Here is a 56,154-nt window from a genome sequence, read left to right as displayed (position 1 = left end):
TACAGCACCGCCGGATAAAAGAACGATCCACGACTTTCACCGCCCTGTTCATTCACCACCGTGGCACCCTGTTGCGCGGCGTCAGCCACCAGGCCGTTGAGGTAATCCACCTTGCCCACTTCGGGCAATGGCGTCAGCGCCACACCGTCCTCCCACGGCATACCGGGTTTGAGCGTGGCCAGCTTCTTGTTGAATTTCTCGATGAAGCGGTCGACGACGTCTTCATGCACGAAGAGGATTTTCAACGCGGTGCAGCGCTGGCCATTGAACGACAAGGAACCGGTGACGGCTTCGCTGACGGCATTGTCCAGGTCCACGTCGGGCAGCACGATGCCAGGGTTTTTCGCGTCCAGGCCCAGCGCGGCGCGCAGGCGATGTGGCTTGGGGTGCAGTTTTTTCAGATCGCTGGCAGCCTTGTTGGTGCCGATAAACGCGAAGATATCGATCTTGCCGCTGGCCATCAGCGCGCTGACGGTTTCGCGGCCGCTGCCGTAGATCACATTGATCACCCCGGCCGGGAAACTGTCGCGGAACGCTTCCAGCAAAGGTCGGATCAGCAATACGCCAAGCTTGGCCGGCTTGAACACCACGGTGTTACCCATGATCAATGCCGGAATCAGCGTGGTGAAGGTTTCGTTCAGCGGGTAGTTATACGGGCCCATGCACAGGGCCACGCCCAGCGGCACGCGGCGGATCTGGCCGAGGGTGTCCTGTTCCAGTTCGAAGCGGCTGGAGCGGCGGTCGAGTTCCTTGAGGGCGTTGATGGTGTCGGTGATGTAGTCGCAGGTGCGGTCGAACTCTTTCTGCGAGTCCTTGAGGTTCTTGCCGATTTCCCACATCAGCAGCTTGACCACTGCGTCGCGCTGTTCACGCATGCGGCGCAGGAAGGCTTCGACGTGTTGGATACGTTCAGCCACGCGCATCGTCGGCCATTCACCCTGGCCCCGGTCATAGGCACGAACGGCGGCGTCGAGGGCGGTGAGGGCGGTGTCGGCGTCCAGCAACGGCGTGCTGCCGATGTGCACACGTTCGTCGCCAAACTGCACCGGGCTTTGCACCTTGGCCAAGGGGCCGCTCCACACCCTCAACTGGCCATCGACCAGGTAATCACGCTGTTCAATGGGCGCTCCCAGCTGGAATTGCTCGGGAATCTCGGCGGCGGAGTCAGGAAACAGCTGGGCAAGCAGGTTGCTGGTGGTCATGTCACTACCCCTGGAATAGTTGCAAAACATGACTAGAGAGTCACCCAACAACAGGCTCTATGGCAAGGCTTGCGCGCTTTCTTGTACGCAGTGTTGTGGCTGAAGGTTAAACTGCGCGGCTTTTCAGAAGGAGTTCACATGAGTCAGTACCAGCCGGGCATTCTTGCCGCACCGGTGCCGTTGCAGGCACGCCATCTGTTTTTTGCCGTGGACTCACTGACCGCCGTGCACGCTGCGTTGGACACGTTGGTGCAGTTGACCGATTCGGCGGCGGTGGTCGGTTTTGGCGAGCCGCTGGTCAATGCCTTGGGCGCCCGGATTGAAGGCCTGCGCGCCTTTCCCTCCGTCAGTGGGCCGGGTGCGCACAACCCCTCTACCCAGCACGCGCTGTGGATATGGCTGCACGGCGTGGACCGTGGTGAGTTGCTGTTGCGCAGCCGCGCTTTCGAAAAAGCCCTGGTCCCGGCGTTTCGCTTGGTGCAGATGACCGAAGGCTTCCGCTACAAGACCGGCTTCGACCTTACCGACTACGAAGACGGCACCGAGAACCCCCACGACGATGCGGCGGTTGAAGCCGCCCTGACCGACAGCGGCGCCAGCTTTGCCGCGATCCAGCAATGGCAGCACGACCTCGACGGCTTCGCCGCCTTGCCCGCGCAGGAGCGCGACCACATCATCGGTCGCCGCCATGGCGACAACGAGGAACTCGACGACGCCCCCGAGTCCGCCCACACCAAACGCACCGCCCAGGAAAGCTTCACCCCGGAAGCCTTCGTGGTACGCCGCTCCATGCCTTGGGCGGAGAACGGCCAGGCCGGGTTGATGTTTCTCGCGTTCGGCCACTCCTTCGATGCATTCGAAGCGCAACTGCGCCGCATGAGTGGACTGGAAGATGGCATTGTCGATGGCCTGTACCGCATCAGCACACCGTTGACCGGCGGTTACTACTGGTGCCCACCGATCAAGGAGGGACACCTGGACCTGAGCGCGCTGGCTTGAATCACGCGTAGGCCACCCGTCATAAAACCGTTCCTGAAGGTGATGGGGGGCGGGCAGCTTCAGGTACAACAACGATTGGGCCGCGCCAAACATTCCGTTGGAAACACATATTTTTTCAACGGAATGACCTCGGGCCATCAACTAACAAACATGACCACAACCGCATGAAATTCAGGGTGATTCTTGCGGTCGTCGACGACCCGCAAGCGCCATCGTTCGTAAAGGCAAATATATCTAATTATCTCGATAGGGATGCCGAAGCAATCGCCGGGGGTTTGGCATTGTTTTAGTAACTGTGTATCGAACTGTATCCCCGCACCCTCCTGATACACCCGCATGACGTTCTATCGCGTTCGCGACACAGACCGGATACACGCCTGGCTTTAACTCTGCACACCAGCTGGCGCAGGCGGTCACCGACCCCGAGGCGCCCTGGCCATACTCAGTCAAGCCAGGAGACTCACCCCATGAAGCGTCCTTACGCAGCCCTCGCGGCAACCCTCGCCCTGTCCCTCAGTGCCTTCGCGGCCGTGGCCCATGCCGATGAACCCAAGCCCCAGGAAAAGTGCTTCGGCGTGGCCCTGGCCGGTGCCAACGACTGCGCCGCAGGCGCTGGCACCTCATGCGCCGCCACTTCCACCACCGACTACCAGGGCAACGCCTGGGTACTGGTGGACAAAGGCACCTGCACCCAGATCAAGACCCCTAAAGGCTTCGGCAGCCTGACGGAGCAGCCGTGATCCAGCGCCTGCTTCCCGATGCCCTGTTGTTGCTGGTGGCACGGGTGGCGATCGCGGCGGTGTTCTTCCTGTCAGGGCGCACCAAGGTCACGGGGTTTCTTGAACTCAAACCGTCGACCTACACGCTGTTCCGTTCGGAATACGCCTTGCCGCTAATTCCGCCGGACTGGGCCGCGCACCTGGCGACCTACGCCGAGCACTTGTTCCCGCTGCTGCTGGTGCTCGGCCTGCTGACCCGCCCGGCCGCTGCTGCGCTGTTGGGCATGACCCTGGTGATCGAGGTGTTTGTGTACCCCGCCGCCTGGCCGGTGCACCTCACCTGGGCGGGCCTGTTGTTGCCGCTGCTGGCGTACGGCGGTGGGGCCTGGTCGTTGGACCGCCTCATCTCAGGCAAGCGTTCTTAACTTTGATGGAGATTTCCAATGCGTATGCTTTCTTCCCTGGCCATTGCCATGGCCCTGACTGTCCCGATGCTGGCCCAGGCGGCAGATGCCCCGCAGCCCGGCACCGGTAAAAGCGTGGTGATCGTGCCCGGTTCGTTTGTCGACGGTTCCGGCTGGCGCGTGGTGCACGACATCCTGATCCACAAGGGCTACAAGGTCACCGTGGTGCACCAGGGCCACGAGAGCCTGGCCGCCGATGTGGCCGAGGCCCGCGAAGTGCTGGAGCAGCAAGTCGGGCCGGTGGTACTGGTGGGCCACAGTTCAGGTGGCGGGGTGATCTCGATTGCCGGCGACCGCGACAAGGTCAAGTCGCTGGTCTACGTCTCGGCGCTGCAGCCGGAAGTGGGCGAGAACATGGCCCAGTTGATCGGCTCGATGCCGGCGCCCAGCGATGACATCAAGGCCAGCCGCGACGGTCATCTGTTCTTCGACCGCACCAAGTTCAACGCCGACTTTGCTGCCGACCTGACCACCAACCGCACCGACTTCATGGCCGCCTCCCAAGTGCCGGCGACCACCGCCTTGTTCGGCGGCACCGTATGGGCCGCGGCCTGGCACAAAAAACCGACTTATGCCGTGGTCTCCACCGAAGACCGCGCCCTGAGCCCGGACCTGCAGCGTTGGATGTACAAACGCGCGGGTTCCAAGGTCACCGAAATCAAGGCCAGCCACTCGGTGTACATCTCCCAGCCTGAGGCTGTGGCGAAGGTCATCGAAGACGCTGCTTCCGTTATCAAGTAATTCACCCCAACCCTGGAGCAATACCCATGAACACTGCACTCAAATCCCGTCTGAGCCTCGCTGCCGCGGCTGCCCTGATCGCCATGGCCTCCGCTTCGTTCGCTACCGCCGCCAGCGCCGCCGACGCGCCGGAAAAGCCCGGCCGTTGCTACGGCGTCAACACCTGCAAAGGCACCAGCCTGTGCGCCACCGCCAAGAACGACTGCAAAGGCCTCAACAGTTGCAAAGGCGAAGGCGTGATCGTCAAGACCCCGTCCGAGTGCCTCAAGGCTGGCGGTACCTTGACTGAACCTAAATAACGCCTCACCCCCTTTAGGCGCGGGCGAACCCGCTCCTAAAGGGTTATTGGAGCCCCTCAATGTCGACATCCAATCCTCACTTTTCAGGCTACGGCCTGGGACTGCGCAAGGAGCATTACTGCGATTTCCTGGAGACCTCGGTGCCCGTGGATTTCGTCGAAGTGATCTCCGAAAACTTCATGGTCGCGGGCGGTCAGCCCCGGCATATCCTGCGACAAGTCCGCGAGCGCTACCCGGTGGCGCTGCACGGTGTGTCCATGTCCATCGGCACCGCCGAAGGGCTGGATGCGGATTACTTGAAGCGCCTCAAGTCGCTGGTGGATGAAGTCGAGCCCCTGTTTGTGTCCGACCACCTGAGTTGGTCGCGCAGCGCGGGCTTCAATTCCCATGACTTGCTGCCAGTGCCTTACACCGACGAGGCGCTGGATCGGGTGTGTGCCAATATCCAGCAAGCCCAGGACGTGTTGGGCCGCACGATGTTGTTCGAGAACCCCTCAAGCTACCTGGCGTTTGAAGGCGCCTCCATGACCGAATGGGAATTTATTGCAGCCATGGCCAAGCGCACCGGCTGCGAACTGCTGCTGGACGTCAATAATGTGTTCGTCAGCGCCAGCAACCACGGTTTCGACGCCCTGGCGTTTCTCAATGGCCTCCCTGCCGAGCGCGTGCGCCAGGTGCACTTGGCCGGCCACAGTCAAGGCCGTGAGATGTTGATCGACAGCCATGACAGCCCGGTGTGCACCGGAGTCTGGGAACTGTACGCCCAGGCCATGACCCGGCTGGGCCCGGTGGCGACCATGATCGAGCGTGACGATGAGATCCCGCCGCTCGCCGAACTGCTTCAGGAGTTGTCCATGGCCCGAACGTTGGGAGCGCAACGATGAACCTGGCGCAGCTACAACAGACCTTTCGCCGCTGGTTGGTGAGTGCGTCGGATGAATCCGCGCAGGCGCTGGGCAATCACCACGCCGGCCTGGCGGTGTACCAGAACAACTACCGTGCGCAGTTGGTCGGTTGCCTGGAGCAGGCGTTTCCCTACCTGCGTCGTTGGGTCGGGGAGGAAGCCTTCCTGGCCGTGAGCATCACCCATATCGACCGTCATCCGCCTCACGCCTGGACCCTGGACGCGTACCCGGAGGGCTTCTACGCCACTTTGAAAGAGATGTTCCCAGGCAACCCGGATGTGCATGAGCTGGCCTGGATCGAGTCGGCCCTCAATGAAGCCTTTGTCGCCGCCGACGCACAGCCATTGGCCCTGGAGGCCTTGGCCGAGCTGGATTGGGACACGGCGGTGTTGCAGCTCACGCCGTCGCTGCGCTGCCACGGCCTGACCACCAATGCCGAGGCCATCTGGTCGGCGCTGTGGCAGGACGCACCGGTACCGGAAGCGGTAATGCTGGCGCAAGCGGGCGGCTTGCTGGTGTGGCGACGGCAGTTCACGTCGCGTTTGCGCCAGGTGGATGCGTTGGAGCTACTGGCCGTGCAACACCTGCAGGCCGATGGCAGTTTCGCTGGGCTGTGTGAGTACTTGGTGCAACGCCTGGGGGAAGAAGCGGGCGTGATGCAGGCGGGTGAATACCTGGCCGGTTGGCTGGGCAGTGAATTGATAGTGGGAGTCCGTCATGTTTGATCGTCGTGGTTTTTTGCTGTTGGCGGCGGTGGTGATGGCCGCACCGGCATTGGCAGTGCAACAGGTCAGTATTGATGACGGAGAGATCCGCTATGCAGTGTTCGGGCCGGAAGAGGGCCGGGCGATCATTTTGCTGGCGGCGGATGTGAACGCGTTTGCAGCGATCACCGGACCGCTGGCTGCGCAAGGTTTCCGGGTGATCGTCCCGTACCTGCGCGGGCAGGATGAGGCGGTACAGGGCCAGGATGTGCTGGAATTGATGAACGCGCTGCATATTCCTGAGGCTGTGCTCGCCGGTGTGGACGTCGGCGGACGGGTGGCCATCCGTGCTGCGGCCTTGAAACCGAGCCGCTGCGTGGGCCTGGTCAGCTTGAACACCGCACCCCAGGCCGGTTTTGCCGAGGCGGTGGGGGTTATGGCGAAGACCGGGCACTGGCGAACATGAAACTACTGACAGCCAGCCAATCCACGCCTGAAAAAATTCGCCGCAGCCCTTAATCTAAACGCCTTTGTCACTTGCGCGGATTGTCCATGCCTTCTGTTGCCGATGGGTTGCCCCTCAATAAACGCCTGCCGGCCGTGATTGCGATCTCCCTGGGGATTGGCATGGCGACCCTGGACACCGCCATCGTCAACACGGCGTTGCCGACCCTGGCCGAGGGGATTGGCGCCGATTCCGCCTCGGTGATCTGGGTGGTGAATGCCTACCAGTTGGCGATCATTGCCACGGTGCTGCCGTTTGCGTCCCTCAGTGATGTGCTGGGGCATCGCCGGGTGTACCTCGGCGGGTTGCTGCTGTTTATTGTTTCATCGCTGTTTTGCGGGTTGGCCGGCTCACTGGTCACCCTGACGGCGGCGCGGGTGGTGCAGGGGCTGGGCGCGGCGGCGATCATGAGCGTGAACACGGCGTTGCTGCGGCATATTTACCCGTCAAACATGCTGGGCCGGGGGCTGGGGTATAACTCCCTGGTGGTGGGGCTCGCATTTACCCTTGGGCCGACGGCGGCGTCAGCGATTCTGTCGGTGGCGACCTGGCACTGGCTGTACCTGATCAATGTGCCGTTGGGTGTGCTGGCGCTGGCGTTGGGCCTGCGCTCGTTGCCGACCTTGCCGATGACCGGGCATGCCTTCGACCGCTTTGCGGCCGTGTTGTGTGCGGGGCTGTTTGCCTTGCTGGTACTGGGTCTGGGTACGGCGGTGCACGGCGCCCAGGGTGCGTTGACTTTGGGCCTGATCGCCGTGGCGCTGGTGTGCGGTGCAGGGTTGCTGCGGCGCCAGGCCGGGCACCCGGCGCCGATGCTGGCGCTGGACCTGTTCAAGCGCCCGGTGTTTGCGTTGTCTTCCCTTACCGCTATTTGCGCGTTCAGCGCCCAGGGCCTGGCGTTTGTGTCGCTGCCCTTCCTGTTGCAGGCGGTGCTTGGCCATAGCCAGGTGGAAACCGGCTTTCTGATGACACCGTGGCCCGCGGTGGTGGCGGTGATGGCGCTGGTGGCGGGGCGCCTGGCCGACCGCGTGAACCTGGGCGTGCTGTGCGGCATCGGTCTGTTGATGCTCAGCGTGGGCATGGCCGCGCTCGCGACCTTGGGCAGCGGCGCTTCGACATTGGATATCGGCTGGCGCATGGCGCTGTGCGGGGCGGGTTTCGGCTTCTTCCAGTCGCCCAACCTCAAGGCGTTGATGACCAGCGCACCGCTGGCCCGCAGCGGCGGGGCGAGTGGCATCGTGGCCATTTCGCGGTTGTTGGGGCAGACGTTGGGCGCGTCGTTGGTGGCCTTGTGTTTCCATCTGTCCATGGGCAATGGTCCGCAATCTGCGCTGTGGCTGGGCTGTGGATTTGCCTTGGTCGGGGCCGTGGCCAGTGGTTTACGGTTGTTACCCTATGGGAAAAAGTGCTGATTAACGCTACCGTGGCGACCTGAGTATTTCGGAATGTTTCGGATTTATGTCCAGCCTGGCCCTCCGCACCGCTGATACCCACTCCCGCCGCGCCGCACTGACCCTGGCTTTATGCCTGCCCAGCGACGTGTTGCTCTACTTGCTGCTGCCGATGGAATCCCAGGCCTTCGGCATTACCCTGGCCCAGGCCGGTGTGCTGCTGGCAGCCAACCGCCTGGTGCGGATTTTCGGCTACCGCCATGTGCTCAATTTCTACGCGCGTCACGGCGACCGCCTGACCTGCATGATCGCCGCCGGCGCCGCAACCCTGTGCGCTGTGGGCAACTCGCTGTTGTCCGGCTTCGCCGCCTTGCTCTGCCTGCGACTGGTGTGGGGCCTGTGTTTTGCTGCGTTGAACCTGTCGACCCAAGTCTTGGCCACTTCGGAGCCAGCCGGTGCCGCACGCCGGGCCGGGCGTTCCCGCGCGCTGATTGCCCTGGGACCGATGCTGGCGTTGCCGTTGGGCGGCTGGCTGACACTGATGGCCGGGCCACGTCCGATCTTTCTGATTCTGGCCGGGTGCTGCCTGGTGGGCTTGTGGATGGCGCGCGGTTTGCCTAGGGCCGGGCATGATTTGCACGGCACGCCGGGGCGGCGCTTCAAGTGGCCGGACAGTGTGGCAATGTGGTCGTTTATCGAGGGGGTGGCGCTGGACGGCCTGTTTATCTTCGGGCTGTCGATCCAGGCACAGAAGCTCTTGGGCGGTGATGCGGTGCTGATCGCCGGTGGCTTGATGGCGCTGCGTTATGTCTCGGAAATGCTCCTGAGCCCCTTGGGGGGGCGCGCAGCCCAGCGTTTCGGCGCGACCTCGATGTTGCTGCTGTTTTCGTTCCTCAGTGCCTTGGCCCTGATCGCGTTCGGCAGCTACTGGGTGATTGTCGGTGCGGCGGCGGTGCTGGTGCTGCGCGCCCTGCAACTGCCGCTGGTGACGACATTGGTGGCCGAGCGCAACCCAGGGTCCATGCGCGTGTCGGCCCTGGCCTCGAATGCCGTGTGGCGCGATATCGGCGCCGGCCTCGGGCCATTACTCGCCGGCCTGTTGCTGCCGATTGCCTCGGCCCCCTGGGTGTTTGGCCTGGCGGGTGCTGCCATTGCCGTAAGTGCCGTGTTCTGTTGGCGGACAAAGATGTCCAACTGACGATATGGGGGGCATCAAGGAGACTGCGTAGGTGCGCTGGCCTAAGCGGTTTTAAAGGTGTCCAGCCACGCGGGGTCGAACCGGGTCTGCTCGGTATCGAGCCCCTGCGCCTGCATCTTGGCCTTATGTGCCTCGACCTCAGCGACCAGTTGCACCTGGGCGCTGGAGTTGGCGTCCAGCTCATGCATCTGCGTCAGGCCCAAGTGATAAAAGCGCAGCACCTTCAGCGCCGTCGGATCATTCGCCTGCACCCGCTCCGTGACCTTGTGCATTACATTGGTCACGCTCATCAGGTTGCGCTTGAGTTGCCAGCCATACACCGCCGCCGCCAGCCACGGCTGGGTCCAGAACGGGCCGCGCACCAGCGCCACCGTGATCAACACCCCGGCGAACACCCCGCCGACATTGAAGCGCAAGTTGTCTCCGCCAGGCTCGCCAAACAGCATCACCGCCAGGCTCGACAGCAACATGGCCAGGGCCAGGAACAGCACCGCCACGATCAACGTACTACGTCGGGTCTGTTGACGGAAGGTGACGGGGTCGCAGGGTTTGAGCTCGAACATCCGGTTCATGTCTCCAGAAGGGGCGGGCATCATCTCACGCCTGGGCAAACAAGTTGAACGTTGGCGCATAGCGGTTTCTCTAAACCTGTGTAGACCCACTGAGGTGAAGCATCATGTCCGACTACAACCAGCCACCACCCGGCACCCCGAACCCTGACCGCACACCCGGCGAAGAAGAGCGCGACAACGACGCGTTGCGCCCCAACGACCCGGCGGAGCGTCAGAACGATGACGTGGAACGCGTCGAGGAAGACCTGGAAAACCTGCATGACAAGGCCCGTCCGCTCTGAATGAGGAGAACGCCGTGAGTAATACGCCAAAAGGCCCGGCTTCGGGCGAGCATTCCAGTGGTAAGGACGAATTGGGGTTCGATCCCGATTCGCCGGATGTGTCGGATCCGCAGGTGGATCCGGTAGGGCCGGCGATTGCGCCGTTGGATAAGGACAAAAAAGGCAAGGATGAAAAAAAGCCGCCCTATGATCCATTGGGCGACTTGAAGCCATAAAGCGAGCCCCGCCCATGTGCGGGGCTTTCGTTTACTTGGGCGCTATCCAAGTGACGTCGGTAATCCCGAATTTCTCCGCCCACGGTCGAGTCGTCTTCTTCACCTGCTCATGCCCGACCCGCCCCACGCGGCTGACATGCGCGATATCGGCATCCACCGCCGCCCAGTGCCAGGCCTCGGCGTTGTTCATCACTTCGGCACGCACCACAAAGGATTTCGGTTTGCCGTGCAGCTGGTAATTGATGGTGTAGATTTTTGCGGTACTCATGTTGCCTCCCTGTGTTGTTATAGATGGATAGGGCAGCGTTCTAAAAGGTTCATTCAAAATGACAATCTGCTCGTTGGCGCGGCATAGTGTCGCCTTTATCCCGTGCCGAAGGATTGCGCCATGTCACTGCTGACCCATAGCCGCCTCTACCTGCAACGCCTGGGCTATGACTCGCCGCCAGCGCCGAGCCTGCGCACCTTGCAGGATCTGCAACTGCGCCATGTGTGCAGCTTTGCCTTCGAGAACCTCTCCAGCCTGATGCGCTTGCCGGTGCCTATCGACCTGGCCAGCGTCGAGCAAAAAGTGCTGTTGGAGGGGCGGGGCGGTTATTGCTATGAGTTGAACCAGATGTTCCTGGCGCTGTTGCAGGAGCTCGGTTTTGATGCTCGCGGCATCACGGGGCGGGTGGTGATGGGTGGGCCGCCGGATGCGCGCACGGCGCGTACCCATCGTTTGAGCCTGGTGACCCTGGATGGCGTGCGTTACATCACCGACGTCGGCTTCGGCGGCATGGTGCCCAGCAGCCCGTTGCTGTTGGACACCGAGGTGGTGCAGGCCACCGCGCACGAACCCTATCGCGTGACCTTCGACGGGCACGACAGTTACACCCTGTGGGTCCAAGTGGCCAATGAATGGCGTGGGTTGTATGTGTTCGATCTGCAAGTGCAGGCGACCATCGATTATGAAATCGGCAACTGGTATGTCTCCACCCACCCGGACTCGGTCTTCGTCGGCCAGTTGAAAGTCGCGCGGTTGGCTGCGGGTGAGCGTCATACCCTGAACAACGCCAACTATGCAATTCACTACCTGGACCGGCCGAGTGAAAAGCGCGCCCTCGTCAGTGCCGATGAGGTGCTGCAGCTGTTGACTGAAGTCTTCGGGATTTGCGTGCCGGTCACGGCGGCGCTGCGGGCTGCCCTTGATGGCTTGACAGTGCCGAATTCATAGGAGCATTGAGATAGAGCCTTCGCTGAACCGTTTTACCTCCAAATTAGCGCAAATTAATTCGAACCTTTGGCATCCACCGGGGTTCGAACCGGTTCCTGAATAATTTGCTCACCAGACAAGGAGATGTAAAACGATGTCCAAGCTATTCGGAAAATTCCTCAAGGGTTCCTCGCTGCTGGCGCTGGTTGCTGCGCCTGCCGCGGTGTTTGCCGCACCGTCCACCGACCCGATTTCTACCTTCGGGATCCAGGGCAGCTACAACGATTTCAAATTCGAAGACGGCAGCGAAAGCGACAAGAGCCACATGCCTGAAGCTGGCCTGTTCTACAACTTCGGCAATAAGCTCACCGCTGAATCCGGCTTTATCTACCAGGCCGGTATCGAAGCCAAGTACGGTGAAAAGAGCGACAACAAACTGAAGGAAGGCCAGGCTGACCTGGACCTCGGTTGGCGTGCCGCGCTGGATGCGCGCAACTTTGTCGACGTGATCGTCGGCGGTGGCTACAGCTGGACGCGCTACGAGCCAGAGATCAACGACCTCGACGTGAAACTTACCAACAAGTCGCCGTTCGCCAAGGCGGCCCTGGGCTACAACCACCAGTTCGATGACATGACCCTGCGTGTCGAAGCGGGCGCCCGTCGCACTATCGACGGCCGCACCAAGCTCAAGGTGGAAGATTTTGGCAGCGACACCGTGGACCTCAAGGACCGCACCAACCCTTACGCCGAAGTCAGCTTGCTGATGAACCAGAAAGGCGACCTGCCGGTGGTCGCAGGCCTGTACTACACCCGCACCGAGTATAAGCTTGACGGTAATTCCGAGGTGGCCGACAACACCAAGCTCAAGCGTGATGAGTACGGGTTCAAGGTCGGTATCGCGTTCTGATACCGTTGCAATGGAAAACGCCCCGAATGTTCGGGGCGTTTTTTTTGGGGACAATTGCAGATCAACCCAACGCAGCAAGTTGTGCCACGGTCTCAGGAAAACGCGCCACCAGGCGAATCAGGGTGGCGGCCTGGGCATTTGGTTTAGCCCGGCCTTGCTCCCAGTTCTCCAGCGTACGCGTGTTGGTGCGCAGGTACATGGCGAAGACGGCACGGGAGAGGTTGAGCTGTTGACGCACGGCGACCACTTCCTCTGCGGTGAGCGGCTCCAGGTTGTTGAGATGAACCTTGTGGGTCCGCAGGGTGACTTTGCCTTGGCGTTCGTTTGCCAGGGCGTCGAAGCCTTCGACCAGTTCGGAAAAGATTTCACGTTTCATGATGTGTTCTCGCTTTGATTTCCCTGTCCAGCATGTGTTTTAGGGCTTTTTTGTGCTGAGGCGTCAGGTCGTCCTGTTCGTGTTTGCCGTACAGGGTGAATAACCAGAATTGCGTGCCGCCTGACCACCCGTAGTAAATGACCCGCAGGCCACCGCGCTGGCCTTTGTTGCGTCGTTCGTCGACAAAGCGAACCTTGCGTAACCCACCTGTTCCCTCGATCACGTCTCCCGCTTCCGGGTTCTTCATCAACGCCTGTTGAAAACCGTGGAAAAGCTCGTCACTCAGATAGTCCTTGCGATGCCGCTCGAAGGCCGGCAGTTCGATAAATAGAGCATCCATGTTCTGTACGTAGCCTGCGTATAGTTTGGTGGCCCGCGCGCCTTGGGTCAAGTGACCTTGCTGTGGGAACTTTCCTAGAACGCAAACACCATACGGCGGCCTCCATCGGGTAGATGCCAGATAAGGAGGCAGCTGGAGGAGGAAATTTCCGTGAGCAGGGGAGGGTAAAAGCACCGGCCCCAGAAACGCAAAACGGCGCCCGAAGGCGCCGTTTTGTTTACCGCATCCCGCTAAGCGATCAAACGCCCAGCACCGCGTGCTGCACCAGGGTGAGCAACGGTTGTGGGTACACGCCCAGGAAGAACGCGAGCAGGGCGATGGCCAGCAGCATGACGCCACCGGCTTTCTGTTCCCAGTGCAACTCGGCATCCACACGGCGCAGGTTTGGCTCGATCAGGTACAGGGTGACCATCACGCGCAGGTAGTAGAACACGCCGATGGCGCTGCCCAGTACCAGGGAGGCAACCAACCACCATTCGTGGGCTTCAACACCGGTAGCGACGATGTAGAACTTGCCGATGAAGCCCGCCGTCAGCGGAATACCGGCCAGGGACAGCATCATCACGGTCAGTACGGCAGTCAGGTATGGACGGCGCCAGAACAGGCCGCGGTATTCATACAGGGCGTCGGCGTCACGGCCTTTGAACGGCGAGGACATCAGCGTGATCACGCCGAATGCGCCAAGGCTCGTGATCACGTAGGTGACCAGGTACACGCCCATGGCTTCCACGGCCAGGCCTTTGCTCGCCACCAGGGCGATCAGCAGGTAGCCGAAGTGAGCGATGGACGAGTAACCCAACAGACGCTTGAGGTTGTTCTGGGTCAGGGCCAGCAGGTTGCCGAACAGGATCGACGCGATGGCGATCACGGTCAGTACGGTGCTCAGCACACCCGTGTTGGCGGCAGGGGAGATCTGGAACAGACGCACCATCACCGCAAACACAGCCACTTTCGACGCAGTGGCCAGGAACGCAGCCACCGGCGCCGGGGCGCCTTCGTACACGTCCGGGGTCCACAAGTGGAAGGGCACCAGCGACAGCTTGAATGCCAGGCCGATCAGCATCATGGCCAGGCCCAGTTGGGCAACCGGCGCAGGCATGCTGGTGGCCGCCAGGGCGTGACCGATACCGGTGAAGCTCAGGTTGCCAGCTTCTGCATAGAGCAGGGCCATACCGAACAACAGGAACGCCGAACCGGCAGCCGACAGCACCATGTACTTGATGCCGGCTTCCAGGGAGCGCTTGTTGAAGAAGGCGTAGGCCACCAGGCCGTAAGTCGGGATCGACAGCAGTTCCAGTCCGATGAACAGGCCCGCCAGGTGCTGCGCGCTGACCAGCACGATGCCGCCGGCCGCAGCCAGCAGGATCAGCAGGTACAGCTCTTCGCGGTTGCCTGGGTAACCGGTACCGCCTTCGCCAAGGTAGGCGTGGGCGAGGGTGACACAGGCCAGGGTCGCGACCAGGATCAGCGCGATGTACAGCAGTGCGAAGTCATCCACCATCATCAATGGTGTTACCGCCAGAGGCGCGACCTTGAGGGCCGGGATGATCGACAGCAGGGCCAGGTTGAGACCGGCACAGGACAGCAGGAACGTTTGCGAGTGATTGCGGCGCCAGGCGATCGCCAGCATCACCACCACGATGGTGAGGCTGGTAATCAGCAGCGGCGCAAGCGCGATAAAGTGTTGGATCGTGAATTCCATAGCGCTCTTACCGGGCCGAAGCGAGTTGAGAGAAGGCGGTGCCGAACCACTGCTGCACGCCATGCATCGTCGCGGCAGAAGTGTCCAGGAACGGTTGCGGGTACACGCCGATGTAAATCAGCAGCACCGCAAGGCCGAGCACCATGATCAGTTCGCGAGCATCCATCCCTTGCAGGACGGTGTCGGACTTGGCCGGGCCGAAGTAGGCGCGGTGGATCATGATCAGCGAGTAGACCGAACCGAACACCAGGCCGGACGTTGCAATGGCGCTGATCCACGGCGTTTGCACGAAGGCACCCATCAGGATCAGGAACTCGCCGATGAAGTTACCGGTGCCTGGCAAGCCCAGCGACGCGGCGGCGAAGAACAGGCTGATCGCCGGCAGGTACGCGATGCGTGACCACACGCCACCCATTTCACGCATGTCACGGGTGTGCAGGCGCTCGTACAACTGGCCACTCAGGATAAAGAGGGCAGCGGCCGAGACACCGTGGGCCAACATCTGGATCACTGCGCCTTGCAGTGCCAGTTGGCTGCCGGAGTAGATGCCGATCAGTACGAAGCCCATGTGGGAAACGGACGAGAAGGCGATCAGACGCTTGATGTCGGTTTGCGCAAATGCCAGGAACGCACCGTAGAAGATCCCGATCAGACCGAGGGTCATGGCGATCGGCGCGAATTCGGCCGAGGCATTCGGGAACAGCGGCAGGGCGAAACGCAGCAGGCCGTAGGCAGCGGTTTTCAGCAAGATACCGGCCAGGTCCACGGAGCCGGCGGTCGGCGCCTGGGCGTGAGCGTCAGGCAGCCAGGAGTGGAACGGCACCACCGGCAGCTTCACCGCGAACGCGATGAAGAAGCCCAGCATCAGGATGTACTCGGTGGTCAGCGACATCTTGGTTTTCAACAGGTCGGCGTAGTTGAAGGTAATCACGCCGGTGTTGTTGAAGTTGACCAGTACCAGACCCAGGATCGCCACCAACATGATCAGGCCGGAAGCCTGGGTGAAGATGAAGAACTTGGTCGCTGCGTAGATCCGGGTTTTCTTGCCGTCCGAAGAACTGTGACCCCAGAGCGCGATGAGGAAGTACATCGGCACCAGCATCATTTCCCAGAAGAAGAAGAACATGAACAGGTCAAGGGCGAGGAACACGCCGACGACGCCGCCCAGGATCCACATCAGGTTCAGGTGGAAGAAGCCCACATGACGCTGGATCTCTTTCCAGGAGCAGAGTACCGAGAGGATACCCAGCAGGCCGGTCAGCAGGATCATCAACAGCGACAGGCCGTCGAGGGCCAGGTGCACGTTGATGCCGAAGCGCTGGATCCACACGTGCTTGAATTCAAGCGCGAAGGTGGGATCGACACCCGGTGCCGGAGCAAATGAATAGTCGCCATGGGCCCACAGCCAGAGGCCGAGTGCGAGTTCCAGGGACATGGTCAGCAACGCAATCCAGCGGGGGAGGGTGGCGCCGAAGCGTTCACCCATCCAGCAGAGCAGGCCGCCGATGAAGGGGATCAGGATTAGCCAGGGCAGAATCATGACAGGCTCGTTTCCTTTCGCAAGTTCGCAAAGTTCATATCAGACCGCTACCACGACGATGGCGCCGATCACCAAAACGGCACCGGCCGCCATGGAAGCTGCATACCAACGCAATTGACCCGTCTCGCTGCGGCTCAAGGCGGTGTGACCGGCCTTGGCGGCACGCGGGATCAAACCGATGGTTTGGTCAAGCGGGTCTTTACGCAGAATGTGGCTGATAGCCAGGTAAGGCTTGACGAACAGTTTGTCGTAGATCCAGTCGAAGCCCCAGGCAGCGAACCACCAGGCCGACAGGAAACGGCCAATGCCACTGTTGGCCACGGCTGTCACGAAGCGACGCTTGCCGAGGAACAGCAGGGCCGCCAACAGGATACCGGCGATAGCAATGGCGCCCGACGCGATTTCCAGGCTGTGCTGGGCTTCGCCGCCGGCATGACCGACGCTTTGTGGCAATACACCGTGCAGCGGCGGGGTGATCATGGCGCCAACAAAAGTCGACAGGATGATCAGCACCGACAATGGCAACCAGTGCGAGATGCCGTGACCTGCGTGGGCTTCAGTCTTGGCTTCACCGTGGAAGGTGATGAAGATCAGGCGGAAGGTGTACAGCGAGGTCATGAACGCACCCACCAGGCCTGCATACAGCAGGTTCTGGTTACCGCTGGCAAAGGCTTCCCAGAGGATTTCGTCCTTGGAGTAGAAACCGGCGGTCACCAACGGCAGGGCTGCGAGTGCGGCACCACCGACGATGAAGCTGGCGTAGGCCAATGGCAGTTTCTTCCACAGGCCGCCCATCTTGAAGATGTTCTGCTCGTGATGGCAGGCAACGATCACCGCACCGGAAGCAAGGAACAGCAGGGCCTTGAAGAAGGCGTGGGTCATCAGGTGGAAGATCGCCGCGTCCCAGGCGCCAACGCCCAGGGCCAGGAACATGTAGCCGATCTGGCTCATGGTCGAGTAGGCGAGGATCCGCTTGATGTCGGTCTGCACCAGCGCGGCGAAGCCGGCCAGTACCAGGGTCACGCCACCGACGATGCCTACAAGATGCAGGATGTCCGGCGCCAGGGTAAACAGGCCATGGGTACGGGCGATCAGGTAGACACCGGCAGTTACCATGGTTGCCGCGTGGATCAGTGCGGAAACCGGGGTAGGGCCGGCCATCGCGTCCGCCAGCCAGGTTTGCAGTGGCAGTTGCGCGGATTTGCCCACGGCGCCGCCCAGCAGCATCAGGGTGGCCAGGGTGATCCAGAAGTCACCGACCTGGAATTTCTGCGGTGCCAGCACCAGCAGTTCCTGGATGTTCAGCGTGCCCACTTGTTGGAACAGGATGAACAGGCCGATGGCCATGAACACGTCGCCGATGCGGGTGACGATGAACGCCTTGAGTGCCGCGTTACCGTTGTTGCGGTTGCTGTAGTAGAAACCGATCAACAGGTACGAGCACAGGCCCACGCCTTCCCAGCCGAAGTACAGGAACAACAGGTTATCGCCGAGCACCAGGAACAGCATGCTGGCGATAAACAGGTTGGTGTACGAGAAGAAGCGCGAGTAACCCGCTTCACCGCGCATGTACCAGGACGCGAACAGGTGGATCAGGAAGCCCACGCCGACAACCACGCCCAGCATGGTGATCGACAGGCCGTCGACGTAGAGGGCGAAGTTGGGCTTGAAGCCCTCCACCGACATCCACTGCCACAGCACCAGGGTGTAGTGACCGCCTTCCGGCGGCGCCACGTTGAATTGCCAGATGACGTAGGCGGCCACAATGGCCGACAGGCCAATGGAGCCCACGCCGATCAAGGCCGAGAGGTTTTCCGACCAGCGCCCGCGAGAGAACGACAGCAGCAGGAAACCGATCAGGGGGAATACGAAAGTCAGAAAGATCATGTTCATCCGCGCATCTCACTGGCAGCGTCGATATCAAGCGTGTGGAAGCGACGATACAGTTGCAGCAGGATCGCCAGGCCAATGCTGGCCTCGGCGGCTGCCAGGCTGATCACCAGGATGAACATGACTTGTCCATCCGGCTGGCCCCAACGTGCACCCGCAACGATGAACGCGAGTGCCGCGGCGTTCATCATGATTTCCAGGCTCATCAACACGAACAGAATGTTACGGCGGACCATCAGGCCGACCAGGCCAAGGCAGAACAGGATGCCGGCGACCGCCAGACCATGCTCCAAAGGGATAGCAGGCATCGTCATTGCTCCTTGGCTTCGTTGCGGCCCAAGTGGAAGGCGGTGATGGCTGCAGCGAGCAGCAGCATCGAAGCCAGTTCGACCACCAGCAGATACGGGCCGAACAGGCTGATGCCCACGGCTTTCGCGTCTACGGTGGTGTGGCCGATGGCCTGGCCGCTCTGGTGAGCGAACAGCACATACAGCAGTTCACCCAGCAGCAGCGCTGCCAGCACAACCGGGCCGAGCCAGATGCCGGGCTTGAGCCAGACGCGCTCCTGGGCGACCGAAGCCGGCCCCAGGTTGAGCATCATCACCACAAACACGAACAGCACCATGATGGCGCCAGCGTAGGCGATCACTTCCAGTACACCGGCGAACGGTGCGCCGAGGCTGAAGAAGGTCATGGCCACGGCGATCAGCGAAATGATCAGGTAGAGCAGGGCGTGCACGGGGTTGGTGTTGGTGATCACGCGAAGCGTGGACACAACCGCGATACCCGATGCGAAATAGAAAGCGAATTCCATCTTTCTTCCTTAAGGCAGCAAGCTCTTCACGTTGATCGGCTCGGCTTCGTTTTGTGCGGCGCCTTTCGGCTTACCGGCAACGGCCATACCTGCAACACGATAGAAGTTGTAATCAGGGTTTTTACCGGGACCAGAGATCAGCAGATCTTCTTTCTCGTACACCAGGTCCTGACGTTTGAACTCGGCCATCTCGAAATCCGGTGTCAGCTGGATTGCGGTGGTCGGGCAAGCTTCCTCGCAGAGGCCGCAGAAAATGCAGCGCGAGAAGTTGATGCGGAAGAAGTCCGGGTACCAGCGACCGTCTTCGGTTTCAGCTTTCTGCAGGGAGATGCAACCCACCGGGCACGCCACGGCGCAGAGGTTGCAGGCTACGCAACGCTCCTCGCCATCGGGGTCGCGGGTCAGCACGATGCGGCCGCGATAGCGCGGCGGCAGGTACACCGCTTCTTCCGGGTATTGCAGGGTGTCGCGTTTGCGGAAGCCGTGACCGAACACCATCACCAGGCTTCGCAACTGGGTACCGGTACCCTTAACGATGTCGCCAATATATTTGAACATGGGTCAAATCCTCACTGAACCGCGGCCGCTGGCGTGTTCAACAACACAACGGCAGCAGTCACCAGCAAATTGATCAGGGTCAGTGGCAGGCAGAAGCGCCAGCTGAAATCCATCACCTGGTCGTATCGTGGACGCGGAATGGAAGCGCGCAGCAGGATAAACAACATGATGAAGAACGCGGTCTTCAGGAAGAACCAGAAGAACGCCAACTGCGGCAGGATGCCGAATGGACCGTGCCAGCCGCCGAAGAACAGCGTGACCAGCAGGGCCGAGATCAAGATGATGCCGATGTACTCACCAACGAAGAACATGCCCCATTTCATGCCGGCGTATTCAATGTGGTAACCGTCGGCCAGTTCCTGTTCCGCTTCCGGCTGGTCGAACGGGTGACGGTGAGTCACGGCGACGCCAGCGATGAAGAAGGTGCAGAAGCCGAAGAACTGCGGAATGATGAACCACAGGTTCTGCGCTTGGTACTCGACGATGTCGCGCATGTTGAACGAGCCGACCTGCACCACGATGCCCATCAGCGCGAGGCCCATGAACACTTCGTAGGACACGGTCTGGGCCGACGCCCGCAAGCTACCCAGCAGGGCGAACTTGTTGTTACTCGACCACCCGGCGAACAGCACCGCGTAGACCGAAAGACCGGCCATGGCGAAGAAGAACAGCAAGCCGATGTTCAGGTCCGCCACGCCCCAGGTCGGGGTGATCGGGATGATCGCGAAGGCGATCAGCAAGGCGCTCATGGCCACGACCGGTGCCAGGGTGAAGATCACCTTGTCGGCAAACGGCGGGGTCCAGTCTTCCTTGAAGAACATTTTCAGCATGTCGGCGGCGATCTGGAACATACCAAACGGGCCAACGCGGTTCGGACCGTAACGGTCCTGCCACCAGCCCAGCAGGCGACGTTCGACGAAGCTGAGCAGGGCGCCCGCGACGACCACGGCCAACAGGATCACGATGGCCTTGACGACCGAGATGATCACGTCGATCACTTCAGGGGTGAACCAGGTCATTGCGCTGCCTCCTGCAGACCGTCAACGGTTTTGCCAAAGATCGCCGGTGGAATACCGGCGAGGCCTTTCGGCAGTGCAACCAGGCCGGCACCCAACTCATCATTGATGCGCAGCGGCAGACGCAGGGTCTGGCCGGCCACGTTCAGGCTGAGCAGGGCCCCGTCGTTGACGCCCAGGCGGTCGGCTTCAGACTTGGCCACGGATACGTAGGCAGTCGGGATACGTTCTTGAACCGGTGCGGCTTTGGACGAAGTCTCTTCGCTGCCGAACAGGTGGAAGAACGGCACAACCTGCCAGGTGCCCTGGGCCGGGTTGAACGGACGCGGTACGGCGGCGAACCAGTTCAACGAGTCGCCCTGGGTTTCGATCAGGCGGGTGCCCGGGTCGCCAGCGCGGATGTGACCACCGACTTCGTCCTGGAACTTGTTCCAGGCCTGCGGCGAGTTCCAGCCCGGCGACCAGGCGAATGGCACCTGCTGACGCGGTTCGGCCGAACCCGAGTACCCTTCCATGGAGAAGGCGAACGCGGTGTCGTTGTCTTGCGGGGTACGTGGTTCATGCACGCTGATATCGGCACGCATGGCGGTACGACCGGAGTAACGCAGCGGTTCACGGGCCAGTTTCATGCCCTTGATGCGGAACGCGGCGGACGGTGCAGCGTCGACGATACGTGCCAGCTGCGGCGCGCTTGCCGCGGCGGCGGCGGTGACGTGGTCGAGCTGGGTCCAGTCGATCGGCTGGTTCAGCAGGGTCGAGCGCAGGGCATGCAGCCAGCGCCAGCCTTCGTGAACCAGGATGCTGGCGTCCATGTACTTCGGATCGAACACCTGGAAGAAGCGCTGCGCGCGGCCTTCCTGGCTGACCAGGGTACCGTCGCCTTCGGCGAAGGTGGCGGCTGGCAGCACCAGGTGGGCGCGGTCGCTGGTAGCGGTCTTCTGGTGGTCGGCGACGATCAGGACCTTGGCGGCGTCCAGTGCAGCGTCAACCTTGGCGGCATCGGTGCGGGTGTACAGGTCGTTTTCCAGCACCACGATGGCGTCGGCTTTACCGTCGATGACCGCTTGCAGGGCTGCGTCCAGGGACTCGCCGCCAAGCATGGCCAGGCCAAGGCTGTTGGCTTCCGGCACGACCAGGCTGATGGAGCCGTTCTTGTCGCGCAGCTTCAACGCCTTGGCGATGTTGGCAGCGGCTTCGATCAGCGCCTTGGAACCCAGGGAGGTGCCGGCAATGATCAATGGACGCTTGGCTGCCAGCAGGGCGTCGGCGATGCGCTGGGCCAGTTCGACGGCTTCGGTGTCCAGGCCTTCGACAGCCGGTGCGCTGGCGTCGAGGGCGTGGGCCACGGCGAAACCGATGCGGGCCAGGTCGTCTGGTGCTGCGTGTACGCATTCTTCGGCGATGTCGTCGAGCTTGGTTTCAGCCAGGCTGGCGATAAACAACGGGTTCAGCGCGTGCTGGCCGATGTTTTTCACCGCGGCGTCGAGCCAAGGCTGGACGCGCATGGCGTCGGCCATGTCTTCGGCCTTGCCTTTGACCGACTGGCGCAGCGACAGGGCGATGCGGGCGGCGGTCTGGGTCAGGTCTTCACCGAGCACGAAGATGGCGTCGTGGTCTTCGATGTCGCGCATGTTCGGGACGGGCAGCGGGCTGTCGTTCAGCACCTGCAGGACCAGACGGATGCGCTCCAGCTCACCGGCTTCGATACCGGAGTAGAAGTGCTCGGCACCCACCAGCTCGCGCAACGCGAAGTTGCTTTCGAGGCTGGCGCGCGGCGAACCGATACCAACGATGTTGCGGCCGCGCAGAAGCTCGGCGGCTTTATCCAGGGCCTCGTCGGTGCTCAGCTTCGCGCCGCCGGCCAGCAGCGGCTGGCGTGGGCGGTCTTCGCGGTTGACGTAGCCATAGCCGAAACGGCCGCGGTCGCACAGGAAGTACTGGTTGACCGAACCGTTGAAGCGGTTTTCGATCCGACGCAGTTCGCCGTAGCGCTCGCCCGGAGAGATGTTGCAACCGCTGGAGCAGCCATGGCAGATGCTCGGGGCGAACTGCATGTCCCATTTACGGTTGTAGCGCTCGGAGTGGGTCTTGTCGGTGAACACACCGGTCGGGCAGACCTCGGTGAGGTTGCCGGAGAACTCGCTTTCGAGCACGCCGTCCTCAACGCGACCGAAGTACACGTTGTCGTGGGCGCCGAAGACGCCAAGGTCGGTGCCGCCAGCGTAGTCCTTATAGAAGCGTACGCAGCGATAGCAGGCGATGCAGCGGTTCATTTCGTGGGAAATGAACGGGCCGAGGTCCTGGTTCTGGTGGGTACGCTTGGTGAAGCGATAACGGCGCTCGTTGTGACCCGTCATCACCGTCATGTCTTGCAGGTGGCAGTGACCGCCTTCCTCACAGACCGGGCAGTCGTGGGGGTGGTTGGTCATCAGCCACTCGACGACACTGGCGCGGAACGCCTTGGATTCTTCATCGTCGATGGAGATCCAGGTGTTGTCGGTGGCTGGGGTCATGCAGGACATGACGATACGACCACGGGTGTCGTTCTCGTCGGTGTATTGCTTGACCGCGCACTGGCGACAGGCACCGACGCTACCAAGCGCGGGGTGCCAGCAGAAATACGGGATGTCGAGGCCTAGTGAGAGACATGCCTGTAACAGGTTGTCTGCCCCATCGACTTCGAGCGCTTTGCCGTCTACGTGGATAGTGGCCATGGTTCAAAGTTCTTCGTTGGCCCGTTGTCAGCGGGCGTGGCTAATGGAATCTTGTTATTCATGGGCTTCAACACAGCCTTTACGGCGTCAGCCCATGAGCAGTTGAAGGGCACGGACCCTTCGCCTTTTAAAGCGTTACGCGCCGACTACGATCGGCCTTGCCAGAGGCGGGACGGCGGCGCTGGTAGGCGCGATGCCGGCTTCGAACTCCGAGCGGAAGTATTTGATGGCGCTGCCCAATGGCTCCACGGCGCCCGGTGCGTGAGCACAGAAGGTCTTGCCTGGGCCGAGGAAACCGACCAGGCCCAGCAGGGTTTCGATATCACCCTCGCGGCCTTCGCCGTTTTCCAGGGCCATCAGCAGCTTCACGCTCCAGGGCAGGCCGTCGCGGCATGGGGTGCAGAAGCCGCAGGATTCCCGGGCAAAGAACTGCTCCATGTTGCGCAGCAGCGAGACCATGTTCACGGTGTTGTCCACCGCCATCGCCAGGCCGGTACCCATCCGGGTGCCCACCTTGCCGATGCCGCCGGCATACATTTGTGCATCGAGGTGCTCAGGGAGCAGGAAACCGGTACCGGCACCGCCTGGTTGCCAGGCTTTCAAGGTGTAGCCGTCGCGCATGCCGCCGGCGTAGTCCTCGAACAGCTCGCGAGCGGTCACGCCAAACGGCAGTTCCCACAGGCCAGGGTTCTTGACCTTGCCGGAGAAGCCCATGAGCTTGGTGCCCATGTCTTCGCTGCCTTCGCGGGCCAAGGATTTGTACCAGTCCACGCCGTCGGCGATGATCGCCGGCACGTTGCACAGCGTCTCGACGTTGTTCACGCACGTCGGCTTGCCCCACACGCCTACAGCGGCAGGGAAGGGCGGCTTGGAACGTGGGTTGGCGCGGCGGCCTTCGAGGGAGTTGATCAGTGCGGTTTCTTCACCGCAGATATAACGCCCGGCGCCGGTGTGCACGAACAGCTCGAAGTCGAAACCGGAGCCGAGGATGTTCTTGCCCAGCAGGCCAGCAGCCTTGGCTTCTTCCACGGCACGGTTGAGGTGCTTGGCGGCGGTGGTGTATTCGCCACGCAGGAAGATGTAGCCACGGTAGGTTTTCAGCGCGCGGGCGCTGATCAGCATGCCTTCGATCAGCAGATGGGGCAGTTGCTCCATCAGCATGCGGTCTTTCCAGGTGTTCGGCTCCATTTCATCCGCGTTGCACAGCAGGTAGCGGATGTTGATGGATTCGTCTTTGGGCATCAGGCCCCACTTTACGCCCGTGGGGAAGCCTGCACCGCCGCGGCCTTTGAGGCCGGCGTCTTTCACGGTCTGGACGATGTCGTCCTGGGCCATGTCGGCGAAGGCTTTGCGCGCAGCGGCGTAACCATTCTTGGCCTGGTACTCGTCTAGCCACACGGGCTCGGCATCGTCACGCAGGCGCCAGGTCAGCGGGTGGGTCTCAGGCGAACGCTTGATCAGGTTGGCCGGGCCGAAAGAAGTCAGGGTCATGGGTAGCCCTCGAGCAATTGGGTCACGCCAGCGGGCTGCACGTCACCGAATGTGTCGTCGTCGATCATCAACGCCGGCGCCTTGTCGCAGTTGCCCAGGCAGCACACCGGCAGCAGCGTGAAGCGGCCGTCCGGGGTGGTCTGGCCGAGGCCGATGCCCAGCTTGTTCTGGATTTCGCTGACCACGGATTCGTGGCCGCCGATATAGCAGACCATGCTGTCGCACACGCGAATGATGTGGCGGCCCACTGGCTGACGGAAGATCTGGCTGTAGAACGTGGCTACACCTTCAACGTCGCTGGCAGGGATGCCGAGGATCTCGCCGATGGCGTAGAGGGCGCCGTCCGGCACCCAGCCACGTTCCTTCTGCACGATCTTCAAGGCTTCGATCGACGCCGCGCGCGGGTCTTCGTAGTGATGCAGCTCGTGCTCGATGGCCGAGCGCTCGGTTTCACTGAGGGTGAAACGGTCTGTCTGGATAAGCGTGCTGTTCATGCTTAGCGGTCCACGTCGGCCATAACGAAATCGATACTACCCAGGTACGCAATCAAGTCCGCGACCATCTCGCCTTTGATCACCGAAGGGATCTGCTGCAAGTGGGCAAAGCTTGGGGTACGGATCCGGGTGCGGTAGCTCATGGTGCCGCCATCGCTCGTCAGGTAATAACTGTTGATACCCTTGGTCGCTTCGATCATCTGGAAGGATTCGTTGGCCGGCATGACCGGGCCCCACGAAACTTGCAGGAAGTGCGTGATCAGGGTTTCGATGTGCTGCAGCGTGCGCTCTTTCGGCGGCGGCGTGGTCAGCGGGTGATCCGCCTTGTACGGGCCGGCCGGCATGTTGCGCATGCATTGCTCGATGATCTTCAGGCTCTGGCGCATTTCTTCGACGCGCACGATGCAACGGTCGTAGGCATCGCCATTGGCCGCCAACGGGACTTCGAATTCGAAGTTCTCGTAGCCCGAGTACGGGCGCGCTTTACGCAGGTCGAAATCGCAGCCGGTGGAGCGCAGGCCAGCACCGGTGACGCCCCATTCCAGGGCCTCTTTGGTGTTGTACTGGGCGACGCCGATGGTACGGCCCTTGAGGATGCTGTTATCCAGCGCAGCCTTTTGGTACTCGTCCAGACGCTTGGGCATCCAGTCGATGAATTCCTTGACCAGGCGATCCCAGCCATTCGGCAGGTCATGGGCCACGCCACCGATGCGGTACCAGGCCGGGTGCAGGCGGAAACCGGTGATGGCTTCGATGACCTTGTAGGCGCGCTGACGGTCGGTGAACGTGAAAAACACCGGGGTCATGGCGCCGACGTCCTGGATATAGGTCCCCAGGAACAGCAGGTGACTGGTGATCCGGAAGAACTCGGCCATCATGATGCGGATGGTGTCGACGCGGTCCGGCACCTTGATGCCAGCGAGTTTCTCGACCGAGAGCACGTACGGCAGGTTGTTCATCACGCCGCCGAGGTAGTCGATACGGTCGGTGTACGGGATGAAGCTGTGCCACGACTGACGCTCGGCCATCTTCTCGGCACCACGGTGGTGGTAGCCGATGTCCGGTACGCAGTCGACGATTTCTTCGCCGTCCAGTTGCAGGATGATACGGAAGGCGCCGTGGGCCGAAGGGTGGTTCGGGCCCAGGTTGAGGAACATGTAGTCCTCGTTGGTGCCGGAGCGTTTCATGCCCCAGTCTTCCGGACGGAAACGCGCCGCTTCCTCTTCAAGCTGTTGCTTGGCGAGGTTGAGGCTGAACGGATCGAATTCGGTGGCGCGGGCAGGGAAGTCCTTGCGCAGCGGGTGACCTTCCCAGGTGGGCGGCATCATGATACGTGTCAGGTGCGGGTGGCCCGGGAAGTCGATGCCGAACATGTCCCAGACTTCACGCTCGTACCAGCTGGCGTTCGGCCAGATACCGGTCACGGTCGGGATGCTCAAGTCGCTTTCCGACAGGGCGACCTTGATCATCACGTCGCTGTTACGTTCCAGCGACATCAGGTGGTAGAACACGGTGAAATCGGCGCCGCTCGGCAAGCCTTGGCGCTTGGTGCGCAGACGCTCGTCCACGCCATGCAGGTCATAGAGCATGACGTACGGCTTGGGCAGGTTGCGCAGGAAGGTCAGGACTTCGACAAGCTTGGCACGCGCGACCCACAACACCGGCATACCGGTGCGTGTGGCCTGGGCGGTGAAGGCGTCAGGGCCAAAACGGTTATTGAGTTCGACGACCACATCCTGGTCGTCTGCCTTATAAGGCGGGATGTACAGAGCACTGCCTGTAGTCATGGTTTTTTATCGCTTTCGGTCAACGTAAAGAATGAAGCCAGGTTTTCGTTCTATAAAAGAATCGGTGCTGGATCAGACTTCGTCGGGGCTGCGCAGGTTGGTGACCTGAATACGCTGTTCGCGGCGCTGTTCCTTTTGTGACGGCATCTCGGCGCGGTAAACGCCTTGATCTCCGACAACCCAGGAAAGTGGGCGACGCTCCTTGCCAATCGATTCCTGCAACAGCATCAAGCCTTGCAGAAATGCTTCAGGGCGGGGCGGGCAGCCAGGCACGTAGACGTCCACGGGCAGGAACTTGTCCACCCCTTGAACAACGGAGTAGATGTCGTACATGCCACCGGAGTTGGCGCACGAACCCATGGAGATAACCCACTTCGGCTCGAGCATTTGCTCGTAGAGACGCTGAATGATCGGCGCCATCTTGATAAAGCAGGTTCCGGCGATAACCATGAAATCCGCCTGACGCGGCGATGCCCGGATAACTTCGGCGCCAAAGCGCGCGATGTCGTGGGGCGCCGTGAAGGCGGTGGTCATTTCCACGTAGCAGCACGAAAGACCAAAGTTGTACGGCCACAGGGAGTTCTTACGTCCCCAGTTGACCGCGCCACTCAGCACGTCTTCCAGCTTGCCCATGTAGATGTTTTTGTGGACTTGGTCTTCTAACGGGTCGGAAACGGTTTCCCGTTCGCCGATGGGGTACTGCTCGTTAGGAGCATCCGGGTCGATCCTGGTGAGATTGTATTGCATCGCCAAAGCCTCATTGTTTCAGCTTCGCTTGCCGCTTACGACGAGCTTCCGGAGCCCAGTCAAGGGCGCCCACTCGAAATAGGTAGACAAGGCCTGCCAACAGAATTGCTATGAAAACGAGGGCTTCGACGAATCCGGTCCAGCCGCTTTCGCGGACGGACACAGACCAGGCAAAGAGAAAGAGGGCTTCGATATCGAAGATCACGAACAGCATCGCGACCAGATAGAATTTGGCTGAGAGCCGCAAGCGGGCGCCACCTGTAGGCAGCATGCCGGACTCGAACGGTTCATTTTTGCTGCGGCCCCAGGCTTTTGACCCGAGGAGGCTGGAGACGCCGAGCATGAAGGCGCAGAGGCCGACAACACCGAGGAGGAAAATGGCAAAGCCCCAGTTGTGGGCCATGAGTCCTGTCGCTTCGGTCATGCTGGAAATCCTTAACAGAGAGCAAAGGTCTCTGAGCTCGAAAAAGTAACGATGCAGTGACGATATGTCGCACTGCAATCAATCGCGGTGATTTTATGGCTAAACACCGGGCAAGTAAAATTCCTATGGCGAAATTATTCGATGGAATAAGGACATAGTGCACCTTCTTGGGGCTGTAGCCCTTATGGTGTGGGCATTAGCGGGCTTTTGAACAATTAAGTTTTGTTTCAACTGTAACGAAGTTTTCACGCGACAAATGATAATGACTATTGTTTGCGTGGGGTTTAAGCGAATGTTTCTCGTGTGGCGCGGGAAGTTGTTGTTACTTGCTTGAAGGGCGCTTAGTTGTCGACGGGGATCTTTTAACCGATTTGATTCAGGTGAATACCGCTCTGGATCAATGTTTTGCACAAAATCTTCAGGTTGGACGCTTTCCCCTGTGGGGGCGGGCTTGCTCGCGAAAGCGGTGTGCCAGGAAAACATGTGCTGACTGAGCCAGTGCTTTCGCGAGCAAGCCCGCCCCCCTCATTTTGACTTTTTATTGTCAGGGGGGATTTTCAGAAAACAAAAAAAACGCCCCGAACCAGTCGGGGCGTGATTGTCGTGCGGCACTGCGGTTAGGTCTTCCTTGGGGCCGCAGTGGCCGTGTACGCGGTGCTTAGTGGAACTGCTCTTCTTCGGTCGAACCGGTCAGCGCGGTCACGGACGAGGTGCCGCCCTGGATCACGGTAGTCATGTCGTCGAAATAGCCGGTGCCCACTTCCTGCTGGTGAGCCACGAAGGTGTAACCCTTGGCGGCGTCAGCGAACTCCTGCTCCTGCAGCTTCACGTAGGCCGTCATGTCGTTGCGGGCGTAGTCATGCGCCAGGTTGAACATGCTGTGCCACATGTTGTGAATGCCGGCCAGGGTGATGAACTGGTGCTTGTAGCCCATGGCGGACAGTTCGCGCTGGAACTTGGCGATGGTCGCGTCGTCCAGGTTTTTCTTCCAGTTGAAGGAAGGCGAGCAGTTGTAGGACAGCAGTTGGTCCGGGTATTCCTTCTTGATGGCTTCGGCGAAACGACGCGCTTCGTCCAGGTCCGGCTTGGCGGTTTCGCACCAGATCAGGTCGGCGTACGGCGCGTAGGCCAGGCCACGGGCAATCGCTTGGTCCAGGCCGGCACGTACTTTGTAGAAACCTTCCTGGGTGCGCTCGCCGGTCACGAATGGCTGGTCGTAAGGGTCGCAGTCCGACGTCAGCAGGTCAGCGGCGTTGGCGTCGGTACGGGCCAGGATGATGGTTGGTGTACCGGCAACGTCAGCGGCCAGGCGGGCAGCGGTCAACTTCTGTACGGCTTCCTGGGTAGGAACCAGTACCTTGCCGCCCATGTGGCCGCATTTTTTCACTGAAGCCAGCTGGTCTTCGAAGTGCACACCGGCGGCGCCTGCCTCGATCATGCTCTTCATCAGTTCGTAGGCGTTCAGCACGCCGCCGAAGCCGGCTTCAGCGTCAGCCACGATAGGTGCGAAGTAATCGATGTAGCCTTCGTCGCCTGGGTTCTTGCCGGCTTTCCACTGGATCTGGTCGGCACGACGGAACGAGTTGTTGATGCGCTTGACCACGGTTGGCACAGAGTCCACCGGGTACAGCGATTGGTCGGGGTACATGGATTCAGCGGAGTTGTTGTCCGCCGCCACTTGCCAGCCGGACAGGTAGATCGCCTGGATGCCGGCTTTCACCTGTTGCACTGCCTGGCCGCCAGTGAGGGCGCCCATGCAGTTGACGAAATCTTTGTCGGGACGGAAGGAAGGCTTGGCACCTTGGGTCACCAGGTTCCACAGCTTCTCGGCGCCGAGTTTTGCAAAGGTGTGCTCAGGTTGAACCGAGCCACGCAGGCGGACGACGTCAGCAGCGGAATAAGCGCGGGTCACGCCTTTCCAGCGTGGGTTTTCAGCCCAGTCTTTTTCGAGGGCTGCAATTTGCTGTTCGCGTGTCAGTGCCATGGAAGTAAACCTCGTCGCGTCTTCTTGTGGTGGAAAAATCCATTTGCCAGCCCTGCATTCACATGCGTGGGCAGGGCTGCTCGCTGACCAGAAGCTTAGGCGGTCATGGCGGGTCTGGCGGGGAATGCGACGGGGTGAACGATTGGCGAGAGAGGCGGTAGGTAATGGCGGGCCGCGAACAGTCTGAGGGCGTCGTGGGCCCTTGGGTGTTCAACAGCGTGTAGCCGGGTTACCTGGTTAGCTTCCGTCCCTCGGGACAACTTCGTTCCAGTCGCAACCTCGTCAAACACGCCTTGTGGGCGGTACAGACACGAATCGGCTCAGGTGGGTAGCTTAGAGCGGCGATCCGAAGGCCCTTGCCAGGGCCCCTGATTAGCGGGAGCGAGGCCATCATGCCCATGCTTTTTTGGATCGTCAAATGTTTTGTAGTGCTTTTTTTCAAGCACTACATCTTTAGTCTAATACGACTCATCAGTCAGTTTTTGGTGCTTCAGTTCAGGGTGTCGACCTTGACCCGTAAAGTCAGGTCATCGCGGCCCTGGGTAGAGTAGCTGCGGGTTGTAGAGGATTTATCGGCCTGGGTTTCGCGATTGATGCCGGCCAGGGGAATCCACTCGCCCAGTCGACCGCTGACGGTTGTGTCGGTACTTTGCACATTCACTACATCGGGACGCTCCTGGCTCATGCGGTCACGATTGGTGCTGATCGCCAGGTGCACGGTCTCGCCAGTGACGCTGGCGGTGACGTAGAAGCCCTGGGTCACGTTGCGATACTGGGTCTGGTTCTGCAGACGGCCGTAGCTGTCCTGCTGGGTGGTGGTCAGCGGTACGCTCTGGCCTACCTGGATCAGCGCGGGCACACCTTCGCTGGCCTGAATCTGCTGGATCCCGCCGTCGCGGCTGGCGGTGCCGTAGCTGATGATGCGGGTCTGGCTGTCGCCGCTGTTCTGCTGGTTGTTTTCGTTGGTGTCGACGGTGATCAACAGGCGCTTGGCTGGTGTGTCCAATTGTGCAAGCAGGGCGCGCAGGTCTTGGATCTTGGCGGGGTCAGCGTTGACGATAAGTTGGTTGCCGTAAGCGCTGACGGTGCCGTCCTTGCCGATGAAGTTCTGCGCCACGGGCAGCAGGTCGGCACTGGTGCGGTTGCTCAGGTTGACGACTTCAGTGTCGGCCATGGCCGAGCAACTGGCGGTCAGGAGGAGGGCGGTGAGCAGGGTGCGTAGGGACATGTCCGTGATCTCTGCGAGTCATTTGGGCTTGATAGTGCCAGTTTGTCGGCCTGGTGGGTCGCAAGTTGAATCGTAGACGGCAAAATGCCCTGGCATGGCAGGGCATTGTTGGTGTTGCTGAAATAGCTATCGGGGGCAAGCCCCCTCCCACATTTTGACCGAGTACATCCTTGAGGATGCGGTCAAGTGTGGCAGGGGGCTTGCCCCCGATGGCAGCGACGCGGTCTCGAATCAGCCCCCGCGCACCATATCGACATGGGGAATCCCGACTTCCAGGAATTCCCCGCTGACGATCTTGAAGCCCAGTCGCTCATAGAACGGCGCCGCATAGACCTGCGCACTCAGGAACTGCTTGGTCTGACCGCGTTGCTCGGCCACGCCGATTACGGCTTCCATCAGCTTGTCGCCGACCTTCAGCCCGCGCCAGTCTTTGAGTACCGAAACGCGCCCGATTTCGCCGCTGGGCAGCAGGCGCGCGGTGCCGATCGGAAAGTCGCCCTCGAATGCGAGAAAATGCACAGCACTCGCATCGTCTGCGTCCCACTCCAGCTCAGGTGGAACCGATTGCTCAGCGATAAATACCGCTTCACGAATGCGCCGAATCTCGGCGATATCCTTTTGCCAGTCCGCGACACTTACGTGAATCTTATTCATCGGCAAATCCCAGGCTTCCTTGCTTGACCAATTCGCACAGCAGGTCGCGACCGTCTTCGTCCGCCAGCCATGGGGCGAGGTTTTCGGCGTGCAGCGCGTCGGCGGCGCAGATCAGCTTGAGCAATTCACGCAGCTTGCCCGGCAGGTAACGGCTCTGGCCGCTGGCGAACAGCAGCACATCATCGTCGACTTCCGACCAGGCCATGCGCGCGCTCGGATTGCGTACCAGGATCGCGCCGTCTTGCAGGCTGTTGACGAAATCCTCTTCGCCCAATTCTTCACCGGCCACCAGTTCAGGATAGCGCGGCTCGGTCATGAACTGGCCAAACCAGGTCAGCAGCATGCGCTCGTCACTCATGTGCTCGGCCAGCAGGCTCTTGAGCCGGTCGAGGGCGTCGCCCTGGATCTGGTGCGGGTCAGTGGCGGGCTGAGCGTCGGCGTCAGTGTAGCGCTCTTCATCCGTCAGGTACTGGCTGAGGAAGTCGGTGAAGTGGGTCAGCACTTCGGCGGCGCTCGGTGCACGGAAACCCACGGAGTAGGTCATGCAGTCGTCTTCGGCAATGCCGAAGTGTGCCAGGCGCGGCGGCAGGTAGAGCATATCGCCCGGTTCCAGCACCCATTCGGCGCTTTCTTCGAATTCGGCGAGGATGCGCAGGTCGGCGTGTTGCAGCAGCGGGCTCTCCGAACTGCACATCTGACCGATCTTCCAGTTGCGCTTGCCCTGGGCTTGCAGCAGGAACACGTCGTAGTTGTCGAAGTGCGGGCCGACGCTGCCACCCGGCGCGGCGAAGCTGATCATCACATCGTCGATGCGCCAGCTTGGCAGGAAGCGGAACTGCTCCAGCAATTCGGCCACTTCCGGCACGAACTGATCGACGGCCTGCACCAGCAGGGTCCACTCGCGCTCGGGCAGGGTGCTGAAGGCGTCTTCGGCGAACGGGCCGCGACGCAATTCCCACGGGCGCTCGCCGTGTTCGATCACCAGGCGCGATTCGACTTCTTCTTCCAGGGCCAGGCCGGCGAGTTCGTCGGCGTCGATCGGGCTTTCGAAGTCAGGGATGGCCTGACGGATCAGCAGCGGCTTTTTCTGCCAGTAGTCGCGCAGGAATTCCCGTGCCGTGATGCCGCCCAGAAGTTGAAGAGGGATATCAGGATTCATGTGTAACCTATTGAAAAAAAGCATTTTTCAGACTGGAATAAAAACGCCCGGCGCGGCCGGGCGTCTCAAAGGTCTAGCGATGATCAGATGCGCTTGGCTTGCTCTACAGCGTTGCCGATGTAGTTGGCCGGGGTGAGCAGTTTCAGCTCGGCCTTGGCCGCGGCTGGCATGTCCAGGCCGTCGATGAAAGTTTGCAGTGCTTCTGGGCTGATGCCCTTGCCGCGCGTCAATTCCTTCAGCTTCTCGTACGGGTTTTCGATGTTGTAGCGGCGCATCACGGTCTGGATCGGCTCGGCCAATACTTCCCAGCACGCGTCCAGGTCAGCGGCAATCTTTTGCTCGTTGAGCTCGAGTTTGCTGATGCCTTTGAGGCTGGCTTCGTACGCGATCACGCTATGGGCAAAACCCACGCCGAGGTTGCGCAGCACGGTGGAGTCGGTCAGGTCGCGCTGCCAGCGGGAAATCGGCAACTTGCTGGCCAGGTGCTGGAACAGGGCATTGGCGATGCCGAGGTTGCCTTCGGAGTTTTCGAAGTCGATCGGGTTGACCTTATGCGGCATGGTCGACGAACCGATTTCACCGGCAATGGTGCGCTGCTTGAAGTAGCCCAGGGAGATGTAGCCCCAGATATCGCGATCGAAATCGATCAGGATGGTGTTGAAGCGCGCAATGGCGTCGAACAGCTCGGCGATGTAGTCGTGCGGTTCGATCTGCGTGGTGTACGGGTTGAAACCCAGGCCCAGCTCGTCTTCGATGAAGGCGCGGGCGTTGGCTTCCCAGTCGATCTCTGGGTAGGCCGACAGGTGGGCGTTGTAGTTGCCTACGGCGCCGTTGATCTTGCCCAGCAGCGGCACGGCCGCGACTTGAGCGATCTGGCGCTCCAGGCGGTACACCACGTTAGCCAGTTCTTTGCCCAGGGTGGTCGGCGACGCCGGCTGGCCGTGAGTGCGCGACAGCATCGGCACGTCGGCGAAACGGATGGCCAGTTCGCGGATGGCGTTGGCGGTTTGGCGCATCAGCGGCAGCATCACGTCATCACGGCCTTCGCGCAGCATCAGGGCGTGGGACAGGTTGTTGATGTCCTCGCTGGTGCAGGCAAAGTGGATGAACTCGCTGACCTGGGCCAATTCCGGCAGCTTCGCCGCTTGCTCTTTGAGCAGGTATTCGATGGCTTTTACGTCGTGGTTGGTGGTGCGCTCGATCTCTTTCACACGCTCGGCGTGCTCCAGGGAGAAGTTTTCCGCCAGGGTGTTGAGCACAGCGTTGGCTTCGGCGGAGAACGCCGGCACTTCGCTGATGGCGGGGTGAGCGGCCAGGCGCTGGAGCCAGCGCACTTCAACCAGGACACGAGCGCGGATCAGGCCGTACTCGCTGAAAATAGGGCGCAGGGCCTGGGTTTTGCCGGCGTAGCGGCCGTCAACAGGGGAAACCGCAGTGAGCGAAGAGAGCTGCATGGGGTGTTCTCGGACAGTCGGGCAACGAAATGGGGCGCGTATCATACATGAAAAAATCCGCCGGTCCGTTGCCAACTGACCGGCGTATTACGCGTAACGGCTTGAAAATGGCTTGCTTATGCGACTTATTCGTTGCGCATCAACGGGTAAAGCTCTTTGAGCAATTTGCGTCGGCTGATCACCAGCTGCCAACGATGACCGCCCAACTGGCGCCACAACCGCGCCGAACGAATACCGGCCAGGAGCAAGGCACGGATTTTCGAGGCGTTGTTCGGTTGCTGCAGGTTGCGCATGTCACCGTGCACCTGGATGCGCTGCCGCAAGGTGCTCAAGGTGTCCTGGTACAGCGCACCGCAGGCTGCGATCACGTTTTCGTGGGCCGGGCCGAAGTGTTCCACCTGGGACTGAATCTGTGGCAGGCGCTTGCCGATGACCTCCAGCATGTCGTCGCGCTTGGCCAGTTGACGCTCAAGACCGAGCATCGACAGAGCGTAGCGCAACGGCTCGCGCTGCAAGGTGCTTGGGTCGCGCTCAAGCGCGCCGATCAGCGCGCGATAGCCTTCACGCAGCGCCAGATCGTCACCGCCGTAGACCTCCAGGGTGTCCTTGGGGTCGCGGATCAGTAGGCTGCCAAGCATGCAGGTGAGGCCGGCTTCAGTGACCTGGCCGGTCTTGGCGATCTTGTCCACCAGCACGGCGGAGAGAAAAACCCCGCCGAGTGCCGTCAATTGCTCCTGGGTCGGGCTCATGCCGGGTTGCTCCAGGCTTCGGCAACTTCTATCACGCCGCCGCCCAGGCAGATTTCGCCGTCGTAGAACACCACGGACTGGCCAGGCGTGACGGCGCGTTGCGGGTCGTCAAAGATGGCGCGGTAACCGGTGGCGGTTTTTTCCAGGGTGCAAGGCTGGTCGCTCTGGCGATAACGCACTTTGGCCGTCAGGCGGCGCGGGGTGCTCAGGTCGATCGGGTTGACCCAGTAGATTTCCGAGGCGAGCAGGGCGCCGGAAAACAGCAGTGGATGCTCGTTGCCCTGGCCGACGATCAGCTCGTTGTGTTCCAGGTCCTTGATCAGCACGTACCACGGCTCTTCACCAGCGTCTTTCAGGCCGCCGATGCCCAGGCCCTGGCGTTGGCCGATGGTGTGGTACATCAGGCCATGGTGGCGGCCGATGACTTCACCCTCGGTGGTCTTGATCTCGCCCGGTTGTGCTGGCAGGTATTGTTTGAGGAAGTCGCTGAAGCGGCGTTCGCCGATAAAGCAGATGCCGGTGGAATCCTTCTTCTTGGCGGTGGCCAGGCCGTGTTTCTCGGCGATCCTGCGCACTTCGGGCTTTTCCAGCTCGCCCACCGGGAACAGGGTCTTGGCGATCTGTTCACCACCGACGGCGTGCAGGAAGTAGCTCTGGTCCTTGTTCGGGTCCAGGCCCTTGAGCAATTCGGTACGACCATCGATGTCGCGTCGGCGCACGTAGTGGCCAGTGGCAATCAGGTCGGCCCCGAGCATCATGGCGTAGTCGAGGAACGCCTTGAACTTGATCTCGCGGTTGCACAGGATGTCCGGGTTCGGCGTGCGGCCGGCCTTGTATTCGGCCAGGAAGTGCTCGAACACGTTGTCCCAGTACTCGGCGGCGAAGTTCGCGGTGTGCAGCTTGATACCGATCTTGTCGCACACGGCCTGGGCGTCTGCCAGGTCGTCCATGGCGGTACAGTATTCCGTTCCATCGTCTTCCTCCCAGTTCTTCATGAACAGGCCTTCCACCTCATATCCCTGCTCCATCAGCAGAACGGCGGAAACGGAAGAGTCCACGCCGCCGGACATGCCGACGATGACGCGCTTCTTTTGTGTGTCAGAAGGGGCTGGATCACGCATAGGATTTCAACGGGTGTCTTGAAAAAGGACGCGATTCTATCAGGCTCAAGCCTTCAAGGCTAAAGAGAAGGGCGGATCAATTCGAGACTGTGGCGATGGCCGGCCAGATAATCATCGATGCAGCGGATGATCAGCTCGCTGCGCCAGTCGTCGCGCAAGGCCATCAGCTCGTCACGGGTCAGCCAGCGAGCACGCAGGATGCCTTCATCGAGTTGATAGTCCGGATGGTGTTTCAAGGCGTTGGCGATGAAACAGACCCGTTGATAAGTCACGCCATTGCTGGGGGCGGTGTACAGGTAGATCCCGACAATACCGGTGGCTTCGACGTCCCAGCCGGTTTCTTCGAGGGTTTCGCGCACGGCGGCCTCGGTCAGGGTTTCATGCGGGTCCAGGTGGCCCGCCGGCTGGTTGAGCACGGCGCGGCCACCCTTGAGTTCTTCGACCATCAAGAAGCGGCCGTTGTCTTCGACGATGGTGGCGACGGTGATGTGGGGTTGCCAGGTCATTCAAAACCTCGATTCGAGATGCGACGGTCTTTGGGCAGGATTGCAGTCAGTGTGGGAGCGGGCTTGCTCGCGAATGCGGTGTGCCAGTCGCCCGATGCATATCTGACCCATTGCATTCGCGAGCAAGCCCGCTCCCACACTTTGATCCGGTTTGTTCAGCAGAACTGCAGTGTCCTGAAACAGAAACCCCGGCACAGGGCCGGGGCTTCTTTGCATCCTTACAACCTTACTTCAACTTGGCAATGGCCGCGTTGAGGGTGGTGCTTGGGCGCATGGCCTTGCTGGTCAGCTCCGGGTTCGGCGCGTAGTAGCCGCCGATGTCCACTGGCTTGCCCTGTACGGCGTTCAGCTCGGCAACGATAGTCGCCTCGTTTTCGCTCAGGGTTTTAGCCAGTTCGCCAAACTGCGCTTGCAGCGCAGTGTCTTCGGTCTGGGCAGCCAGGGCTTGAGCCCAGTACAGCGCCAGGTAGAAGTGGCTGCCGCGATTGTCGATATTGCCGACTTTGCGCGATGGCGACTTGTTGTTGTCGAGGAACTGGCCGGTGGCCTGGTCCAGGGTCTTGGACAGTACCAGGGCTTTCGGGTTGTTGTACGTCACACCCAAATGCTCAAGGGAAGCGGCCAGGGCCAGGAACTCGCCCAGGGAGTCCCAGCGCAGGAAGTTCTCTTCCACCAGTTGCTGCACGTGCTTCGGTGCCGAACCGCCGGCGCCGGTTTCGAACAGGCCGCCGCCGTTCATCAGCGGCACGATGGACAGCATCTTGGCGCTGGTGCCCAGCTCCATGATCGGGAACAGGTCGGTCAGGTAGTCACGCAGTACGTTGCCGGTTACCGAGATGGTGTCCAGGCCCTTGCGGGTGCGCTCCAGGGTGAACTTCATCGCGTCGACGGGCGACATGATGCGGATGTCCAGGCCTTCGGTGTTGTAGTCTTTCAGGTAAGCCTGAACTTTCTCGACCACGACGCCGTCGTGAGCACGCTGTGGGTCCAGCCAGAAAATCGCTGGGGTGTTGCTGGCGCGGGCGCGGTTGACGGCCAGTTTGACCCAATCCTGGATCGGCGCGTCTTTGGTCTGGCACATGCGGAAGATGTCGCCGGCTTCGACTTTCTGTTCCATCAGCAGGCTGCCCTTGCTGTCGGTGACGCGGACTACGCCGTCAGCCTTGATCTGGAAGGTCTTGTCGTGGGAGCCGTACTCTTCGGCTTTCTTCGCCATCAGGCCAACGTTTGGCACGCTGCCCATGGTGGTTGGGTCGAAAGCGCCATTGGCCTTGCAGTCTTCGATGACCGCCTGGTAGATGGTGGCGTAGCAGCGATCCGGGATCACAGCCTTGGTGTCGTGCAGCTGGCCATCGGTGCCCCACATCTTGCCGGAGTCACGGATCATGGCCGGCATCGAGGCGTCGACGATCACGTCGCTCGGCACGTGCAGGTTGGTGATGCCTTTGTCGGAGTTGACCATCGCCAGGGAAGGGCGGGCGGCATAAACAGCCTGGATGTCCGCTTCGATCTGCGCTTGCTGCTCGGCCGGCAGGGCCTTGATGCGAGCGTACAGGTCGCCGATGCCGTTGTTCAGGTTGAAGCCGATCTGCTCCAGCACGGTAGCGTGCTTGGTCAGGGCGTCTTTATAGAACTCGGCAACGATCTGGCCGAACATGATCGGGTCGGAGACCTTCATCATGGTGGCTTTCAGGTGAACCGACAGCAGCACGCCTTGTTTCTTGGCGTCTTCGATTTCAGCGGCGATGAACGCGCGCAGGGCTTTCTTGCTCAGTACGGCGGTGTCGATGATCTCGCCGGCCTGTACCGAAGTCTTTTCCTTCAGGACGGTGGCGGTGCCGTCTTGGGCGATCAGCTCGATTTTGACAGCGTCAGCGGCTTCGATCTGTACGGCTTTTTCGCTGCCGTAGAAATCGCCACTGTTCATGTGGGCAATGTGCGACTTGGAGTCGGCAGCCCAGGCGCCCATCTTGTGCGGGTGCTTGCGCGCGTAGTTCTTGACCGACAGCGGTGCGCGGCGGTCGGAGTTGCCTTCGCGCAGTACCGGGTTCACGGCGCTGCCCTTGACCTTGTCGTAACGTGCACGGGTTTCTTTTTCCGCGTCGGTGGTTACGGTTTCCGGGTAGTCCGGCAGGGCATAGCCCTGGGCCTGCAGTTCCTTGATCGCGGCTTGCAGCTGCGGGGTCGAGGCGCTGATGTTAGGCAGCTTGATGATGTTGGCTTCAGGCGTAACGGCCAGGTCGCCCAGTTCGGCGAGGTGGTCCGGGATAGCCTTGGCGCCCAGTTGCTCGGGGAAGCTTGCGAGGATGCGCGCGGCGAGGGAGATGTCGCGGGTTTCCACGGCAATATCAGCGGAAGCGGTGAAGGCCTCTACGATAGGCAGCAGTGAATAGGTGGCGAGGGCCGGGGCTTCGTCGGTGAAGGTGTAGATGATCTTCGAGCGGGTGGGCATATTCGGATTAACTCTCTTCTTTGCTGAAAGCGTGCGCAGAAACTCGAGATGCGCCGGGTGGAGCGCGTTCGTTCAAAGTCATCCATGAGCGAAATGTCGAGGTTTCTTCGCGGTGATGTTGGGTTGCATCAGTCGAGCGTCAAGCGTTTGGACTATTGTAATAGTCCTGCTTTCTGGCTGAAGGCTACTGTCTAGAGCGGTCAGCCGTCGTGACTCTTTGGTCAGCGGCGGCATTATACATAGGTCGCTATGCTTACGCTGAGCCTTCATACAAAAGGTGTGTCGTCCATTGGTCTAAAGGTCGCAGGGCAGAAGTTGCTACCAAAGTCGCACGTTGTGCTCAAGATTGGCGATTTTGCCTTTTCTTTCAGGCTTGTAGGCGACAAATTATGCTGTTTTCGATGCAAATGAGCATGGCGTGAGGTTTCAGTCGCCATTTATCTGGAGTAGGCTCGAACGCAGCCAGATGTTCAATCCATAGATGGAGTTCAGCATGGGATACAAGAAGATTCAGGTTCCGGCAGTCGGCGACAAAATCACCGTCAACGCAGACCATTCTCTCAATGTTCCTGACCAACCGATCATCCCTTACATCGAAGGTGACGGTATCGGCGTCGACATCAGCCCGGTGATGATCAAGGTGGTCGACGCAGCTGTTGAAAAGGCTTACGGCGGCAAGCGCAAGATCTCATGGATGGAGGTGTATGCCGGTGAGAAGGCGACTCAAGTCTACGACCAGGACACCTGGCTGCCCCAGGAAACCCTGGATGCGGTCAAGGACTATGTGGTTTCCATCAAGGGGCCGCTGACCACCCCCGTCGGTGGCGGCATCCGTTCGCTGAACGTGGCCCTGCGCCAACAGCTCGACCTGTATGTGTGCCTGCGCCCGGTGCGCTGGTTCGAAGGCGTGCCTAGCCCGGTCAAGAAGCCTGGCGATGTGGACATGACCATCTTCCGCGAAAACTCCGAAGACATTTACGCCGGGATCGAATGGAAGGCCGGTTCGGCCGAAGCGATCAAGGTGATCAAGTTCCTCAAGGAAGAAATGGGTGTCACCAAAATCCGTTTCGACCAGGATTGCGGGATTGGTATCAAGCCGGTATCGCTGGAAGGCACCAAGCGCCTGGCACGCAAGGCCCTGCAATACGTAGTGGATAACGATCGCGACTCCCTGACCATCGTGCACAAAGGCAACATTATGAAGTTCACCGAAGGGGCCTTCAAGGAATGGGCCTACGAAGTGGCGGCTGAAGAGTTTGGCGCGACCCTGCTGGATGGCGGTCCGTGGATGCAGTTCAAGAACCCGAAGACCGGCAAGAACGTGGTGGTCAAGGATGCGATTGCTGACGCCATGCTTCAGCAGATCCTGCTACGTCCGGCCGAGTATGACGTGATCGCGACCCTCAACCTGAACGGCGACTACCTGTCCGATGCCTTGGCGGCGGAGGTGGGTGGTATCGGTATTGCGCCGGGTGCGAACCTGTCGGACACCGTGGCGATGTTCGAAGCGACCCACGGTACTGCGCCTAAATATGCGGGCAAGGACCAGGTCAATCCGGGCTCCCTGATTTTGTCGGCTGAGATGATGCTGCGTCACATGGGCTGGACCGAGGCTGCGGATCTGATCATCAAGGGCACCAATGGTGCGATTTCTGCCAAGACGGTAACTTATGACTTCGAGCGCCTTATGGACGGCGCGAAGCTGGTGTCGTCGTCCGGCTTTGGTGATGCGTTGATTTCGCATATGTAATCACGCAGGCATAAAAAACGGCCATCTCAAGTTGATTGGGGTGGCCGTTTTTTTATAACGCGCTGGACGCTCGGCGGCTGATCAGGCCGTTTGTTTCTTTTCTACGCCGCTCGCACGTACTGCCGGGCTCGCATCGGCTTCTGCTTTCACCGTATCGATATTCGCGGCGTGCAGCCCCTTGGGGCCTTGAATGATATCAAAGGTGACCGGTTGTCCCGCTTTCAGCGTTTTGTAACCATCCATGATAATCGCTGAGTAATGCGCAAAAAGGTCCTCGCTTTTTCCTTCTTCGTTAACAAAACCATATCCCTTGGCATTGTTGAACCACTTGACCTTGCCTTTGATCTTGACGCCAGACATACCCATATCCCTCTGCACCAGACTCCATCACTGGAGTATCATCCAGTTTATCCGTCCTAACCCGAATAAATAAGGTTGACTGCGCGGACCTTTTTTACCCACTGTGGGTTCTATTGGTTGTAACACCGTTTCGCCGATAGTCAAGGCGACCAGTCGGTCAGAGTTGAAATTCTGACAGGTCGCCCCCACCACTGTATTTGAACCACTGACGAACCTTTCTTTCCATGCATGCAAACAGCCAGATTCGACTAACATTCAATCAGGATCGACCGGATCAGGAACCTGATGACGACGGTTCTGCAGGCATTGCTGTTCAGGAGGCCAAGCCTGCCTTACAGGCGCCGCCGATGTACAAGGTGGTTTTGTTCAACGATGACTACACACCGATGGATTTCGTGGTCGAAGTGCTCGAGGTGTTTTTTAACCTGAACCGCGAGTTGGCGACCAAGGTAATGCTGGCCGTTCACACAGAAGGACGGGCAGTATGTGGAGTGTTTACCCGCGACATCGCCGAGACAAAGGCCATGCAGGTCAACCAGTACGCCAGGGAAAGCCAGCATCCGCTACTCTGTGAAATCGAGAAGGACGGTTAACGCCGACCACTTGGGTATGAGGTGAAGCTATGTTAAACCGCGAGCTCGAAGTCACCCTCAATCTTGCCTTCAAGGAGGCTCGTTCGAAGCGTCATGAATTCATGACCGTCGAGCACCTGCTGCTGGCACTTTTGGATAACGAAGCTGCCGCTACCGTTCTACGTGCGTGCGGCGCCAACCTCGACAAACTCAAGCATGACCTGCAGGAGTTTATCGACTCCACGACGCCACTTATTCCAGTCCACGATGAAGACCGTGAAACCCAGCCAACCCTGGGCTTCCAGCGGGTGCTTCAGCGTGCCGTGTTCCATGTTCAGAGCTCCGGTAAGCGTGAAGTCACAGGCGCCAATGTGCTGGTGGCGATTTTCAGCGAGCAGGAAAGCCAGGCAGTGTTCCTGCTGAAACAGCAGAGCGTTGCCCGTATCGATGTCGTCAACTACATCGCCCACGGTATCTCCAAGGTGCCCGGGCACGGCGATCATTCCGAGGGTGAGCAGGATATGCAGGACGACGAGGGCGGTGAGTCTTCTTCTTCGGGCAATCCACTGGATGCCTATGCCAGCAACCTCAACGAACTGGCGCGCCAGGGGCGGATCGATCCGCTGGTGGGGCGAGAGCTTGAGGTCGAGCGTGTAGCGCAGATCCTTGCGCGTCGTCGCAAGAACAACCCGTTGCTGGTGGGTGAGGCAGGCGTGGGCAAGACCGCGATTGCCGAAGGCCTGGCCAAGCGCATCGTCGATAACCAGGTGCCGGACCTGCTGGCCAACAGCGTCGTCTACTCCTTGGACCTGGGCGCGTTGCTCGCGGGGACCAAGTACCGTGGTGATTTCGAGAAGCGCTTCAAGGCGCTGCTCGGCGAGCTGAAAAAACGTCCGCAGGCGATCCTGTTCATCGACGAAATCCACACCATCATTGGGGCCGGCGCGGCGTCCGGTGGCGTGATGGATGCTTCCAACCTGCTCAAACCGCTGCTGTCTTCGGGTGATATCCGTTGCATCGGTTCGACCACGTTCCAGGAATTCCGCGGCATCTTCGAGAAAGACCGTGCCCTGGCGCGTCGCTTCCAGAAAGTCGACGTTTCCGAGCCTTCGGTTGAAGACACCATCGGTATCCTGCGGGGGCTCAAAGGGCGTTTCGAAGCGCACCATGGCATCGAGTACACCGATGAAGCACTGCGCTCCGCCGCCGAGCTGGCGTCGCGCTACATCAATGACCGTCACATGCCGGACAAGGCCATCGATGTGATCGATGAGGCAGGGGCTTACCAGCGCCTGCAGCCGGTCGAGAAGCGTGTGAAGCGCATCGACGTGCCTCAGGTCGAGGACATTGTCGCGAAGATCGCGCGGATTCCGCCAAAACACGTCAACAGTTCCGATAAGGAGTTGCTGCGTAACCTGGAGCGCGACCTCAAGCTCACCGTGTTCGGCCAGGATGCGGCCATCGATGCGTTGTCCACCGCGATCAAGCTGTCCCGTGCGGGCCTCAAGTCGCCGGACAAGCCTGTCGGTTCGTTCCTGTTCGCAGGCCCGACCGGCGTCGGCAAGACCGAAGCGGCGCGGCAGCTGGCCAAGGCCATGGGCATTGAACTGGTGCGTTTCGACATGTCCGAGTACATGGAGCGTCACACCGTGTCGCGCCTGATCGGTGCGCCTCCGGGCTATGTCGGCTTCGATCAGGGCGGTCTGCTGACCGAAGCGATCACCAAGCAACCGCATTGCGTGCTGCTGCTCGATGAAATCGAGAAGGCCCACCCGGAAGTCTTCAACCTGCTGCTGCAGGTAATGGATCACGGAACCCTGACCGACAACAACGGACGCAAGGCGGACTTCCGCAATGTGATCGTGATCATGACCACCAACGCCGGTGCCGAAACGGCTGCGCGGGCTTCGATCGGCTTCAGCCATCAGGATCACTCTTCCGATGCGATGGAAGTGATCAAGAAGAGCTTCACGCCGGAATTCCGCAACCGTCTGGACACCATTATCCAGTTTGGTCGCCTCAGTCATGAGGTCATCAAGAGCGTGGTGGACAAGTTCCTTACCGAACTTCAGGCGCAGTTGGAAGACAAGCGCGTGCAGTTGGAGGTTACGGACGCGGCGCGCAGTTGGCTGGCGCAAGGTGGTTACGATGCGGCAATGGGCGCACGCCCAATGGCGCGTCTGATCCAGGACAAGATCAAGCGGCCATTGGCCGAAGAAATCCTGTTCGGCGAGCTTTCCGATCATGGCGGCGTGGTGCATATCGACCTGAAGGATGGCGAGCTGGCCTTCGAGTTCGAGACCACGGCTGAAATGGCCTGATAGCGGTTGCAACAAAGCAAAAAGGCGCCGAAAGGCGCCTTTTTGCTATCTCTGATTGTGCAGCGCGGTCTTCAGGTCAATAAAGATCAAATGTGGGAGCTGGCTTGCCTGCGATAGCGGTGGATCAGGAAAGGGTTCCTTGGCTGACACACCGCTATTGCAGGCAGGCCAGCTCCCACAGGGTTGACCAGTATCTGCCAAATCGCACACACACAAAAACGCCCGGCATAACCGGGCGTCTTGTATTGACTTGCTTAGCGAGCGCGGTAAGTGATGCGCCCTTTACTCAAGTCATAGGGCGTCAGCTCGACGCGCACTTTGTCACCGGTAAGAATACGAATGTAGTTCTTGCGCATCTTGCCGGAGATATGCGCGGTTACGACGTGCCCATTTTCCAACTCCACACGAAACATGGTGTTGGGCAGGGTGTCGACGACAGTGCCTTCCATTTCGAAGCTGTCTTCTTTCGACATGCAGTAAAGCCCTCGGTATCCAGTGAATGGCCCGGTGCAACTGCGCCAGGCAAAAGCGGCGTGCATTGTGCCCGAAAAAGGGTGTTTAAGCCAAGGGGTTCTAGTTAAGCACGACCCATCTTTGATTAATTAGCAGTTCTATGGGCCGATATTGGGTCTTGTAGTTCATCTTTTTGCAGTTCTTGATCCAGTAGCCGAGGTACACAGCTTCCAGTTCCAGGCGCAAGGCTTCGCCAATTTGCCACAGGATCGCAAAGCGTCCCAGGCTACGGCGCTCTTCGCCGGGCTCGTAAAAGGTGTAGACCGCCGACAGGCCGTTAGGCAGTAAATCGGTCACGGCCACCGCCAGCAACCGGCCGTCGGCGCGAAACTCATAGAAGCGCGAGAACGGCAGGTCGCGTACCAGGAACGTGGAGAACTGGTCGCGACTGGGCGGAAACATATCGCCATCGGCATGGCGCTCTTCGATGTAGCGCTGGTACAGGTCGAAGTACTCTTCGGTGAACCGTGGCTTGGTTGGCATCACCGTTAGGTCGGCATTGCGCTTGAGGATGCGTTTCTGGTTGCGGTCCGGCAGAAACTGCGCCACGGGAATACGTGCCGGGACGCAGGCATTACAGTTCTGGCAATGAGGCCGGTACAGATGATCGCCGCTGCGCCGAAAGCCCATCTCCGACAGGTCGGCATACACATGCACGTCCATAGGCTGGCTGGGGTCGAGGAACAGTGTGGTGGCCTGCTCGTCGGGCAGATAGCTGCAAGAGTGGGGTTGAGTGGCATAAAACTTCAAACGCGCCAACTCGGTCATGATCAACCCTCGGATAAGCTTTGAAATAAGTGTAAGCCAGGAGCGCGGAAGTCGCCTAGGAAACCCACGGTCCAGCGTTGGGCTGGTCCAGATGGTCGCGCAGGAAACCTGCGAAGTCGCTGCGGGATATGGCGCGGGCACCCAGGCTATGGAGGTGATCGTTGGGCATTTGGCAGTCGATCAGTACAAAGCCCCAGGCCTGCAGTTGTCGGGTGAGTGTGGCAAAGCCAACTTTCGAGGCATTGTCGGCGCGGCTGAACATGGACTCGCCAAAAAACAGCTGGCCCATCGCCAGGCCATACAGCCCGCCCACCAGCGTGCCGTTGTCCCAAACCTCCACCGAATGGGCGTAGCCGCGCTGGTGGAGCGTCAGGTAAGCGCTCTGGATACTTTCGGTGATCCAGGTGCCGTCGGCATAAGCACGCGGTGCCGCGCAGGCCTGAATGACCGCCGCGAAATCCTGATCGAAGGTCACGGTGTAGCGCTGCTGGCGCAACAGTTTGCCCAGGCTTCGGGAGACATGCAGCTCGTCGGGGAATATGACGGTGCGCGGGTCGGGCGACCACCAGAGGATCGGCTGGCCCTCCGAAAACCACGGGAAGCAACCGTGGCGGTAGGCTTGTACCAGGCGCTCGGCCGACAGGTCGCCGCCGGCAGCCAGCAGACCATTGGGTTCGCGCATCGCCTTGGCGAGTGGAGGGAATGTCAGTGAATCGCGTTGTAACCAGGTCAGCATGGCATCCAGGCTTACGGAAGGGGAGGGGAGTGGCAGGTATGGCACCTGCTTGCGCAGTGCTGATTATTGTCGACATGGGGCCATCGGGCCAGCCCGAATCGGCCATTGGCGTGGATTAGCGTGAGCAGGTGTTTCTGCAACTCTGTGTCGGGGACGTGGTCGTAATCGGGTCTGTGCGATGCAGGCCATTTGCCAAGCTTGCCTTGATTGATAAAAACAGCGCATAAGCCTTTGTCAGCAAAGGCAATGCATGCTCAAATTGAACATGTTGTGACAAAAATTTGGCTAGGCTGCCGAGTGAAGGGCAAGGGCGTGGCATCGCCGGCACAAACCCGTACAATGCGGGCATTGTGGCGCTTTCGTCATTTCATCCAGCAAGCGCCCAATGTTAAAAGTAGATTCAACGACGCACGTTCATTTTTCAGCTGCTCGGATTGGGCAGTATTTGCAGTCATTCAACAGATGGACGCGCTAAAGGCGCAGGAAAAGACCCGTTTTGAAGAAATCCGCCGCAACACCTAAAGCAGCAGTCGTGCCGGCCTGGCGCCAGCACCTGCACTATCGCCTCAAGGAAGGTGCGCTGATCGCTATCGGCGCCCTGTGCCTGTTCCTGATGATGGCCTTGCTCACTTACGGCAAGGACGATCCGGGCTGGAGCCACAACAGCAAGATCGAAGACGTGCAGAACTTCGGTGGGCCTGCCGGTTCCTACAGCGCCGATATCCTGTTCATGGTGCTGGGCTACTTCGCCTATATCTTCCCGTTGCTGCTGGCGATCAAGACCTGGCAGATCTTCCGCCAGCGCCACGAGCCGTGGCAGTGGAGCGGCTGGCTGTTTTCCTGGCGCTTGATCGGCCTGGTGTTCCTGGTGCTGTCCGGCGCGGCGCTGGCGCATATCCATTTTCATGCACCGACCGGCCTGCCGGCGGGCGCGGGCGGGGCGCTGGGCGAAAGCCTCGGCGACCTGGCGCGCAAGACCCTGAATATCCAGGGCAGCACCCTGATGTTTATCGCCTTGTTCCTGTTCGGCCTCACCGTGTTCACCGACCTGTCGTGGTTCAAGGTGATGGACGTGACCGGCAAGATCACCCTCGACCTGCTGGAACTGTTCCAGGGCGCTGCCAACCGCTGGTGGGCGGCCCGTGTCGATCGCAAGCGCATGGTCGCCCAGTTGCGCGAGGTGGACACCCGCGTCAACGAGGTCGTGGCCCCGAGCACGCCGGATCGGCGCGAGCAGGCCAAGGTCAAGGAGCGCCTGATAGAGCGCGAGCAGGCCCTGAGCAAACACATGTCGGACCGCGAGAAGCAGGTACCGCCGGTGATCGCGCCGGCTCCGCCCAAGGCTCCCGAGCCGAGCCACCGCGTGCAGAAAGAGAAACAGGCGCCGCTGTTCATCGACAGTGCCGTCGAAGGTACTTTGCCGCCGATCTCGATCCTCGACCCGGCCGAAAAGAAACAACTCAACTATTCACCGGAATCCCTGGCGGCCGTCGGTCACCTGTTGGAAATCAAGCTCAAGGAATTCGGCGTCGAAGTGTCGGTGGACTCGATCCACCCCGGCCCGGTGATCACCCGTTACGAAATCCAGCCGGCCGCCGGTGTGAAGGTCAGCCGCATCTCCAACCTGGCCAAGGACCTGGCCCGTTCCCTGGCCGTGACCAGCGTGCGCGTAGTGGAAGTCATCCCCGGTAAGACCACCGTGGGTATCGAGATTCCCAACGAAGATCGTCAGATCGTGCGCTTCTCCGAAGTGCTGTCGACGCCTGAATATGACAACTTCAAGTCGCCGGTGACCCTGGCCCTGGGCCACGACATCGGCGGCAAGCCGGTGATCACCGACCTGGCGAAGATGCCTCACCTGCTGGTGGCCGGTACTACCGGTTCCGGTAAGTCGGTGGGTGTGAACGCGATGATCCTGTCGATCCTGTTCAAGTCCGGCCCGGAAGACGCCAAGCTGATCATGATCGACCCGAAGATGTTGGAGCTGTCGATCTACGAAGGGATCCCGCACCTGCTGTGCCCAGTGGTCACCGACATGAAGGACGCCGCCAACGCCCTGCGCTGGAGCGTGGCCGAGATGGAGCGCCGCTACAAGCTGATGGCGAAGATGGGCGTGCGTAACCTGTCGGGCTTCAACGCCAAGATCAAGGAAGCCCACGACCGCGGCGAGACCATTGATGACCCGTTGTACAAGCGCGAAAGCATTCATGACGAAGCGCCGAAACTGACCAAGCTGCCGACTATCGTGGTGGTGGTCGACGAATTCGCCGACATGATGATGATCGTCGGCAAGAAGGTCGAAGAACTGATCGCACGTATCGCCCAGAAGGCCCGTGCGGCCGGTATCCACTTGATTCTCGCGACCCAGCGTCCGTCGGTGGACGTGATCACGGGTTTGATCAAGGCCAACATTCCCACGCGTATGGCGTTCCAGGTGTCGAGCAAGATCGACTCACGGACCATCATCGATCAGGGCGGCGCCGAACAATTGCTGGGCCACGGTGACATGCTCTACATGCCGCCGGGCACCAGCCTGCCGATCCGGGTCCACGGCGCCTTTGTTTCCGATGACGAAGTGCACCGCGTGGTGGAGGCCTGGAAGCTGCGCGGCGCACCCGAGTACAACGACGACATCCTCAACGGCGTCGAAGAAGCCGGCAGCGGTTTTGAAAACGGCGGCGGCGGTGGTGACGACGATGCTGAAACCGACGCGCTATACGACGAGGCCGTGGCCTTTGTGCTGGAGAGTCGTCGCGCCTCGATTTCTGCGGTGCAGCGGAAACTGAAAATCGGCTACAACCGCGCCGCCCGCATGATCGAAGCCATGGAGATGGCGGGTGTCGTCACCGCAATGAACACCAACGGTTCGCGTGAAGTGATCGCCCCCGGGCAGATGCGCGACTGATCCCGCACCGCGTGGCAACACGCGGCGCGCCCTGAATAATCAATGAGGACTCCCATGCGCCTTATCCGCATGCTGTTGTTGCCGGCACTGGCCCTGACTGCTGTTTCGGCTCACGCTGACCCGGCCTCCGTCGCGAGCCTGAAGAACCTGTTGGACAAATCCCAGACCCTGACCGCGCGCTTCTCCCAGCTGACCCTGGATGCCGGCGGCACCCAGTTGCAGGAAACCGCAGGCGAAATGGCCGTGCAGCGTCCTGGCCTGTTCTACTGGCACACCGAAGGCAAGGCCGAGCAGACCATCGTGTCCGACGGCCAGAAGGTGACCCTGTGGGACCCTGACTTGCAGCAGGCGACCATCAAGAAGCTCGACCCGCGCCTGAACCAGACCCCGGCGCTGCTGCTCTCGGGTGATGTCTCGAAGATCAACGACAGCTTCGACATCACCTCCAAGCAAACCAGCAACGTGATCGAGTTCACCCTCAAGCCGAAATCCAAGGACACGCTGTTCGATACGCTGTCCCTGTCGTTCGGCAATGGCGTGATCAACAATATGCGTCTGGTCGACAGTGTCGGCCAACGCACCGACATCCTGTTCTCCGGGGTCAAGGCCAACCAGCCTGTGCCCGCCGCCAAGTTCAAGTTCGACATCCCCAAGGGTGCCGACGTGATCCAGGAATAACACGCTGCCCATGGACCTGTTTCGAAGTGACCCGATTGCCCAGCCATTGGCCGCACGCTTGCGTTCGACCAACCTGGATGAGTACGTCGGTCAGGAACACCTGCTTGCTCGCGGTAAGCCTTTGCGCGAAGCCCTGGAGCAGGGGGCGCTGCACTCGATGATTTTCTGGGGGCCGCCGGGGGTGGGCAAGACGACCCTGGCGCGGCTGCTGGCGAAGGTCTCGGATGCGCACTTCGAAACGGTCTCGGCGGTACTGGCTGGGGTCAAGGAGATCCGCCAGGCGGTGGAAGTCGCCAAGCAGCAGGCCGGGCAGTACGGCAAGCGCACCATCCTGTTTGTCGATGAAGTGCACCGCTTCAACAAATCGCAGCAGGATGCGTTTTTGCCCTATGTGGAAGATGGCACGCTGATTTTTATCGGCGCCACCACCGAAAACCCTTCGTTTGAATTGAACAACGCCTTGCTCTCGCGCGCGCGGGTCTATGTGCTGAAAAGCCTGGACGAAGCGGCGATGCAGAAATTGCTGCAGCGCGCCCTGAGTGAAGACAAAGGCCTGGGCAAGCGGCAACTTCGCGTCAGCGAAGAGGGCTTCAAGATCCTGCTGACCGCCGCCGATGGTGATGGTCGCCGCTTTCTCAACCTGGTGGAGAACGCTTCCGACCTGGCCGAAGACGGCAGCGAGATTGGCGTCGACCTCCTGCAAAGCCTGCTCGGCGACACGCGCCGTCGTTTCGACAAGGGCGGCGAAGCCTTCTACGACCAGATCTCGGCCTTGCATAAATCCGTACGCGGCTCCAACCCGGACGGCGCGCTGTACTGGTTCGCGCGCATGATCGACGGCGGCTGCGACCCGCTCTACCTGGCACGCCGCGTGGTACGCATGGCCAGCGAAGACATCGGCAACGCCGACCCACGCGCACTGAGCCTGTGCCTCGCCGCCTGGGACGTGCAGGAGCGCCTCGGCAGCCCGGAAGGCGAGCTGGCAGTGGCCCAGGCCATCACTTACCTGGCCTGCGCGCCGAAAAGCAACGCGGTGTACATGGGCTTCAAGTCGGCCTTGCGCGCCGCCGCCGAATACGGCTCCCTCGAAGTGCCGATGCACCTGCGCAACGCGCCGACCAAGCTGATGAAACAACTGGGTTATGGGGATGAATACCGCTACGCCCACGATGAGCCGGACGCCTATGCGGCCGGTGAAGACTACTTCCCCGATGACCTTGAGCCACTTCCGCTTTATCAGCCGGTGCCCCGTGGCCTGGAGCTGAAGATCGGTGAAAAGCTCAATCACCTCGCCGAACTCGATCGACTCAGCCCTAAACAACGGAGAAAGTAGTGTTCAAGACGATTCTAGCCGTGTCCGCAGCCGGCATCGCTGGTACATTATTGCGTTTCGCCACTAGCACCTGGGTCAGCGCCAACTGGCCGAAGCATTTTTATGCGGCGACCCTGGCGGTCAACCTGGTGGGCTGTTTGATCATCGGGCTGTTGTATGGCTGGTTCCTGTTGCGCCCGGAAGTACCGATTGAAATTCGGGCTGGCTTGATTGTCGGCTTTGTAGGCGGTCTGACGACCTTTTCATCCTTTTCACTGGATACGCTGCGCCTGCTGGAAAGCGGGCAGACCCTGATAGCCTTCGGGTACCTGGGCATCAGCGTGTTCGGCGGGCTGCTCGCCACCTGGGCTGGCCTGTCCTTGACCAAACTTTGATAAACGAGAGACCGACATGCTCGATTCCAAACTGTTACGTAGCAACCTTCAGGACGTAGCGGACCGCCTGGCATCCCGTGGCTTTGCCTTGGATGTTGCGCGCATCGAAGCGCTGGAAGAACAGCGCAAGACCGTCCAGACCCGCACCGAAGCACTGCAGGCTGAACGTAATGCGCGTTCCAAATCCATCGGTCAGGCCAAGCAGCGCGGTGAAGACATCGCGCCGCTGATGGCGGATGTCGAGCGCATGGGCACTGAGCTGTCCGACGGTAAAGTCGAGCTGGAAAAAATCCAGTCCGAGTTGGATTCGATCCTGCTGGGCATCCCCAACATCCCGCACGAATCCGTGCCGATTGGCGAAGATGAAGACGGTAACGTCGAAGTGCGTCGCTGGGGCACGCCAACCGCCTTTGATTTCGAGATCAAGGACCACGTCGCCCTGGGCGAATTGACCGGCGGCCTGGATTTCGAAACCGCGGCCAAGATGTCCGGCGCGCGCTTTGCCTTGCTGCGCGGTCCGATTGCGCGCATGCACCGTGCCCTGGCGCAGTTCATGATCAACCTGCACACCGGCGAGCACGGTTACGAAGAAGCCTACACCCCGTATCTGGTGCAGGCGCCGGCGTTGATGGGCACCAGCCAGTTACCGAAGTTCGAAGAGGACCTGTTCAAGATCAGCCGCGACGGCGAAGCCGACCTGTACCTGATTCCGACCGCCGAAGTGTCGCTGACCAACATCGTCGCCGGCGAGATCCTCGACGCCAAGCAACTGCCGATCAAGTTCGTGGCCCACAGCCCGTGCTTCCGCAGCGAAGCCGGCGCATCGGGCCGTGACACCCGCGGCATGATCCGCCAGCACCAGTTCGACAAGGTCGAGATGGTGCAAGTGGTCGAGCCGTCGACGTCCATGGAAGCCCTGGAAGGCCTGACCGCCAACGCCGAACGCGTCCTGCAATTGCTGGAGCTGCCGTACCGTGTGCTGGCGCTGTGCACCGGCGACATGGGTTTCAGCGCCGTGAAGACCTACGACCTTGAAGTGTGGGTGCCGAGCCAGGACAAGTACCGCGAGATTTCGTCGTGCTCCAACTGCGGTGATTTCCAGGCCCGTCGCATGCAGGCGCGTTTCCGTAACCCGGAAACCGGCAAGCCGGAGCTGGTGCACACCCTTAACGGTTCCGGCCTTGCGGTAGGCCGTACCCTGGTGGCAGTGCTGGAAAACTACCAGCAGGCTGACGGTTCGATCCGTGTACCGGAAGTGCTCAAGCCTTACATGGCGGGCGTTGAGGTCATCCGCTAAATGGAATTTCTGCCGCTGTTTCATAACCTGCGCGGCAGTCGTGTGTTGGTCGTCGGTGGCGGGGAGATTGCCTTGCGCAAATCCCGGCTGCTGGCCGATGCCGGTGCGTTGCTGCGGGTTGTTGCTCCCCAGATCGAAGACCAGTTGCGTGAACGGGTACTGGAGAGTGGCGGGGAGTTGATTTTACGCGGTTATCAGGAGGCGGACCTCGACGGTTGCACCCTGATCATTGCGGCCACAGACGACGAGCCGCTGAACGCACAAGTGTCCAGCGATGCCAAGCGCCGTTGCGTGCCGGTTAACGTGGTGGATGCGCCAGCCTTGTGCAGCGTGATCTTCCCGGCGATTGTTGACCGTTCACCGTTGGTGATCGCAGTGTCCAGCGGCGGCGATGCGCCGGTGCTGGCACGCCTGATCCGAGCGAAGCTGGAAACCTGGATTCCGTCCACCTATGGTCAGTTGGCGGGGTTGGCGGCGCGTTTTCGTGCCCAGGTCAAAGGCTTGTACCCGGATGTTCAGCAGCGTCGTGCGTTTTGGGAAGAGGTTTTCCAGGGCCCGATCGCCGACCGTCAGTTGGCCGGGCAGGGCGATGAAGCCGAACGCTTGCTGATCGAGAAGGTCAACGGCGCGCCACCCTACGCGCCGGGCGAAGTCTATTTGGTGGGCGCAGGGCCGGGTGATCCCGACCTGCTGACCTTCCGCGCCCTGCGCCTGATGCAGCAAGCCGACGTGGTGCTGTATGACCGCCTGGTCGCTCCGGCGATTCTCGAACTGTGCCGCCGTGATGCCGAGCGAATTTACGTCGGCAAGCGTCGTGCCGATCATGCCGTGCCGCAAGACCAGATCAACCAGCAACTGGTGGATTTGGCCAAGCAAGGCAAGCGTGTGCTGCGCCTCAAAGGTGGCGACCCGTTTATCTTTGGCCGGGGTGGCGAAGAGATCGAGGAGTTGGCTGCCCATGGCATCCCGTTCCAGGTCGTACCGGGAATCACCGCAGCCAGTGGTTGCGCGGCCTATGCCGGGATTCCGCTGACTCACCGTGACTATGCCCAGTCGGTACGTTTTATTACCGGGCATTTGAAGAACGGGACGTCAGACCTGCCTTGGCAGGATCTAGTGGGGCCGTCGCAGACCCTGGTGTTCTACATGGGTTTGATTGGCTTGCCGATCATCTGTGAGCAACTGATCAAGCACGGGCGTGCATCGGACACCCCCGCAGCGCTGATCCAGCAGGGCACCACGTCCAACCAGCGTGTATTTACCGGCACCCTGGCGGACCTGCCGCGCCTGGTGGCGGAGCATGAAGTGCATGCGCCGACACTGGTGATCGTCGGTGAGGTGGTGGTGTTGCGCGAGAAGCTCAAGTGGTTTGAAGGCGCGCAGTCCCAGGTTTGAGCCTTAAAAGCATCGGGAGCAAGCCCCCTCTCATATTGGAATGCATGCCAACGTGAGAGGGGGCTTGCTCCCGATGACGCCTTCAGACACAGCACTGCATCTGGATCAGCCCCAGACAGCTCTGCCGTTTAGCCGCCCACGATCATGCGCAGTATCAAACGCTTGCAACGGCCCCTTCGGCACAATCCCCGTCGGGTTGATCGTGCGGTGACTGGCATAGTAATGCCCTTTGATATGCTCGAAATCCACCGTCTCGGCCACCCCCGGCCACTGATACATCTCCCTCAGCCAATTCGACAGGTTCGGATAGTCCGCAATCCTGCGCAGGTTGCATTTGAAGTGGCTGTAATACACCGCATCAAAGCGAATCAGCGTGGTGAACAGCCGTACATCCGCCTCGGTCAGGTATTCACCGGCCAGGTAGCGATGGTCACCCAGATGATGTTCCAGGTGATCCAGCTCGGCAAACACATCCTCAAACGCACCGTCATACGCCTGCTGCGACGTGGCAAAGCCTGCGCGGTATACGCCGTTGTTCACGGCGGGGTAGATGCGCTCGTTCAGCGCGTCGATGGTCGCGCGCAGCGGCTCGGGGTAGAAGTCGAGGGTATTGCCGGTCAACTCATTGAACGCGCTGTTGAACATGCGGATGATCTCCGCCGATTCATTGCTGACGATGCGCTTGAGCTTCTTGTCCCACAGCACTGGCACGGTGACGCGCCCGGTGTAATCGGCAGTGTCAGCGGTGTAGCGCTGGTGCATGAAGTCAAAATCATCCAGCTTGTCGCCGGTCGAGCCGTGGGCCTTGTCGAAGGTCCAGCCGTTTTCCAGCATCAGCCAACTGACCACAGATACATCAATCAGGCTTTCCAGGCCCTTGAGCTTGCGCAGGATCAGGGTGCGATGGGCCCACGGGCAGGCCAGGGAGACGTAGAGATGATAACGGCCGGCCTCGGCCTTGAAACCGCCTTCGCCGCTCGGGCCTGGCGCGCCGTCGGCGGTCACCCAGTTCCGGCGTTGCGCCTGTTCCCGTTGGAATGCGCCGTCTGCGCTACTTTCGTACCACTGGTCTTTCCAGTGTCCTTCGATCAGCAAACCCATGACTGGCTCCTCGACTATTAAGCGTTGGAGCCCAGTCTAAAGGGCTGAGTTCGAACTAAAAGCGCAAAGACCGGACGTTAATGATCGATTAAATCGATTTGTCTCGCGCATCCCAGTATTGCTGGGCCAGGATGAACGCCTGTTCGCGTGAATGGCCCAGGCCGCGCAACGCCAGGGCCATGGTCGCGATCAAGGCCAATTGCGGATAACTGTCTTCGACATCACCGCGCCACAACGCCTTCAGGTGTTCCGGCTCGAGTGTGGCCGGTTTGACGTGGCGCTGGGCGGAGAGGGCGGCCCACTCCTCGTCCCAGCTTTCGCCGCCGGTGGTGCCGTACAGGTGGCTCGCCGAGTCAGGGTTGATCTCGATCTCGCCGCCATCACCCTTCACCACGATTACGTTGTCGCCGAGCAGGCCGCTGGCATCGCGGTGCACGCCCTGGTAACCGGGGTGGAAAATACTTTGCAGGCCCAGGCGGGCATTCAGGGGGTTGAGCAAACGCGCCAGGGAGTGGATAGGCGAGCGCAGGCCCAGGGTGTTGCGCAGGTCGATC

General features: G+C 60.6%; 57 protein-coding genes (2 of these 57 running past the window's edge). 24 read left to right on the top strand and 33 right to left on the bottom strand.

Annotated elements, in window-relative coordinates; all coding sequences use genetic code 11:
* On the bottom strand, positions 1–1,202 hold the 5' portion of the coding sequence (locus tag PF1751_RS16430; RefSeq protein WP_044287359.1) for an NADP-dependent glyceraldehyde-3-phosphate dehydrogenase. The gene continues 415 nt to the left of window position 1, outside the view; the window shows 1,202 of its 1,617 coding nt (coding positions 1–1,202); the start codon lies at positions 1,200–1,202; the stop codon falls past the left edge of the window.
* A 138-nt stretch (positions 1,203–1,340) separates the two neighbouring features.
* On the opposite strand from PF1751_RS16430, the gene PF1751_RS16425 reads away from it, so the two are divergent.
* The 10 genes from PF1751_RS16425 to PF1751_RS16375 all read left to right on the top strand — a co-directional run bounded on the left by PF1751_RS16425 (position 1,341) and on the right by PF1751_RS16375 (position 9,127).
* On the top strand, positions 1,341–2,201 hold the full coding sequence (locus PF1751_RS16425) for a Dyp-type peroxidase (protein ID WP_044287358.1): 861 nt from the start codon (positions 1,341–1,343) through the stop codon (positions 2,199–2,201).
* Positions 2,202–2,668: 467 nt separating this feature from the next.
* Complete coding sequence (locus PF1751_RS16415) at positions 2,669–2,941, top strand: BufA1 family periplasmic bufferin-type metallophore (RefSeq protein ID WP_010209548.1); 273 nt, start codon at positions 2,669–2,671, stop codon at positions 2,939–2,941.
* Entirely contained in the window at positions 2,938–3,345 is a 408-nt protein-coding gene (locus PF1751_RS16410) for a DoxX family protein (protein WP_010209549.1), read from the top strand. Before PF1751_RS16415 ends, PF1751_RS16410 begins: the two co-directional genes overlap by 4 nt.
* Positions 3,346–3,363: 18 nt before the next feature.
* Positions 3,364–4,125 (top strand): alpha/beta fold hydrolase, encoded by a 762-nt coding sequence (locus tag PF1751_RS16405; protein WP_010209550.1) that lies wholly within the window; start codon positions 3,364–3,366, stop codon positions 4,123–4,125.
* Positions 4,126–4,151: 26 nt separating this feature from the next.
* On the top strand, positions 4,152–4,424 hold the full coding sequence (gene bufA2 / locus PF1751_RS16400; RefSeq protein ID WP_021492771.1) for a BufA2 family periplasmic bufferin-type metallophore: 273 nt from the start codon (positions 4,152–4,154) through the stop codon (positions 4,422–4,424).
* 59 nt (positions 4,425–4,483) lie between these two features.
* Positions 4,484–5,308: an MNIO family bufferin maturase gene (bufB, locus tag PF1751_RS16395; RefSeq protein WP_010209552.1), complete on the top strand. Its 825-nt coding sequence runs from the start codon at positions 4,484–4,486 to the stop codon at positions 5,306–5,308.
* The gene (locus PF1751_RS16390; protein ID WP_044287357.1) at positions 5,305–6,054 is read left to right on the top strand and encodes an HvfC/BufC N-terminal domain-containing protein; all 750 of its coding nucleotides are present in this window, start codon (positions 5,305–5,307) and stop codon (positions 6,052–6,054) included. Before bufB ends, PF1751_RS16390 begins: the two co-directional genes overlap by 4 nt.
* The gene (locus tag PF1751_RS16385) at positions 6,047–6,499 is read left to right on the top strand and encodes an alpha/beta fold hydrolase (RefSeq protein WP_052489914.1); all 453 of its coding nucleotides are present in this window, start codon (positions 6,047–6,049) and stop codon (positions 6,497–6,499) included. Before PF1751_RS16390 ends, PF1751_RS16385 begins: the two co-directional genes overlap by 8 nt.
* An 86-nt stretch (positions 6,500–6,585) precedes the next feature.
* Positions 6,586–7,950, top strand: coding sequence for an MFS transporter (locus PF1751_RS16380; protein ID WP_044287356.1), 1,365 nt, complete (start codon positions 6,586–6,588; stop codon positions 7,948–7,950).
* A gap of 46 nt (positions 7,951–7,996) precedes the next feature.
* On the top strand, positions 7,997–9,127 hold the full coding sequence (locus PF1751_RS16375; protein ID WP_021492768.1) for an MFS transporter: 1,131 nt from the start codon (positions 7,997–7,999) through the stop codon (positions 9,125–9,127).
* 41 nt (positions 9,128–9,168) lie between these two features.
* On the opposite strand, the gene PF1751_RS16370 is transcribed toward PF1751_RS16375, so the two are convergent.
* Entirely contained in the window at positions 9,169–9,690 is a 522-nt protein-coding gene (locus PF1751_RS16370) for a DUF3087 family protein (protein ID WP_010209560.1), read from the bottom strand.
* Positions 9,691–9,803: 113 nt separating this feature from the next.
* On the opposite strand from PF1751_RS16370, the gene PF1751_RS29285 reads away from it, so the two are divergent.
* Positions 9,804–9,980, top strand: a complete 177-nt coding sequence (locus PF1751_RS29285; protein WP_010209563.1) for a hypothetical protein — start codon at positions 9,804–9,806, stop codon at positions 9,978–9,980.
* Between the two features lie 14 nt (positions 9,981–9,994).
* Positions 9,995–10,195: a DUF6021 family protein gene (locus tag PF1751_RS16365; RefSeq protein ID WP_010209565.1), complete on the top strand. Its 201-nt coding sequence runs from the start codon at positions 9,995–9,997 to the stop codon at positions 10,193–10,195.
* 31 nt (positions 10,196–10,226) lie between these two features.
* Here PF1751_RS16365 and PF1751_RS16360 read toward each other — a convergent pair whose 3' ends face one another.
* Positions 10,227–10,463: a DUF6555 family protein gene (locus tag PF1751_RS16360; protein ID WP_010209566.1), complete on the bottom strand. Its 237-nt coding sequence runs from the start codon at positions 10,461–10,463 to the stop codon at positions 10,227–10,229.
* 120 nt (positions 10,464–10,583) lie between these two features.
* On the opposite strand from PF1751_RS16360, the gene PF1751_RS16355 reads away from it, so the two are divergent.
* Together PF1751_RS16355 and PF1751_RS16350 are read left to right on the top strand one after the other, a co-directional pair.
* Positions 10,584–11,411: an arylamine N-acetyltransferase family protein gene (locus PF1751_RS16355; protein ID WP_010209568.1), complete on the top strand. Its 828-nt coding sequence runs from the start codon at positions 10,584–10,586 to the stop codon at positions 11,409–11,411.
* Positions 11,412–11,544: 133 nt separating this feature from the next.
* Entirely contained in the window at positions 11,545–12,297 is a 753-nt protein-coding gene (locus tag PF1751_RS16350; protein WP_010209570.1) for an outer membrane beta-barrel protein, read from the top strand.
* A 61-nt stretch (positions 12,298–12,358) separates the two neighbouring features.
* Here PF1751_RS16350 and PF1751_RS16345 read toward each other — a convergent pair whose 3' ends face one another.
* The 24 genes from PF1751_RS16345 to PF1751_RS16230 form a co-directional block, all read right to left on the bottom strand.
* The gene (locus PF1751_RS16345; protein ID WP_010209571.1) at positions 12,359–12,673 is read right to left on the bottom strand and encodes a helix-turn-helix domain-containing protein; all 315 of its coding nucleotides are present in this window, start codon (positions 12,671–12,673) and stop codon (positions 12,359–12,361) included.
* Positions 12,663–13,013 carry a toxin gene (locus PF1751_RS16340; RefSeq protein ID WP_032883041.1) on the bottom strand — a complete coding sequence of 117 codons (351 nt, stop codon included), beginning with the start codon at positions 13,011–13,013 and terminating at the stop codon, positions 12,663–12,665. The genes PF1751_RS16345 and PF1751_RS16340 overlap by 11 nt, the downstream gene beginning before the upstream one ends.
* Before the next feature lie 238 nt (positions 13,014–13,251).
* Positions 13,252–14,715 (bottom strand): NADH-quinone oxidoreductase subunit NuoN, encoded by a 1,464-nt coding sequence (nuoN, locus tag PF1751_RS16335; protein WP_010209574.1) that lies wholly within the window; start codon positions 14,713–14,715, stop codon positions 13,252–13,254.
* 7 nt (positions 14,716–14,722) lie between these two features.
* Positions 14,723–16,255 (bottom strand): NADH-quinone oxidoreductase subunit M, encoded by a 1,533-nt coding sequence (gene nuoM / locus PF1751_RS16330; protein ID WP_010209575.1) that lies wholly within the window; start codon positions 16,253–16,255, stop codon positions 14,723–14,725.
* Positions 16,256–16,294: 39 nt separating this feature from the next.
* A complete protein-coding gene (nuoL, locus tag PF1751_RS16325; RefSeq protein ID WP_021492765.1) occupies positions 16,295–18,148 on the bottom strand; it encodes an NADH-quinone oxidoreductase subunit L in 1,854 nt (617 codons plus the stop codon).
* The gene (gene nuoK, locus PF1751_RS16320) at positions 18,145–18,453 is read right to left on the bottom strand and encodes an NADH-quinone oxidoreductase subunit NuoK (RefSeq protein WP_003174727.1); all 309 of its coding nucleotides are present in this window, start codon (positions 18,451–18,453) and stop codon (positions 18,145–18,147) included. The genes nuoL and nuoK overlap by 4 nt, the downstream gene beginning before the upstream one ends.
* A gap of 2 nt (positions 18,454–18,455) precedes the next feature.
* On the bottom strand, positions 18,456–18,959 hold the full coding sequence (gene nuoJ / locus PF1751_RS16315) for an NADH-quinone oxidoreductase subunit J (RefSeq protein ID WP_003174726.1): 504 nt from the start codon (positions 18,957–18,959) through the stop codon (positions 18,456–18,458).
* A gap of 9 nt (positions 18,960–18,968) precedes the next feature.
* Complete coding sequence (gene nuoI / locus PF1751_RS16310; RefSeq protein ID WP_003174725.1) at positions 18,969–19,517, bottom strand: NADH-quinone oxidoreductase subunit NuoI; 549 nt, start codon at positions 19,515–19,517, stop codon at positions 18,969–18,971.
* Positions 19,518–19,528: 11 nt separating this feature from the next.
* Positions 19,529–20,536: an NADH-quinone oxidoreductase subunit NuoH gene (gene nuoH, locus PF1751_RS16305; RefSeq protein ID WP_003174724.1), complete on the bottom strand. Its 1,008-nt coding sequence runs from the start codon at positions 20,534–20,536 to the stop codon at positions 19,529–19,531.
* The gene (gene nuoG / locus PF1751_RS16300; protein ID WP_010209579.1) at positions 20,533–23,247 is read right to left on the bottom strand and encodes an NADH-quinone oxidoreductase subunit NuoG; all 2,715 of its coding nucleotides are present in this window, start codon (positions 23,245–23,247) and stop codon (positions 20,533–20,535) included. Before nuoG ends, nuoH begins: the two co-directional genes overlap by 4 nt.
* 135 nt (positions 23,248–23,382) lie before the next feature.
* Positions 23,383–24,738, bottom strand: coding sequence for an NADH-quinone oxidoreductase subunit NuoF (gene nuoF, locus PF1751_RS16295; protein ID WP_003174722.1), 1,356 nt, complete (start codon positions 24,736–24,738; stop codon positions 23,383–23,385).
* Positions 24,735–25,232 carry an NADH-quinone oxidoreductase subunit NuoE gene (nuoE, locus tag PF1751_RS16290; RefSeq protein ID WP_003174721.1) on the bottom strand — a complete coding sequence of 166 codons (498 nt, stop codon included), beginning with the start codon at positions 25,230–25,232 and terminating at the stop codon, positions 24,735–24,737. Before nuoE ends, nuoF begins: the two co-directional genes overlap by 4 nt.
* A 2-nt stretch (positions 25,233–25,234) precedes the next feature.
* The gene (gene nuoC, locus PF1751_RS16285; RefSeq protein WP_021492763.1) at positions 25,235–27,019 is read right to left on the bottom strand and encodes an NADH-quinone oxidoreductase subunit C/D; all 1,785 of its coding nucleotides are present in this window, start codon (positions 27,017–27,019) and stop codon (positions 25,235–25,237) included.
* A 72-nt stretch (positions 27,020–27,091) separates the two neighbouring features.
* Positions 27,092–27,766 carry a NuoB/complex I 20 kDa subunit family protein gene (locus tag PF1751_RS16280; RefSeq protein WP_003219572.1) on the bottom strand — a complete coding sequence of 225 codons (675 nt, stop codon included), beginning with the start codon at positions 27,764–27,766 and terminating at the stop codon, positions 27,092–27,094.
* A 10-nt stretch (positions 27,767–27,776) separates the two neighbouring features.
* On the bottom strand, positions 27,777–28,190 hold the full coding sequence (locus PF1751_RS16275; RefSeq protein ID WP_003219575.1) for an NADH-quinone oxidoreductase subunit A: 414 nt from the start codon (positions 28,188–28,190) through the stop codon (positions 27,777–27,779).
* 658 nt (positions 28,191–28,848) lie between these two features.
* Positions 28,849–30,174, bottom strand: coding sequence for an isocitrate lyase (aceA, locus tag PF1751_RS16270; protein WP_003174717.1), 1,326 nt, complete (start codon positions 30,172–30,174; stop codon positions 28,849–28,851).
* Between the two features lie 490 nt (positions 30,175–30,664).
* Positions 30,665–31,402, bottom strand: coding sequence for a secretin N-terminal domain-containing protein (locus PF1751_RS16265; protein WP_044287355.1), 738 nt, complete (start codon positions 31,400–31,402; stop codon positions 30,665–30,667).
* Positions 31,403–31,633: 231 nt separating this feature from the next.
* On the bottom strand, positions 31,634–32,056 hold the full coding sequence (locus PF1751_RS16260) for a GNAT family N-acetyltransferase (protein ID WP_010209584.1): 423 nt from the start codon (positions 32,054–32,056) through the stop codon (positions 31,634–31,636).
* Entirely contained in the window at positions 32,049–33,215 is a 1,167-nt protein-coding gene (locus PF1751_RS16255) for a ribosomal protein uL16 3-hydroxylase (protein WP_010209588.1), read from the bottom strand. The genes PF1751_RS16260 and PF1751_RS16255 overlap by 8 nt, the downstream gene beginning before the upstream one ends.
* A gap of 83 nt (positions 33,216–33,298) precedes the next feature.
* Positions 33,299–34,669 (bottom strand): adenylosuccinate lyase, encoded by a 1,371-nt coding sequence (purB, locus tag PF1751_RS16250; RefSeq protein WP_010209589.1) that lies wholly within the window; start codon positions 34,667–34,669, stop codon positions 33,299–33,301.
* Positions 34,670–34,794: 125 nt separating this feature from the next.
* On the bottom strand, positions 34,795–35,418 hold the full coding sequence (gene hflD, locus PF1751_RS16245) for a high frequency lysogenization protein HflD (RefSeq protein ID WP_021492762.1): 624 nt from the start codon (positions 35,416–35,418) through the stop codon (positions 34,795–34,797).
* Positions 35,415–36,539, bottom strand: coding sequence for a tRNA 2-thiouridine(34) synthase MnmA (mnmA, locus tag PF1751_RS16240; RefSeq protein WP_010209592.1), 1,125 nt, complete (start codon positions 36,537–36,539; stop codon positions 35,415–35,417). The genes hflD and mnmA overlap by 4 nt, the downstream gene beginning before the upstream one ends.
* Before the next feature lie 59 nt (positions 36,540–36,598).
* The gene (locus PF1751_RS16235; protein ID WP_010209593.1) at positions 36,599–37,045 is read right to left on the bottom strand and encodes an NUDIX hydrolase; all 447 of its coding nucleotides are present in this window, start codon (positions 37,043–37,045) and stop codon (positions 36,599–36,601) included.
* 226 nt (positions 37,046–37,271) lie between these two features.
* The gene (locus PF1751_RS16230; protein ID WP_044287354.1) at positions 37,272–39,497 is read right to left on the bottom strand and encodes an NADP-dependent isocitrate dehydrogenase; all 2,226 of its coding nucleotides are present in this window, start codon (positions 39,495–39,497) and stop codon (positions 37,272–37,274) included.
* Positions 39,498–39,990: 493 nt separating this feature from the next.
* On the opposite strand from PF1751_RS16230, the gene icd reads away from it, so the two are divergent.
* A complete protein-coding gene (gene icd / locus PF1751_RS16225) occupies positions 39,991–41,247 on the top strand; it encodes an NADP-dependent isocitrate dehydrogenase (RefSeq protein WP_010209595.1) in 1,257 nt (418 codons plus the stop codon).
* Positions 41,248–41,328: 81 nt separating this feature from the next.
* Here the strand turns inward: icd and cspD are convergent, their stop codons facing one another.
* A complete protein-coding gene (gene cspD / locus PF1751_RS16220) occupies positions 41,329–41,607 on the bottom strand; it encodes a cold shock domain-containing protein CspD (RefSeq protein ID WP_029529108.1) in 279 nt (92 codons plus the stop codon).
* 224 nt (positions 41,608–41,831) lie between these two features.
* Between cspD and clpS the strand changes: the two genes are divergently transcribed.
* Both clpS and clpA read left to right on the top strand, forming a co-directional pair.
* On the top strand, positions 41,832–42,200 hold the full coding sequence (gene clpS, locus PF1751_RS16215) for an ATP-dependent Clp protease adapter ClpS (RefSeq protein WP_010209597.1): 369 nt from the start codon (positions 41,832–41,834) through the stop codon (positions 42,198–42,200).
* 29 nt (positions 42,201–42,229) lie between these two features.
* Positions 42,230–44,500, top strand: a complete 2,271-nt coding sequence (gene clpA, locus PF1751_RS16210; RefSeq protein WP_044287353.1) for an ATP-dependent Clp protease ATP-binding subunit ClpA — start codon at positions 42,230–42,232, stop codon at positions 44,498–44,500.
* A 254-nt stretch (positions 44,501–44,754) separates the two neighbouring features.
* On the opposite strand, the gene infA is transcribed toward clpA, so the two are convergent.
* From infA to aat, 3 genes are all read right to left on the bottom strand, one after another.
* Positions 44,755–44,973 carry a translation initiation factor IF-1 gene (infA, locus tag PF1751_RS16205; protein WP_002553999.1) on the bottom strand — a complete coding sequence of 73 codons (219 nt, stop codon included), beginning with the start codon at positions 44,971–44,973 and terminating at the stop codon, positions 44,755–44,757.
* Between the two features lie 100 nt (positions 44,974–45,073).
* Positions 45,074–45,781, bottom strand: coding sequence for an arginyltransferase (locus PF1751_RS16200; protein ID WP_010209600.1), 708 nt, complete (start codon positions 45,779–45,781; stop codon positions 45,074–45,076).
* Between the two features lie 55 nt (positions 45,782–45,836).
* The gene (gene aat / locus PF1751_RS16195) at positions 45,837–46,517 is read right to left on the bottom strand and encodes a leucyl/phenylalanyl-tRNA--protein transferase (protein WP_010209601.1); all 681 of its coding nucleotides are present in this window, start codon (positions 46,515–46,517) and stop codon (positions 45,837–45,839) included.
* A 246-nt stretch (positions 46,518–46,763) separates the two neighbouring features.
* On the opposite strand from aat, the gene PF1751_RS28915 reads away from it, so the two are divergent.
* The 7 genes from PF1751_RS28915 to cysG are packed head-to-tail and all read left to right on the top strand — an operon-like array spanning position 46,764 to position 54,499.
* On the top strand, positions 46,764–47,039 hold the full coding sequence (locus PF1751_RS28915; RefSeq protein ID WP_137205507.1) for a hypothetical protein: 276 nt from the start codon (positions 46,764–46,766) through the stop codon (positions 47,037–47,039).
* Positions 47,014–49,422: a DNA translocase FtsK gene (locus PF1751_RS16190; RefSeq protein ID WP_010209603.1), complete on the top strand. Its 2,409-nt coding sequence runs from the start codon at positions 47,014–47,016 to the stop codon at positions 49,420–49,422. Before PF1751_RS28915 ends, PF1751_RS16190 begins: the two co-directional genes overlap by 26 nt.
* 54 nt (positions 49,423–49,476) lie before the next feature.
* On the top strand, positions 49,477–50,100 hold the full coding sequence (gene lolA, locus PF1751_RS16185; protein ID WP_010209605.1) for an outer membrane lipoprotein periplasmic chaperone LolA: 624 nt from the start codon (positions 49,477–49,479) through the stop codon (positions 50,098–50,100).
* A gap of 10 nt (positions 50,101–50,110) precedes the next feature.
* Positions 50,111–51,433, top strand: a complete 1,323-nt coding sequence (locus PF1751_RS16180) for a replication-associated recombination protein A (RefSeq protein WP_010209607.1) — start codon at positions 50,111–50,113, stop codon at positions 51,431–51,433.
* Positions 51,433–51,807 (top strand): fluoride efflux transporter CrcB, encoded by a 375-nt coding sequence (gene crcB / locus PF1751_RS16175; protein WP_010209609.1) that lies wholly within the window; start codon positions 51,433–51,435, stop codon positions 51,805–51,807. Before PF1751_RS16180 ends, crcB begins: the two co-directional genes overlap by 1 nt.
* Positions 51,808–51,823: 16 nt before the next feature.
* Positions 51,824–53,104 (top strand): serine--tRNA ligase, encoded by a 1,281-nt coding sequence (gene serS / locus PF1751_RS16170; protein ID WP_010209612.1) that lies wholly within the window; start codon positions 51,824–51,826, stop codon positions 53,102–53,104.
* Positions 53,105–54,499, top strand: a complete 1,395-nt coding sequence (gene cysG / locus PF1751_RS16165; RefSeq protein ID WP_010209614.1) for a siroheme synthase CysG — start codon at positions 53,105–53,107, stop codon at positions 54,497–54,499.
* A gap of 105 nt (positions 54,500–54,604) precedes the next feature.
* On the opposite strand, the gene PF1751_RS16160 is transcribed toward cysG, so the two are convergent.
* Together PF1751_RS16160 and PF1751_RS16155 are read right to left on the bottom strand one after the other, a co-directional pair.
* Positions 54,605–55,600: a glutathione S-transferase family protein gene (locus tag PF1751_RS16160; protein WP_010209615.1), complete on the bottom strand. Its 996-nt coding sequence runs from the start codon at positions 55,598–55,600 to the stop codon at positions 54,605–54,607.
* An 88-nt stretch (positions 55,601–55,688) separates the two neighbouring features.
* Positions 55,689–56,154, bottom strand: partial view of a glycosyl transferase family protein gene (locus PF1751_RS16155; protein ID WP_021492755.1) — the final stretch only. Its footprint extends 536 nt past the window's final position; 466 of the gene's 1,002 nt are visible here — the last part of the coding sequence; its start codon lies beyond the right edge, outside the window; it ends in the stop codon at positions 55,689–55,691.

It is taken from the genome of Pseudomonas simiae, assembly GCF_000934565.1.
Lineage (GTDB): Bacteria > Pseudomonadota > Gammaproteobacteria > Pseudomonadales > Pseudomonadaceae > Aquipseudomonas > Aquipseudomonas simiae.
This window is presented reverse-complemented; position numbering and strand designations above follow the sequence as displayed.

Bases quoted from the DNA above. Each gene is read 5' to 3' on its own strand.
- PF1751_RS16370 (WP_010209560.1), bottom strand. From the start codon at position 9,690: ATGTTCGAGCTCAAACCCTGCGACCCCGTCACCTTCCGTCAACAGACC.
- PF1751_RS29285 (WP_010209563.1), top strand. From the start codon at position 9,804: ATGTCCGACTACAACCAGCCACCACCCGGCACCCCGAACCCTGACCGC.
- cysG (WP_010209614.1), top strand. From the start codon at position 53,105: ATGGAATTTCTGCCGCTGTTTCATAACCTGCGCGGCAGTCGTGTGTTG.
- icd (WP_010209595.1), top strand. From the start codon at position 39,991: ATGGGATACAAGAAGATTCAGGTTCCGGCAGTCGGCGACAAAATCACC.
- nuoH (WP_003174724.1), bottom strand. From the start codon at position 20,536: ATGACCTGGTTCACCCCTGAAGTGATCGACGTGATCATCTCGGTCGTC.
- nuoM (WP_010209575.1), bottom strand. From the start codon at position 16,255: ATGATTCTGCCCTGGCTAATCCTGATCCCCTTCATCGGCGGCCTGCTC.
- aceA (WP_003174717.1), bottom strand. From the start codon at position 30,174: ATGGCACTGACACGCGAACAGCAAATTGCAGCCCTCGAAAAAGACTGG.
- PF1751_RS16160 (WP_010209615.1), bottom strand. From the start codon at position 55,600: ATGGGTTTGCTGATCGAAGGACACTGGAAAGACCAGTGGTACGAAAGT.
- PF1751_RS16360 (WP_010209566.1), bottom strand. From the start codon at position 10,463: ATGAGTACCGCAAAAATCTACACCATCAATTACCAGCTGCACGGCAAA.
- aat (WP_010209601.1), bottom strand. From the start codon at position 46,517: ATGCTGACCTGGTTACAACGCGATTCACTGACATTCCCTCCACTCGCC.
- nuoJ (WP_003174726.1), bottom strand. From the start codon at position 18,959: ATGGAATTCGCTTTCTATTTCGCATCGGGTATCGCGGTTGTGTCCACG.
- PF1751_RS16425 (WP_044287358.1), top strand. From the start codon at position 1,341: ATGAGTCAGTACCAGCCGGGCATTCTTGCCGCACCGGTGCCGTTGCAG.
- PF1751_RS16415 (WP_010209548.1), top strand. From the start codon at position 2,669: ATGAAGCGTCCTTACGCAGCCCTCGCGGCAACCCTCGCCCTGTCCCTC.
- PF1751_RS16355 (WP_010209568.1), top strand. From the start codon at position 10,584: ATGTCACTGCTGACCCATAGCCGCCTCTACCTGCAACGCCTGGGCTAT.
- hflD (WP_021492762.1), bottom strand. From the start codon at position 35,418: ATGAGCCCGACCCAGGAGCAATTGACGGCACTCGGCGGGGTTTTTCTC.
- bufA2 (WP_021492771.1), top strand. From the start codon at position 4,152: ATGAACACTGCACTCAAATCCCGTCTGAGCCTCGCTGCCGCGGCTGCC.
- PF1751_RS16275 (WP_003219575.1), bottom strand. From the start codon at position 28,190: ATGACCGAAGCGACAGGACTCATGGCCCACAACTGGGGCTTTGCCATT.
- PF1751_RS16230 (WP_044287354.1), bottom strand. From the start codon at position 39,497: ATGCCCACCCGCTCGAAGATCATCTACACCTTCACCGACGAAGCCCCG.
- PF1751_RS16280 (WP_003219572.1), bottom strand. From the start codon at position 27,766: ATGCAATACAATCTCACCAGGATCGACCCGGATGCTCCTAACGAGCAG.
- bufB (WP_010209552.1), top strand. From the start codon at position 4,484: ATGTCGACATCCAATCCTCACTTTTCAGGCTACGGCCTGGGACTGCGC.
- PF1751_RS16405 (WP_010209550.1), top strand. From the start codon at position 3,364: ATGCGTATGCTTTCTTCCCTGGCCATTGCCATGGCCCTGACTGTCCCG.
- clpA (WP_044287353.1), top strand. From the start codon at position 42,230: ATGTTAAACCGCGAGCTCGAAGTCACCCTCAATCTTGCCTTCAAGGAG.
- nuoC (WP_021492763.1), bottom strand. From the start codon at position 27,019: ATGACTACAGGCAGTGCTCTGTACATCCCGCCTTATAAGGCAGACGAC.
- PF1751_RS16380 (WP_044287356.1), top strand. From the start codon at position 6,586: ATGCCTTCTGTTGCCGATGGGTTGCCCCTCAATAAACGCCTGCCGGCC.
- PF1751_RS16350 (WP_010209570.1), top strand. From the start codon at position 11,545: ATGTCCAAGCTATTCGGAAAATTCCTCAAGGGTTCCTCGCTGCTGGCG.
- nuoG (WP_010209579.1), bottom strand. From the start codon at position 23,247: ATGGCCACTATCCACGTAGACGGCAAAGCGCTCGAAGTCGATGGGGCA.
- PF1751_RS16260 (WP_010209584.1), bottom strand. From the start codon at position 32,056: ATGAATAAGATTCACGTAAGTGTCGCGGACTGGCAAAAGGATATCGCC.
- PF1751_RS16180 (WP_010209607.1), top strand. From the start codon at position 50,111: ATGGACCTGTTTCGAAGTGACCCGATTGCCCAGCCATTGGCCGCACGC.
- PF1751_RS16200 (WP_010209600.1), bottom strand. From the start codon at position 45,781: ATGACCGAGTTGGCGCGTTTGAAGTTTTATGCCACTCAACCCCACTCT.
- nuoK (WP_003174727.1), bottom strand. From the start codon at position 18,453: ATGCCTGCTATCCCTTTGGAGCATGGTCTGGCGGTCGCCGGCATCCTG.
- nuoN (WP_010209574.1), bottom strand. From the start codon at position 14,715: ATGGAATTCACGATCCAACACTTTATCGCGCTTGCGCCGCTGCTGATT.
- nuoI (WP_003174725.1), bottom strand. From the start codon at position 19,517: ATGTTCAAATATATTGGCGACATCGTTAAGGGTACCGGTACCCAGTTG.
- PF1751_RS16235 (WP_010209593.1), bottom strand. From the start codon at position 37,045: ATGACCTGGCAACCCCACATCACCGTCGCCACCATCGTCGAAGACAAC.
- nuoF (WP_003174722.1), bottom strand. From the start codon at position 24,738: ATGACCCTGACTTCTTTCGGCCCGGCCAACCTGATCAAGCGTTCGCCT.
- infA (WP_002553999.1), bottom strand. From the start codon at position 44,973: ATGTCGAAAGAAGACAGCTTCGAAATGGAAGGCACTGTCGTCGACACC.
- PF1751_RS16385 (WP_052489914.1), top strand. From the start codon at position 6,047: ATGTTTGATCGTCGTGGTTTTTTGCTGTTGGCGGCGGTGGTGATGGCC.
- serS (WP_010209612.1), top strand. From the start codon at position 51,824: ATGCTCGATTCCAAACTGTTACGTAGCAACCTTCAGGACGTAGCGGAC.
- mnmA (WP_010209592.1), bottom strand. From the start codon at position 36,539: ATGCGTGATCCAGCCCCTTCTGACACACAAAAGAAGCGCGTCATCGTC.
- PF1751_RS16345 (WP_010209571.1), bottom strand. From the start codon at position 12,673: ATGAAACGTGAAATCTTTTCCGAACTGGTCGAAGGCTTCGACGCCCTG.
- PF1751_RS16340 (WP_032883041.1), bottom strand. From the start codon at position 13,013: ATGGATGCTCTATTTATCGAACTGCCGGCCTTCGAGCGGCATCGCAAG.
- nuoL (WP_021492765.1), bottom strand. From the start codon at position 18,148: ATGAACATGATCTTTCTGACTTTCGTATTCCCCCTGATCGGTTTCCTG.
- clpS (WP_010209597.1), top strand. From the start codon at position 41,832: ATGCATGCAAACAGCCAGATTCGACTAACATTCAATCAGGATCGACCG.
- PF1751_RS16265 (WP_044287355.1), bottom strand. From the start codon at position 31,402: ATGTCCCTACGCACCCTGCTCACCGCCCTCCTCCTGACCGCCAGTTGC.
- PF1751_RS16255 (WP_010209588.1), bottom strand. From the start codon at position 33,215: ATGAATCCTGATATCCCTCTTCAACTTCTGGGCGGCATCACGGCACGG.
- PF1751_RS16390 (WP_044287357.1), top strand. From the start codon at position 5,305: ATGAACCTGGCGCAGCTACAACAGACCTTTCGCCGCTGGTTGGTGAGT.
- PF1751_RS16375 (WP_021492768.1), top strand. From the start codon at position 7,997: ATGTCCAGCCTGGCCCTCCGCACCGCTGATACCCACTCCCGCCGCGCC.
- cspD (WP_029529108.1), bottom strand. From the start codon at position 41,607: ATGTCTGGCGTCAAGATCAAAGGCAAGGTCAAGTGGTTCAACAATGCC.
- lolA (WP_010209605.1), top strand. From the start codon at position 49,477: ATGCGCCTTATCCGCATGCTGTTGTTGCCGGCACTGGCCCTGACTGCT.
- purB (WP_010209589.1), bottom strand. From the start codon at position 34,669: ATGCAGCTCTCTTCGCTCACTGCGGTTTCCCCTGTTGACGGCCGCTAC.
- PF1751_RS28915 (WP_137205507.1), top strand. From the start codon at position 46,764: ATGCATGCTCAAATTGAACATGTTGTGACAAAAATTTGGCTAGGCTGC.
- nuoE (WP_003174721.1), bottom strand. From the start codon at position 25,232: ATGAACAGCACGCTTATCCAGACAGACCGTTTCACCCTCAGTGAAACC.